The following is a 54,231-nucleotide window of genomic DNA, read 5'->3' on the forward strand; positions in this document are numbered from 1 at the left end:
CTCGACATAGGCGTCCGGCAGCCCCTCGCCCGTCAGCAGGAAGTCTACGCGGCTGTTGGTGCCGTATTTCACCTCAGGCCTTATCGTTGTGTAGTGGCTCAGACTGGCGACCTTGCCCGCCCGCAGCCCTTCGCCCACCACACGGTTCGGGATCGACGTGTCGATGCCCGCCATGTGCCCCTCCTCTAGCTCGGCCAGCCGCCAACCATAGTCGAGCTTCTTTTTCGGATCATCATTCGGCTCGAGCCAACAGCGCATTCCGGGGTCTTTGAGCCCCAGCATAGCGCCGGGGTTCGGGCAGTGGGCGCGCACTTCCTGCCCAGTCTCCTCGATAATCATATCGGACAGAAACCGGTTGTAGCGGCGCACCAGCCGTGCGGGGATCAAAGGGGTCGCAAATTCCATGGCTTTGGATTTAGGCGGATCAGCCAGTTTTGGCAAATCGATCCAGTTCCTATGGAAAAGGCTCCATCGCTGCCCTAGCATCTGCGCGTAACTTTGAGACGGAGCCATCCATGCCCAATCCCACCGCCGCCATGCTCGTGATCGGAGACGAAATTCTGTCCGGTCGCACTCGCGATTCCAACATGAATTTTCTGGCCGGCGAATTGACCAAGATCGGGATCGACCTGAAGGAAGCGCGCGTGGTCAGCGACGACCGCGACGCCATTATTGCGGCCGTACAGGCGCTATCGACAGCCTATGACCATGTGTTCACCTCGGGCGGGATTGGGCCGACCCACGATGATATCACCGCAGAGTGCATTGCCGCCGCGTTCAACACGCACATTGGCGTGCGCGATGATGCCCGTGCGCTGCTACAGGCCCACTACGACGCGCGCGGCCAAGAACTGAACGAAGCGCGCTTGCGCATGGCCCGCATTCCAGATGGTGCCAAGCTGATCGACAATCCGGTCAGCACCGCGCCTGGCTTCACCCTGCAGAATGTGAATGTCATGGCGGGTGTCCCCAGCGTTTTTCAGGCTATGGTGGCCAGCGTCCTGCCCCATCTGGTCGGCGGCGCACCCCTGCTGTCACAAACCCTGTGCCTGATGCGCGGTGAGGGTGATGTGGCAACGCCTCTGTCTAGCTTGGCTGCGGATTTCCCTGATCTTTCGATTGGCTCCTACCCGTTCCAGCGCGATGGCGTGTACGGCACCAATATCGTAGTGCGGGGCACAGATGGTGCGATGATCGACGCTGCAATGACCCGCCTCGCGGCAGAGGTCGGCGCCTGATGGATTTGCGCTACTTCGACGTTGTGGACGCGACGTGGCCGCCTCATGCCATCACGCGGACCGGCCCTTGGCTGATCCGCGAGGGGCGCGGCGGTGGCAAACGGGTGAGCGCGGCATCTGCGGCGGGCACACCCAAGGCAAACGACATTCCGCAAGCAATCGAAGCTATGCGCGCCTTGGGGCAGCAAGACCTGTTCATGATGCGCCCTGTGGACGACGAACTGGACCAAACACTCGAAACCCAAGGGTTTAAGGTGATTGACCCCGTCCATATCTACACCTGCGATCCCACTGAGGTCGGCACAGGTGACATACCGACAGTCACATGCTTTGAAACCGAAACGCCTCTCGCCATAATGCAGGAAATCTGGGCCGAAGAGGGCATTGGCCCGGATCGGCTCGCTGTGATGGCACGCGCCAAGGGCCCGAAAACTTACTTGCTCGGTCGGATAAACGACCGCGCAGCCGGAACCGCATTTGTTGCCATGCACGACGGCGTAGCGATGATCCATGCGATCGAAGTGCTACAGGCTTACCGCGGCAACGGGCTTGGCCGCTATTTGATGCGGGCAGCCGCGCGGTGGGCAGTGCGCCAAGGGGCATCGGAACTTGCGCTGCTGGTCACGCGCAAGAATGCGCCCGCGAATGCGCTATACGCTTCCTTGGGCATGTCGGTTGTGGGAAGCTACCACTACCGCATCAAGGAAAACGCAGAATGACCGACCAGCCGACCGCTCTGAACCTGCCTCCGGTGGATCCCCTACCCGAGGACACGCAGAAGTACTTTGACATCTGCATAGAGAAACTTGGCATGGTTCCGAACGTCCTGCGCGCCTATGCGTTCGACATCGACAAGCTGAACGCCTTTACCGCGATGTATAACGACCTGATGCTGGCGGAGAGTGGCCTGACCAAGCTGGAGCGCGAGATGATCGCGGTCGCAGTGTCGGCCCAGAACAAATGCTTCTACTGCCTTGTCGCGCACGGGGCCGCTGTGCGCCAATTGTCCGGCGATCCGGCGTTGGGCGAGGCACTGGTTATGAACTACCGCGTGGCCCCAATCACAGCCCGCCAGCGCGCAATGCTCGACTTTGCGGTCCAGATGACCATCGCGAGCAGCACCATCGAAGAGCCGGAACGGCAGACCCTGCGCGATCACGGTTTTACGGATCGAGACATCTGGGACATCGCCTCGGTTGCGTCGTTCTACAATATGACCAACCGCATGGCCTCTGCTGTGGATATGCGCCCCAACAGTGAATACCACGCCCTCGCCCGATGAAATTTCTATGTGTTTTATTGAGTTTTGCGGCTTGTGCCACGACCCAAGCGAGCGCGCTTGATTTAGCTGTGCCAGCCGGAGCAGATCTGGTTTATTCTGTGCCCGCGCAAGCCGACACCTATGACATGCCAGTTGGCCCATACGCCCGAGGCACGATCCCGGCAAAAAGTGTGGAGGGTCAGGTTTCGCTCCAGGTCTGGCAGGTGAGCAATCGCGATTTGACGACGCGCTCTTTGCTCGACATGCTCAAGGCGCAGATCGCGCTTCAGGGCTTCGAGACGGTCTTTTCCTGCGCCACGCTTGAATGCGGCGGCTTCGACTTTCGTTTCAATACTTGGGTGGCCCCCGGTCCAGAGATGTATGTCAACCTGCGCGATTTCCGCTTTGTCTCGACCCAAAATAATGATGGCGAAGCACTGAGCCTGCTGGTCAGCCGCCAAGACGATCATGGCTTTGTTCAGTTGATCCACGTGGCTTCTGAAGACGCGCCAAACACAGGCGCAAACGCAGTCGCCGCGCCAACGGTTGCGGTCAGCTACGCGCAGCCCTTGCTCAAGAAGCTGGTTGGAACCGGCCACGCCACCCTGAGCGATGTGACCTTCGAAAGCGGAAAATCGCAACTGGCCAGCACAGATCATGAAAGCCTGAAGACTTTGGCCGATTACCTGCGTGAAAACCCCACGCGCAGAATTCTGTTGGTCGGTCATACGGATGCGACGGGTAGCCTTGATGGCAACATCGCCGTATCGCGAAGCCGCGCGCAGTCAGTTCGGACTGCGTTGGTTCAGGATTACGGCGTTACGGCGGCTCAGGTGGACGCACAGGGCGCTGGCTACCTGTCTCCTGTCGCGAGTAACGACACCGAAGAGGGCCGCACAGCCAATCGCCGCGTAGAAGCTATCCTGCTCCCCGAATAAATTACCAGCTATCGGGGCCCTTCTCGGAAAACGCATCGACGAGGAAATCAATGAAAGCGCGCACCTTGGGCTGAGGGAACCGTCCTGGCGGGTAAACCGCATAGATGCCTTGGGTGTCCACTGGCAAATCAGGGATCACATCGACGATCTCGCCCCGCTTCATCGCCTCGCCATACAGGAACGAGGGCAAGTACGCGATCCCAAGGCCAGAAATCGCGGCGTTCAGCAGGGATTGTCCATCGTTGACACTCAACCAGCCTGCCGTGCGGATCTGACGCTTTTCACCGGACGGCGCGGTCACTTTCCATACACTACCGTTGGACTGGTTCGAGTAGTGCAGCAGCTTGTGCTCGTTCAGGTCGTCAAGCCGGTTCGGACGACCGAACTGCTCTAGGTATTCGGGCGATGCAATCATCCGCATCTTGGTTTCGGTCAGTTTTCGAGCCCGCAGCGAGCTGTCTTCCAGCTCACCAATACGCACTGCCAGATCAAATCCTTCGGAGATAAGTTCGACGTAGCGGTTGTTCAAAACCATGTTCACGCTGATGTCGGGGTAGGTCGCCAAGAAATCCCCGAGCACCGGACTCAAATGGTTGACGCCAAAGTCAGTTGCCACCGAAATTCGCAATTGCCCCGAGGGTGCGGCTTGCATGGATGTGACCAGAGCATCGGCCTCTCCGGCGTCTGTCAGGACACGGCGGGCGCGGTCGTAATACGCCAGTCCAATCTCTGTCGGACTAACTCTTCTGGTTGTCCTGTTCAACAATCTCGCACCCAATCTCGCCTCGAGTGAGGAGACATGTTTCGAGACCGCCGACTTTGAAATCCCCATTTTCTTTGCCGCATCCGTAAACCCCCCTTGATCTACGACTGTTGCGAAAGCTTCCATTTCAGTGAGCCGATCCATGCCCATTCCTCGATACACTTTGACCTGCCCTTTTCCTGCCCAGAGATTGGGGCAGCACTGTGTCCAAGGGCGGACAATTGCGGGGAATGATAGGGATCGTTCCTCAAACCGAAACAACAATTATGTAGGATTACCCCCTCCAAACGGGTCTATCTTTTGCATCTTTAACGCTCGGTCAAATTTTGGCCGCGACTCGGGTGCCTTGGTCAATCGCGCGCTTCGCATCGAGTTCGGCGGCCACATCCGCGCCACCAATCACGTGAACATTAACCCCTGCTAAACTGAGGTCATCAGCCAACTCGCGGCGTGGTTCCTGCCCTGTACACAAGACTATGGTGTCCGCCTCGATCACTTTCGGATCCTTGCGGTCTTCGCCCACGGAGATGTGCAGCCCGCCTGCATCGATGCGCTCGTAGTTGACACCGCCCACCATCCGGACTTGCTTCATTGTCAAAGACATTCGGTGAATCCAGCCCGTGGTTTTACCCAAACGCTTCCCCGGCTTCTCCGCTTTGCGTTGCAACAGGGTGACCTGACGGGTTGGCAAAGAGGGCTGCGCTCCTTGCTCGGCAATGCCACCACGGGACAGCGCAGGATCAACAACGCCCCACTCGGCGCGCCATTCCTCTGGATGTTCGGTGGGGCTTTGATCCATGACGAGGAATTCCGCCACATCAAAGCCAATCCCCCCCGCGCCCACGACTGCCACGCGCTGTCCGACGGGTGCGCGGCCTGCCAATACGTCGACATAGGACAGAACGTTCGGCCCATCCTGCCCGGGAATCTGCGGATCACGCGGCGAGACCCCTGTCGCAATGATCACCTCGTCGAACCCAGAGAGCGCACCTGCCTCGACGTAATGCCCGAGCTTTAGGTCAATGCCAGACCGCGCCACGCAGCCCTCGAACCACTCCACAAGGCCATGGAACTCTTCTTTTCCCGGAATTTGCCGCGCCAGGTTCAGCTGACCACCCACGCGATCTGCAGCGTCAAACAGGGTCACGTCGTGCCCCCGCTGATCAGCCGTCAACGCAGCAGACAACCCCGCAGGTCCTGCGCCGACAACAGCGACGGCTTTGGGCGTTTTCGTTGGCTCAATGGTCAGCTCAGTCTCGTAGCACGCGCGGGGGTTCACCAAACAGCTACTGATCTTGCCGCTGAAGGTATGATCCAAGCACGCCTGATTGCATGCAATACAAGGCGCGATTTCAGCAGCACGCCCACTCGCGGCCTTTGCGACGAATTGGCTGTCGGCAAGAAAAGGTCGCGCCATACTCACCATATCGGCGCATCCGCCGGCCAGAACATCCTCGGCAACGCCGGGGGTATTGATGCGATTGCTGGTGATCACTGGAATGCCGACTTTACCCATCAGCTTCTTCGTGACCCAAGCAAAACCGGCGCGGGGCACGCTGGTTGCGATGGTGGGGATGCGGGCTTCGTGCCAGCCAATACCTGTATTCAGAATGGTTGCGCCCGCCGCCTCGATCGCCTGCGCGAGTTGGACCAGCTCTTCGTGGGTGGAGCCTTCGGGGATCAGATCGATCATCGACAACCGGAAGATCACGATAAAATCTGGCCCCACAGCCGCACGCACACGCTTCATAACTTCGACAGGAAATCGCATCCGGTTTTCGTAAGTGCCGCCCCAGCGGTCGGTCCGCTTGTTGGTGTGCGCCACCAGAAACTGGTTCAACAAATACCCTTCAGAGCCCATGACCTCGACACCGTCATACCCCGCCGCCTTCGCGCGGGCAGCCGCCGTGGCCATGTCGTTAATCTGCTTCTCGATCCCCACCTCATCCAGTTCATGCGGCACGAACGGGGAAATCGGAGAACGGATTGCCGATGGCGCGACGCAATCTTTGCCATAGGCATAGCGGCCCGCATGCAAGATCTGCATTGCGATCTTACCACCAGCCGCATGGACGCGGTCGGTGACACTGCGGTGATTAGCGATATCCTCGTCCGAGAAGAGCCCCGCCGCACCGGGAAAAACGCCGCCCTCGCGGTTGGGGGCCATGCCACCGGTGACAATCAGGCCAACGCCCCCTTTGGCACGCTCTTCGTAGAACGTCGCCACGCGGTTCCAATCACGGGTTTCCTCGAGACCGGTGTGCATCGAGCCCATAAGAACGCGGTTTTTGAGCGCCGTGAACCCTAGGTCGAGTGGTGCCAGCAGGTGTGGATAATCTGTCATCGGTGCCTCCCTAATGGGCCGATGACACAGTATTCGCGCGGCGAAGTCATCTGCTACGCCGCGTCAAAATAATTCGGCCTTACCCGCGGTCAGTCCCTGTTTCGACGCAATGACGCCGGAAGGCCCGCTTGAGCAGATCCAACTCAGCCCGCAGCAAATCAACTTCGACACGGATATCATGCGACAACGCCTGTCCTGCGACCAGATTAAAGGCCCCGACCTGCTCATGCGTCTCCGCGTCGGCAATCAGATAGGTCTGCACGCCTTCAGAGATCGTTTCCGGCGGGATCGGCACGCGCAATTGCCAGCCACTCTCCATATCATCCAACGTGACGCCATCCAGTGGCTCGCCCAAGTGGGTGACAGAGATGGCAGGCTTCTCGCCATTCCGGCCGCCATCCCGCACGAGGACACCTTCCCATACACCCTCGATGATGCGGATTTTCGTCACGGACAAATCGGTCATCAGGACATCCCTCTCTTAAATCTCGGCCCGTGGAAGGCGGCAGAATGTCAGGTCGCGGATCGTGACCTGATTCATTTGAGCGCCTTCGAAAATCAGGTCGACCCACGCGCTTTCAAGCCGGTTCTCAGCAATTTCGCTATAGCCAAGATCGAACTCGACCATCATTTCTCCGCCCTGCTGCATCGGAACTTCGCGCACGATCTGCTCTGTGTTCGGACCATGTTTGATGTTCAGACGTGCAAAAATCTCGAGCGGTTTCTCGGCGACGATCTGCGTGTCCAGTCGGATCAAGTGCTTGCGACGCAGCCCGTTCAACGCCTCGGGGGGCAGATCTACGGCGATAGACAGAAAACTGCCATCGAACCGGAAAACGTCCATGCGCAGCGCATAGGCAGCAAGATCGGCTTCGCGCGTGTTTCTGATTTGCCGCAGGGTCAATTCCGATGACGAGCAGTCATGAAAAATCGTGGAGCCTTCGGCGAAAGCCGTGTTGCTGGCGACAGACGCCATGCCCTTGTGCGGCACAGGTTCGCGCCACAAAGGCGGTCGCCACCCCCAATCGGAGTCTCTGGGACGACGGAAAATGTCCGACCCAATCGCAGGCAAAGCAAGCCTGCTATCTGCGACGGCGATCACTCGATCGAGATGGTGACGCAACAACTTCGCACGATTGTTTTGCACACGAAGGCGGCTCAGATCGGCGCCTTCGGCCCCCTCGGCCAGAGCGGCCCAGCGCTGCAGGATGCGCCGAAAGACGATCGTATTGATCAGTCGTCTGGTCTTGCCCATTCCTAGCAATCCCTTTCTTGGGTCTTTTCTGCACCTTATCAAGAAAACTGACAGATAAACCTAGAGAAGAATAGCTACGAACCCCAGATTTTTATTCGCAATCGTGAACAATCTTGCACCGCCTGAACGCGGTGCCTATCAAACTGCCGGACCGGGCGCGTACAGACCCGAAGCAAGAGATTTCAGAATAGCATTTCCGCTGGCCTGTGCTTCTTCTGCGCCCGCTGGTGCGTACAACGCCATAGAAACCAGTCGACCTGATACGACACGGATGGCGCGCCAGTACCGCTCGTCTCCACCGGGCAATGTTTGCGAGCCGCCACTGGCGATATGCAGCAAAGACACGGTGCCGGACTCTTCGCTCGCCAGCACAACAGGGTTCCCTAACGCATCGGCAAACGCATCGGTCGAGACCTGCGTTACCGCAACCTTTGGCCCAACCGATATCGTGATGATAGCTGGCGTTGCAGCAACTCCAAGGAGCGATCGGCAACTGGAGACCAAGGCAAAGCCCCCCTTCACGCCATAGTCAGAGGTATTGCCCGTATCGATGCAGTACCCCGCAGGTGCAGCAATCCCTACGTCACCCCCGGCCAGGGCAATTTTCTTGGGACTTGCCTCAATCAAGGGCAAGCGGTCACAGCTCGCGGCAATGAACACCCCGACCAAAATCAACAAAGCTCGAACGGTCCGTCTCAAAGTGGGATCTACCCTTCGTCAGGTGCGTCGACAAAAAACAAAACTACGCGAATCGAATAGAAGTCATACAGAGAAAACCCCATATAAAAAAGGCGATCTGCGCCCATTTCAGAGAAATATGGCCCGATTCGGCCTCGCATTTCTGCTATCGTCTACCAAGCCACTGCAAAGCCATTCATTCTTGGAATGATAGAGACAGGTTTCCGCAAAAAGCATCCCGCTCTCCATTGTCTGCGCCGCCCCGACTGCTACAGATATTGGTATGAAAATCCCTTCTGCATATGCAGCACACGACTCACTCGCAGCTCCGGCCCGCACGCACCCCGAAAGCTGGCGGTTTGCGTTGGGCATGGTTGTCATCATGGTGGCGGGCTACGGCATCATGTCAACGTACTGGGCCCTGATCCAGACCATTGCGGGAGTGCAGGCTCCGGCTGTCTTGAATGATGCAGAAACCGGATCAAGCCCGATTGGCATGATACTCCTGTTGATCGGCTTCGGTTCCATGGCGGGCGGAGTCGCGCTGTCTGCGGAACATGTGCACAAACGCGCGTTCGTTAGCCTGATCGGACCACTTGATCTGGCTTGGTCCCAATTTAAACGCGTCATCCTGCCTGTCGCAGGCATCACTGCCTTGGTGGCAGCGCTCCCCTTTCCCGGGGAAGCGCGCGAGTTAGAAAGCAACTTGCCCATGGGGTATTGGCTGGCTTTGCTCCCCTTGTCGATCTTTGCCCTTGGCGTGCAGGTGGTGACCGAAGAGCTTCTGTTTCGGGGATACCTGCAACAGCATCTGTCGGTCATCGTCCGTGATCCGCGTTTGTGGATCGGCTTGCCCTCTGCTCTTTTCGCATTGGGCCACTATATGCCCGCAGAAACGGGCGCAAATGCTATGCCCCTCGCGCTTTGGGCAGGGGCCTTCGGCATCGCGATGGCAGATTTGACGGCCCGCGCAGGAACGTTGGGGCCTGCTATTGCTGTGCATTTCGTGAACAATGCGGCAGCTATTCTGCTGGTCTCGTACCAGGGCGATTTGTCAGGCTTGGCCTTGTATACCCTTCCAGTTTCGGTCGCTGATGTTGAACCTGTGCGCGCCGCCCTCCCTGTCGATATCCTATTGCTGGTCGTCACTTGGCTCGCCGCGCGATTGGCATTGCGCAGATGAAGCCCTACGCACCTCATGCCAAGTTCATCGCCCCCGCTTTGGGCAGTGCTGACTTTGGCCGACTTATTATCGGCTTCGCCTTGATCGAGTCGGCGTACTATGTGTCGCGCCATGCTTTTGCACTTGTCCTTCTTTTGATCGGCGAGACGCTCGGTCCCTCTGACCTAGAGCCAAGCTACGAATACGGCGACACGGCGCTTGGCCTTCTGCTGCAACTGTTCTCGTACGGGTTTCTTGCCCTCGCCGTGGTTGCCGTCGTTTGGGTGCAGCATTCGCGTAGCGGTTGGACACTCCTAGGGGAGTCGAAGGGCTATCTGCGCACCCTCCTTCTGGCGGCTGGCGCGTGTTTCGCAGTCTTTGCAGCACTGGAATTTCTGCCTCCATTTTACAGCTACGAGGGCGGCGAGTTCCAGCTTGGGCGGTTTGCGCTGCTCCCGCTGTCCCTACTGGCCATTCTGGTCCAAACCGGTGCCGAAGAGATCATGTATCGCGGTTACCTCCAGCAGCAATTTGCGGCGCGGTTCGCGAGTCCGGTCACATGGATGATTGCGCCGAACCTGCTTTTTGCGTTTGCGCATCTGGACCTCAGCAATGACGCGATCCTCAGCCTGCAATATGTGGCTTGGACCTTTGTTTTCGGGCTGGCCTGCAGTGACCTGACCGCCCGCACAGGTAGTTTGGCGGCGGCGATGGGATTTCACTTTGCCAACAACGCCTATGTGTTTCTTTTTTGGGCCGAAGAATACACGCCCGACTCAGGACTCGCACTCTTGCTGTTCCCAGAATGGAATGGGGTCACAAACCCCGAAGCGATCCCGCTGATCGACCTGATTTTCCTAAGCGACCTTGCCCTACCCGTCGTTCTTTGGCTTGCGGTGCGACTGGCTATTCGCCGCTGATTGCAATCCTGCGCCATGACGCTTATCTGTGCGCCAACGCGCCGCAGTAGGCCTCAGGGGTAAGCAATGAACTGGATCACCAACTACGTCCGTCCGACAATCAACTCGTTCTTCTCGCGCCGTGAAGTTCCCGAGAACCTGTGGACCAAGTGCGAGTCCTGCGGAACCATGCTGTTCCACCGTGAACTCAGGGACAACCAGAACGTCTGCACCAACTGCGGTCACCATATGGCGATCACGCCGCGCGAGCGTTTCGAGCACCTGTTCGACGGCGGTATCTTCACCGAAGTTGCCGTGCCAGAGCCGATCGCAGACCCCCTGCAGTTCCGCGATCAGAAGAAATACCCCGACCGCATGAAAGCGGCCCAGAAAAAGACCGGCGAGAAAGAAGCCATGCTGGTCGCCGAAGGCGAAATCGGCCGGACCCCCATCGTGGCTGCGGCGCAGGACTTTACCTTTATGGGTGGCTCCATGGGCATGTACGTGGGCAACGCGATCATCGCCGGTGCCGAGCGTGCGGTTGAAATGGGCCGTCCCTTTGTTCTGTTCTCGGCTGCTGGTGGTGCCCGCATGCAAGAGGGCATCTTGTCCCTGATGCAGATGCCCCGCACCACCGTCGCCGTGCAGATGCTGAAAGAGGCAAACCTGCCCTACATCGTCGTACTGACCCACCCCACCACCGGTGGCGTGACCGCGTCCTACGCGATGCTTGGCGATATCCAGATTGCCGAACCCAATGCCCTGATCTGCTTTGCCGGTCCCCGTGTGATCGAGCAGACCATCCGCGAAAAGCTGCCCGAAGGGTTCCAGCGCGCCGAATACCTGCTGGATCACGGCATGCTGGACCGTGTGACCCCGCGCACCAAGCTGCGCGAAGAGCTGATCACTATCACCCGTATGCTGATGGGTCAGCCCCCTGCAGTGGCGGGTGATCTGCCCGCGCCCGACGAAGCGGCGGCAGCCGCCATCGAAGCCCCCGCAGAAGAGCAGAAATGACCGAGGTCACATCGGACGTCATCCTTGAGCGGATGATGGCGCTGCACCCCAAAGTCATCGACCTGACGCTAGACCGTGTCTGGCGTCTGCTCGAGGCTCTGGATAACCCGCAGAACGCGATGCCCCCCGTGATCCACTTGGCGGGCACCAACGGCAAGGGCAGCACCCAAGCCATGATCCGCGCGGGCCTCGAGGCGATGGGCAAGAAAGTCCACGCCTACACCTCGCCCCATCTGGCGCGTTTCCACGAGCGCATCCGTCTGGCGGGCGAATTGATCAGCGAACCCGCTCTGACCGCCCTTCTCGACGAATGCTACGAGAAGAACGGCGGCGAGAATATCACCTATTTCGAGATCACCACCTGCGCGGCCCTCTTGGCCTTTGCGCGGACAGCCGCGGATTACACACTGCTGGAAGTCGGCCTTGGCGGCCGTCTGGACGCGACTAATGTGATTGACACCCCCGAGCTGACCATCATCACGCCCGTGGACATCGACCACCAGCAGTTCCTTGGCGAAACGCTGCCAGAGATCGCCGGCGAAAAGGCAGGGATCATCAAGCGCGGCGTTCCCGTGATCGTCGGCCCTCAGAAGGACGAAGGCCTCGAAGTGATCGAAGCCCGTGCCGAACGCCTAGGCGCGCCGGTTCTGGCCTATGGGCAACACTGGCATGTCGGGACCGAGAATGGTCGTCTGGTGTATCAGGACGAACAAGGCCTACTGGATCTGCCCCTGCCCAACCTGCCCGGCCCACACCAGATCATGAATGCGGGCGCCGCGCTGGCCGCCCTGCGCCACCTCGGCGCGGATGAAGTGGCCTGCGAAGCGGCTGTGACCCAAGCCGTTTGGCCTGCCCGCATGCAGCGCCTGCGCAAGGGGCCCCTGTTTGACATCGCTGGCGACGCAGAGCTCTGGCTGGATGGTGGCCACAACCCCGCTGCCGGTGACGCGATTGCGGCGACTCTGTCGCAGATGCCCGAACGTGAGACGCACCTGATCTGCGGGATGCTGAACACCAAGGACATCACAGGCTACCTGCGCCCCATCGCGCAGTATGCCAGTAGCCTGACTGCCGTTTCGATTCCGGGTGAACCGAACACTCTGCCCGCCGAAACCACAGCAGAGGCAGCTGCAAAGGTCGGCATGACTGCGCCGACTGCGCCTGATGTCGATACCGCCCTGCGCCAACTGGTCCAAGGCAACCAGAACATCCGCGTTCTGATCTGCGGATCGCTTTATCTCGCCGGACAAATCCTAAAGAAAAACGGCTGAACCCGTCGGGGTCCAGCCGTTCTCGTTCCGATGTGAGTGGTCGGGATAATTAGGCTTTGCGCTCAGAGACGCGACGCTGCGCGCGCCCTTGCGCCCGCATTACAGTGTCTACGACATCCGCTTCGCTTGCGGGCATTCTAATTACGTTGGCGGTCGGCAAACGCGACAATGCCACCTTGTTGGCGCCGCTACCGGGGCGCACCATCATCACCACAGGGCTGTCGCCTTGCATTAGAATATCAAGCAGGGCTTCGGCGTGGCTTTCATCCGACGCGCAATCTTCAAGACACAAAATGACGGTGTGGAAGGTCATGCCGCTGTTGCGCATGATTGAGACGGCCAGCGTTGGGTCGTCAGATCCCGCAACTTCCAAACCTTCGTCGCTCAGCAACTGTGTCATCGCACCCAATGCGTCAGTCGAATCTGTGACCAACAACACAGGCAGAGCCGACGGAGAGGTCGCTCCGACTGTATCCTTAGCCCAACTCCGGCTTGGCTCATTCGCCACCAGATGCATCGAACGCCCGAACCTTTCAAAATGAAAGCCCCCGTCGGCATCGCAGACAAATGTCAGCCCACGCGGTTCGTGTTTCGGAAGATATCCGCATGTGCGAACATCTCGACCGCCGGTTTGGAATTTATCCTGTTCAGACATTGTATCGCGCCATCAAGTAGAGGTTCATTCAACGTAAGAAGAAGCTAACGCACTTGCGGCCTACCCAATAGATGTCCTTGAGTATCGGCATACATACTTTGGGATATTAAAGAACCACACAAAGGTCGCAAACCGCCTATCTATTACGACAGACCTCCTGACCCATCCACTAAAATACATGCAATTTCAGGCATATAAAGGGCAGGTTATTCTAGTATCGTACACCGTTTCCAAGGGTGCGTGAACGGAACTAGAGGTGAGTCGCCACAAGCAGTCGTGTAGGCCATACTATCCAATAGCACAAAACTCCCCCGATCGAACGTATTCACCCTAAGGCGAAAGCAACGATTTTCTCTACATCGCAGCGATATCTGGACGTTTTTCGCTGCATGGCAGCATTTTCAGGGATCAGTAGTGAAATTCTAGACTAACCAATCAGTCTTGGTCGTCACCCCATCCATCGGACTGCATTTCGCGCAGGCGACTCGCGGTCCGCGTAAATTCGAACGCGCCATCCCCTTCGACATAGAGCATCTCGGGTTTGTCAGCCGCGCTGGCGATCAATCGAACCTTGGCTTCGTAGAGCGCGTCGATCAGGGTCACGAATCTCTTAGCTTCGTTAAAGTTGGAGCGCCCAAGGGCTGGGATATTCTCGACCACCAGAACCCTTAGGGCGCTCGCGACAGCCAAATAATCCGCAGGTCCAAGAGCAGCCCCGCAAAGTTCGTGAAAACCGACTCGTCCCACACCGTTATGGTGGCGCGGAATCTCGACCTTGCGCCCCTTCACCGTCAACACAAGCGGCGTCTCTTGGCCACCTGTCAAATCTTTCCAGATACCGTTGATCTCTGTCCGCGCCGCCTCGTTCGCGGGGTAGAAGTACACAGGACTCCCAGCTAGGCGGTTCTGGCGATAATCCCGTGGACTCGCCATTTCCCAAACCACGAGTTGCTCTTTGATCAGAGCGATAAAGGGCATGAACAGCTGGCGATTCAGGCCGTTCTTATACAGATCATCCGGAACGCGGTTCGACGTTGTAACCACGACAACCCCTGCATCAAACAGCATTTGAAACAACCGCCCGACGATCATGGCATCGGTGATATCGGTGATCTGCATCTCATCAAAGGCAAGGAGTTTGACTTCATCAATGATCTTTTGGGCTGCAGGCTTCAGCGCATCCTCGACGCCAGAGGCACAGGCCGTGTGCATCGCTTCGTGAATTTCTTGCATGAAGGCATGGAAATGCACGCGCCGCGCAGGAACGCTTAGCTGAGAGACGAAGAGATCCATCACCATGGATTTACCGCGCCCTACCCCTCCCCAAAGGTACAACCCTTTGGGTGGCGGCGGCGCTTTGCGAAACAGGCCTCGTTTGACAGGCACGGCGAGTTCAGCGCGAATCCGCTCAAACTCGGGTAGCACCGCCTCTTGGGCCGCGTCGCTTTGAATTTCACCTGCCGCGACTCGCTCCGCGTAAATCTCTTGAATCGTCTGTGTCATAGGCCTTGATTAACTTGGCGAGCACGCCGCGCCAATAGGCGTTCGCACCCAACAGAAAATGCATTTCTGAGCCTTGCAATACACAATTTGATATTTAGTTTTTGCGTTCTTTGACGTTCCAACGTAAAGAAAGGTAGTGTTTTACGGTTGTGCGGTTATCATTTGGAATGAACAATAAACGTACGAGCGGATAAAATGATCGCTGAACAAGCCTCCGAGAAGACCAAAGTCCTGATCGCCGATGACCATTCAATGGTCCTCGAGGTTTTGAGCCTGTTCTTAACATCCCAACCCGATTTGGCCGTGATCTCTGCGACCAATCTGGACGAAGCTCTGGACAAACTGAAAGAAGAAGGCACGGTCGATGTCGTGCTTCTGGACTACAACATGCCCGGCATGAACGGTCTGGAAGGCTTGAAAAAGATGATCGAAGCCACCGAAGGCAAGCCTGTCGGCATCATCACCGGCACACCGACCCGCAAGTTGCTGGACGAGACGCTTGAAATGGGTGGTGCGAGTTTGATCCCGAAAACTATGCAAGCGCGCAGCCTTGCAAATGCGATCCGGTTTATTGCTTCAGGCGAGGTCTACACTCCGCTGAGCCTTATGCACGAGGAACCCGCGCAGGCGGCGAATCCCGACAGCCCGCTCAGCGATCGCGAGATGACCGTTCTGAATTTCCTTGGCGAAGGCAAACAGAACAAAGAGATCGCCTACGAACTGGACCTGTCCGAAGCCACTATCAAAATGCACGTTCGTTCGATCTGTACCAAGCTGTCCGCCAACAACCGGACTCACGCCGTGTTCATCGCCCGGAACTCTGGACTGCTCTGATCTAGCAGGGGCGCTTTGTTCAGCGCCCCGCTTCAGTTCACTTCGCCGATCAATCCCCGAAGCCGCATGATTGCGGCTTTTTTGATTTGTGACACCCGGCCTGTTGTCACCCCAAGGATCGCCGCCACTTCGTAGACGTTGAGCTCTTCGACGTAGTAGAGGTGCAAGAGCAGAGCTTCGCGTTCTGGCAGCTTTTCCAACGCGTTCCGCAGCAACTGTTTCAGCTGAGATTGGTGCGTCAAATCCTCGGAGTTCTGATTTCGATCCTCGAACAGCATAGACTGGTCGGAATACACTTCATCCAAAGACTGGACGCGATTGGCCTGAAAACGGGCCTGCCAGTCTTCGTACTCCTCAATCGGAATCTCAAGCTTGGCGGCCACTTCTTCGGCCTCGGGCGTGCGTCCCAACTCGCCTTCTAGGGCAGAGATCGCCTTCTTCACCTCTTGCTGCATCGCGATCGTCTTGCGGCACAGGTTCGAGTTTCTGCGCAAGAGATCCACGATAGATCCGCGGATACGGATGGCAGCATAGGCAGAGAAAGACACTCCTTCGCGCACGCTATAGCGCTGAGAGGCATCGACGAGACCGAGGTAACCGGCCTGCATCAGGTCTTCAAGTTCGACAAAACGGCCAACCCTTCCCAGAAAATGCCAGGCCAGACGCTTCACGAGATGCATGTGGTCTTTGACTAGTTTTTCGGGGCTTGGTGCCTGCTCGGCATAGGATCTTGGCGCAATCATTCCACACCTCCCGTCTTTGAGGGCTTTTGTGCGTATAGGCTTTGAAGTCCCGCGGTCTGTTCTTCTGTCAGAAGTGCGGTGACATTGTCGCGGTCGGCGGCCGTCAGTGCGCCCACCACGGATTTCAATGCGCTGATCCAGGTCAGCGGCAGACCGGCGTCGATCAGGACCGATACGTCATCGGCATCCAGAGCGTCTCCGGGGGTCGCGGTCAGGGCGACCACGGGATCCAGTGCACGCCATTGGCTGGCACTGGTCAGAACGGTCTTGCGGCGCATCCCCAAAGGCATCGCAAGAACCGTAACTGTATCGTCCTGCAGCGCGATCGCGTCGATCACGTCGTCTGGCAGGGATGTCCGCCCGGAAACGACCACGATATGCAGGTCGTTCGCACCGGGCGAGGATTTGAGAACATCAGCCGAAGCGAAGTCCATCGGGCAACCCAAGAGCCGCGCCTTGGACATCAAATATGCCCCGTCCGCGTGAGAGGCCCCGACAAAGCTGACTTGAACATCGCGGCCAGCTTGAGCCTGCTCTGCGGCGAGCTGAAGCGCGAGCAGCGATTTGCCAGCACCAACGCGCCCGACCAGAATCAATCTGCGTGCCCGCAACACAGTCGCGGCAGGCGCGATTTGGGCGCGGCGCATCAAGCTGGCAATTCCCTCGCCGCCCGAGGTTGAAGAGGGGGCAGGCTGTTCCCCGGCTTCTTCGGGAGTCGGGTTCATCCGCGACTTAAACAAGCGCGCGAAACCGGGCTTCGCCTCTTCGGGCGGTGGGGTTTTGCGGGTCTGGACCTGAACTGGCTCGGTCTTGGGCAGCGGGACGATCTCGGCCGAAGCCAGCTTGGACTCGGCCTCGGGCTCTTTGGCCAAGGCGACGGCTTCTTTCGGAGGCACAGGATCTGTGGTCGCGGTGATCTCGACCATCCCGTTCCGTTTGACCGTGGACAGGATCAGGGCATCGGGCCCCAGACGGGCGACGATTTCATCCATCGCCTGTGCGCTATCTTCTGCTCGTACGACTGTGGTCGGCATCAGAGGGTCTCGTCACTTCAGTTCTGGGGGGCCTGACCGATTTGGCGATTTCCGCCCACGGTGGCCACGATTTCAATCTTGCGGTTGTCTGGCAGTTCGTTGACCGCCAGAACGATGGCATCGCTGCCGTGTCCGCGCAGGAAGGTCGCAAAAGGCCGACGGAGCGCGTTCGAAACAATCACCACGGGCTGGCGCCCCTGAGAGAGCATCTCTTCGTTGGCCTGGTTCAACGACTGCAACATCTGCTGCGCCAGCCCTTGGTCGACGATCAGTCCTGCCCCTTGCTGATAGCTGCGGGTCAGCAGCTCTTCGAAATCGGGCGTCAGCGTGATCAGCGGCAGGTTCTGGTTCAGCGGCGCGATCTGCTGCAGCAAGAGCGGCGTCAGAGCGGGACGCAGAGCCTCGGCCATGTCCTGTGGGTCTTGCAAACGGCTTGCCACGTCGGCCAAACCTTCCAAGATTCTGCGCAAATCGCTGACAGGAATGCGTTCGGACAGCAGATGACGCATGACAGACGTGATGGTGTGCAGCGCAACGGGCTTGGGCACGACCGACTCGACCAGCGTCGGGCTGACTTCGGCCAGTCGGTCCAGCAGACCCTGTACATCGTCGGGGCCAATCAGATTTGCCGCATGCTGGTAGAGCATCTGGCTCAGGTGGGTCGCGATGACGGAGTCAGGCTCGACCACGACGTGATCGTCGGCTTCTGCCTCGGCCTGCTGGTGCGGCATGATCCACGTCGCATCCATGCCGAATGACGGATCTTTGACATCAACGCCTTTGAGCTTCTTGGTCGACATGCCGCCCTGAAGGGCGAGTTTTCTGTCGGGATAGACTTGATCTTCGGCCACGATCGCCTGACCGATACGGATGCGATAGGTGTTCGATGGCAGGTTCAGGTCGTCGCGGATACGGACCCCGGGAACCACAAAACCCATCGACTGCGAGACCTCGCGGCGGATGCCTGTGATCCGCGACAATAGCTCGCCTCCGGTACTGCTATCGATCATGCTGACAAGGCCAAAGCCAATCTGAATCGAGATAGGTGCGTAATCGGTGACCTCTTCTGCGGTGATGGTGCCGCTGTCGGGTTTCGCCCCATCACCGCCTTGGATCGCGGGTAGATTTTCCCCTCCGGCTGCAACTTCGCTGGCGTCCTCGCGCTCTTTGCCCCGTGCGTACCAAAACGCCAGACCGGCCCCGGACGCCCCCAGAAGGAAAAGAATATTGGGCATACCCGGCACGAGGCCCAGCAGGCCCATTACACCTGCAACGGGTAGCCACGCGCGGCTGATATTGACCTGATCGGTGATATGCTCGGCCATATCGGCCTCGCCAGAAACGCGGGTCACGATGATCGCGGTCGCAATCGACAAAAGCAACGAGGGTATTTGGGCAACCAGACCGTCACCGATAGAGAGCAGCACATAGGTCTGCGCCGCAGTTCCCGCCGTCAGTCCATATTGTGTGGTGCCGATGATAATGCCACCCAAGATGTTGGCAGCGAGGATCATAATACCGGCAACCGCGTCGCCCTTTACGAACTTCGAGGCACCGTCCATGGCACCGTAGAAGTCGGCCTCTTCGGCAACCTCTTTGCGGCGCACACGGGCCTCTTCAGGCTTCAGGATGCCTGCATTCAGGTCGGCGTCGATCGCCATCTGCTTGCCTGGCATCGCATCCAGTGTAAAGCGAGCCGAGACCTCGGACACGCGGCCAGCACCTTTGGTGATCACCACAAGGTTGATGATCATCAAGATGATAAAGACGACGATACCTACCGCGAAATTACCACCGATAACAAAAGCACCGAAAGCTTCGATCACTTTGCCCGCAGCGCCCGCGCCGGTGTGGCCGTCTGTCAGAACAATACGTGTCGAGGCCACGTTCAGCGCCAGTCGCAAGGTCGTCGCGATCAACAACAAGCTCGGGAAGCTGCTGAAGTCCAGCGGCTTATACGTATTGATCGCCACCATCAGCACCAGAAGCGACAGCAGGATGTTAAACACGAAGAAAACATCGAGCAGGAACACCGGTAGCGGCAGGACCATCATGGCGATCATCGCCAGAATGCCGAGAGGCAGGAACATGCCTCCCATCTTTTCTGTCGCCGAAGGATTAGAAATGTCAGCCATGCTGGCGGTCTCTTTCGCAGTTGACGGTTTTACGACGCCTCGCGCCATTCGCCAGACAAGCTGCAAAAGCCGTGCCACACGACCCTATCCCATTGGTTTTGTGGAATAGCCGAACAGAGAGCCGGAATGGCACAGGGCTTGCAGACCACCAGGCATCCACCGGCCCGCAACAGGAGAGCCTGATGCCTACGACCCCTTCATTCTTGCGCCTTGCAGGTGTCGCCAGTCTAGGACTGGCGCTGGCAGGTTGCCAAATGACCCATCGCGCGGTTCAAGACCTGCCTATGAACCCTGCCCCACAGACCCGCGAACTGGCAGAGCTCAAGGACGCGATCGACCAGAACACCCCCGCCTTGATGGCCCGCGCCAAGAAAGCCGAAGAGATCGTGCCACTGACCGGCATGGGCTTCTCGCAAGTGGCAGGCCAACCGGGCAAAACCACCAATGAAAAGCGCCTGATGGCAATCCGCGCTGCCCGCCTAGAGGCGATGCGCGATCTGACGGAACAAGTGCATGGTATTCGTCTGGATTCGACGTCTACCGTGAACGACATGGTACTGCGCAGTGACTACATTCGCGGCCTTGTTGATGGTGAAATCCGCGGTGCGCGCACCACCAGCATCAAGCCCAAAAGTAGCGATACCTTCGAGGTCGTCCTGACCCTTGATCCCGACGTGATCCGCTACATCGTCAAAGCTGCAAAAACCGGTTCCTGATCCATGACCCGCTCGTTCCTGCTCTTTCTGACGCGTCTGGCCGCTTTGGTCGCACTGGCTGTCCTGATGCTGAACTATGCCCTGCCTGCATCTGCTGCGACCAAGAACGATCAGGCTGTCTGGATCGAGGCGTGGGGCCACGCAGCGCCCGCGCGCGGGGAAAGTCAGGACAGCGCGAAACGCCGCGCCTTGATTGATGCGTTAGTCAATGCAGGGCTTCAGGGTGGTGCGACGATCCGCGGCTATACCTTTATGGACAAAAGCAACATCGTTGCGGACCGCGCGCTGATGTTGGCCAAAGGGCGCGTCATGCGCCACAAGATCCTGTCTTCGCATTTTGACGGCACTCTGTGGCAGGTGCGTGTGCAGGCATTGGTCGGCCCCGTGCCTGTGGGTTACTGCGGCAGCAAACGCAGCCTTGTGATCAGCGCTCATGCCCCGACCTACCGTATGTCGCCCGAAGTGCCCGCATTTACAGTACCCATGGCCCAAGACCTGTACAAAGACATGCTCTACACGATCGAGCGCAACCCCTCGACGCGGCTAGAGCGCGTGATGGCAAGCACCGGCCGCGAAAGCGGCGTCGTGCGGGCCAGCGGAATGGACTACAACAGCCTGACCCGTGGCACTGCGCCCTCTTCTGTCCCTGGGGATCACGTCCTGCGCGTTACTTTCAACGGCGATGTTGTGCTCCAGAATGCGATCCAGACTGTCGTTCTGAACATCGATATCGACATGCGAGAAAGCAACGGCAACATCCGCACGCACCGCATCCAGCGCGCGGCTCCCGTGCCCAAGAACACAACGTTGCATGGTCTCACACTGCGGACCCGCACCACAACCGAAGCCCTCCTCCTGCGCGGGGTGAAGGAAGAATTTGACAGTATTCTCAGTGCATTGGGGTGCGAGCCTCCGGCCGCCCGCGCCGATTACGCCAACGGCACGCTGAGTGTCCCTGTTGGTGCCCGTCATGGAATCACCCGAGGTGCGCTCGCTGTCCTCGAAGACCCAAATGACAGCTTTGGCCTGCTCGAAATCACGCGTCTGGAAAACAATCGCGCCGTTCTGCGTCCGCTGGACCCGACCCGTAGCGCGGGCAGCTTTGCCGGTCGCCTTGTCTACTTCATGGAGGCAGGCCTGTGAAACTCAAAGCTCTGCTCCTTGCCCTCCTCCCTGCGACAGCGATGGCGTCGCCATACGCTGACGGGATCAGTCCAAACGAACTGACCGATTTGGTCAGCCAAGCGATGGTCGCCGCCGGTCAGCGCGGAGAGATTCACGTCAGTCAGATGCGTGGGTTTCCTGCCTGCGATACAACGCCCGATATTTCGCCCCGCAGCGGTGACTGGCGTACCGTTGAATTACGCTGCACAGGGACACAAAACTGGAGCCGCGCAGTCAGAACCTCTGTCAGCGCTGCGACTGCCCCCAACCGCAGCGCACGTACCCAGCCCGTTGGCATTCCCGTGCTCACACTGACCGAAAGCCTGTCGGCGGGCGCTGTGATCGAGGCAGAGCATCTGACCCTAAAACCAGTGCGCGACGGGACGTTGGATGGACTGATGACCGACCCCCAATCCGTGATCGGCCGCGTGCTGACCGTGAACCTGGGACAGGGCCGTCCCGTTCTGGCGCGTCATCTGGAGCACAATTGGTTGGTAACCGAAGGAACGCCCGTTGCGATTATCTACGACACCGCAGGAATGTTGATCCTTGCATCAGGAATTGCGACCGAGAACGGCCAACGTGGCCAGATAATTGCAGTACGTAACGTAGATAGTGACAGGCTGGTCAAAGCCATCGTCACTGAACGTAATAAAGTGCGAGTGACGGCTAAAATGAATTAGCCCTCAGTCGTTGAACTGTCCGAGAGTAATTGTATTCCTGTTCCTGTCTAACCCCGAGGAGAACGTCATGGTAGACTCCATTAATCCGTCCCTCGCCCGCGCCCGAATTCAAAAGACGCAGGGTGATACGCCCGCCCAGAGTGCGAAAAGTGCCGAGGGTTCGACGAGCGTCAACGCGCCCGCTGCAACCGACAGCGTGTCGCTTAGTGCCGCTGTGTCCAAGATGCCCGCTGGCGTTGATGAGACAACGCCGCCGTTTGACGTCGAAGCCGTCAAACGCATCAAGGATGCCATTTCACAGGGCAACTACCCTGTTGATCTGGACCGGATCACCGACAGCCTTTTCGAAGGCTATCGCGAGCTGATGCTCTAAGACCTTATCCAATTAGCAATAAACTGGAATCCCGACGTGACCAGCGAACTGATCCTTTTTGCCTCCGCAGCAGCAGTCTCAACTCTTCTCGCGGGTGGTGTCTACGTCGCTCTGCGCCGTAAACGCGCCCAGAAGAAAGCGACCCATTCCGAAAAGGCAGTTCTGGCCAAAGTGGCGGAAGAACAGTCCAAAATCGGCGCGACCATCGAAGCAATGGCGACCGAAATCAAAGACATGCGTTCGGATATTCAGTGGCTGACCAGCGAGCGCATGATTGATCAGGCCATCAACATGGCGCGCGAAGGCGAGAGCGGCTCCGAGATCGCACGCCAAACTGGTATTTCCGCCGACGAGCTAGTGGCGATGCAGGCATTCCGCCGCCACTGATCAGCTTTCGCTGCAAGTTGCCGGCAGTTTGTCCTCTGGCAACTTTGCGCACCATTCCGTAAACAACTGTCGAGCGCGGGCCTGTGTGGTCAGGCGCTCTTGTTTTGAGATCTCCTGACTGACGCCCTCGCGGAAGAGCGCAGCATGGGGAGCCTCAAACGCGGCAGCCACTGTGAACCACAGCAAGGCTTCCGCCTTCTGCGAGGGCTCGCTGACCTCGTTGTAGACGCGGCCCAAAGCCGTCAGCGCCCCCAGATCCCCTCTTTCCGCTGTCTTAGTCAGATCGGTGATCAGCCGCCCCGCGACCTCGGCACGCCCTTCTTCGGTTAACCGTTCTCGAAGAAGTTTGATCATGTTGATTGCCGCCTTCTCGCCAGAGAAACGCGCGCGCCACGCCCAATAATAAGCGTTTAGATCATCTTGCGGCACACCCTGCCCGATCGCATAGAGCACCGCCAGATTGGCCTGAGCTGCGCCGTCATTGTACTCTGCCAATTCCTGAAACAGGACAACAGCGCGGTCCAGATCACCGCCCTTGAACGCGGTCATCGCATCATCGAATTTGCCCGCCACACCGGGCGAAGCCAATGACAGCGCCACCACGGTTGCCCCGAAAATTTTGTGTAGTAGCGTCATCGCCCCGCCATCATCACCAGCTGCAGGTACAGAAGCCTGCGTTTCCGTCCACCCAAACTGACTTGATACACAACGATACGCGGGCGCTTGCCCGGCTCTGCCTCGACCTCGATCTCAACCGCATCAGGCAGATGCACATCGTAGGTCGAGAGCATCTGCTTCGGGTCATCCATAAAGGCTGCCTGAAACGGCTTATCAATCCAACCGCGCGCCAGCGCCCGGCCTAGAATATCGGGCAGGTGGCGCTCTATCTCGTCCAGCGTCATCAAACGCGTGATCCGCTCCACCAGCACGAATTCTTCAGCCGGCAGGTGCCCATCCACAGGCTCAGCCGGAGGCGCCGTCCACGCTGGATCAGCAGGCAGGATTTCAGGCGTGGCCGACTTGGGGCCACGTCCGAACAAAAGCCTGAATGGGGCCATCGCCCATTTCAACGCGAATGCCATCGACGTCCTCTCTTGGCCCGCGATGTCCTGCGGGTGAAGTGCTCTTGTATTTATCTTTCGGCTATCTTCCGGATTTTTTTAGCCTTGGGCTACACTCTAGCAGCTTTGGCACCTGCCTTGCACAACCTTTTGCAAAATTGAAAAACCAAGGAGGCGCGTGCCTATGTCGGCCGAGCCGATTTCGTCCAAAGCCAGTATTCTGCTGACTGTCCTGCCCGCGATTGTCGTGGTCGGCGCCTTTGGCGCGGGCTTGTTCTTTTCCCTAGCAGCCAAGCCAGACCTACCCGAGCCAGAGGTCATCGAAGAAGAGGTCGTAGAAGAGGAAATTGCAGAGCCCAAGCGGACCTATATCGACATCGTCAACCCGATCAAAGCGACACTGCCCAAGCTTGGCGGCACGGTGAATATCAACATCGGCCTCGCGATCCGTGATGATGTCGGCAAAATAGTCTACGACATGCTCAAAGAGGACCCCGGTCCTATCATGGCGCCCCTTGCGGACGCTGTCCAAGAACTGGTCGAGCAGATGCCCCCAGAAAGCGACTGGCAAGATCTACGCACCGAATTGCCTGCGGTGCTACGTGACAAGATGAATGTCGAACTTACCTCCGAAGACCGCCCCAATCCGGTCTACGAAGTGCTCATCCTGAATTTCTCGATCGCGAAAAGCTAATTGGCCCGCCCCTTGCAGAGACTCCAGCAAATGGAACAGGAGCTTCTACCATGAACATGATCTACGACCCCCAAGCCACCGCTGCCACGCCTGCGCCTGTCATGATGGTGGAAACCGTATTTTGCGACGATAAAGGGGCTCCGCGCAGCCGCAAGCGGGTATCGCTGACCTCGCTGGTCGAGGCGCTCAAGAACCCGCTACGGATCGGCTAAACCGCTCTGTACATTCCGAATGAACCAAAGCCAGGCTTGAGGATCGCCCTCAGTCCTGGCTTTTGTATTTTCTATAGCGCTGAACGAACCCGAACGTACCGACCACCATCATCGCAGCCGCAATCCAGCCTGCGTCGGGTAAATAGCCCGCAATGCGCACCATGCCATCCGGGCGGAGGCCAATCAGCATGACGACCGGTAAAGCGCACATCATGAACATGCGAATGCGCAAACAGGATCGGCAGGGCTTTCTGGAGTGGGCCATCGGTCAATCCTTGCGCTTGTAGGCCAGTCGCAAGCGGCGGGACTGGTCAATTTTCTGTTTCAATTTCTTTTGCTGAAGCTGCACAGAAGCAATCGCGATTTCGACAGCCCGCAATGCATCCCTCACTGACTGAAGCTGCTCTTCCATGGGGGCTTCGCCGGATGGGATCGTGCCCACCACAGCCAGTGCAGCGCAGCGCAATTCGTGGTCCAGCCGGGTCACTTCTTCCAAAGCACCCGCGTCGGCCGCCTGTTCAAGGCTGCGTGCGATAACGGTCAGCCGCTCCAGCGACTGTGCCGATGTCATATGCCGGACCAGATCGCTGCTCACGAAGGTTTGCCTCCGACTTCGGGACCGATCTGACGCCATGCGGACAAAACATCAGTGATGCAATCACGCGCGCTTTCGATCTGCGCCTCGGGGTCACGGCGCATCAGCGCCAAAATCTGTTGGCGCGAGTATTCATAAAGCTGGAACAAGCTGGTGGCGATATCGCCGCCTTTCTCGAAATCCAGCGAAGACTGCAGGATGTAGATTGCAGTCAAAGCACGGCTGGTGTGCTCATCGGGTGCCTTCACGCCCTCTCCAAACGATGTGGACAAAACCGACAGCGAACGCTCGAGCTCTCTCAGGGTAACCATGATGATCTCGTGCGGATTGTCGACCTCGGCCGCGTTTGCGGATTGGGCTTGGCGATAGCGCGATCTTGCTAGGGCAATGGACATTCTGATGCTCCTTACGTTTCCCTGACGCTTCCATCGTCGTGTTAAAATCAACGACAATTCCTTTGCATCTTTTAGGCCAAATTGCCTGTTTAGGCCGCGTTAACTCATTGGATAAAAATAAAAAACCGCGCCCAAATGGGCGCGGCCAAAAAGAGTCTATTTACAAGCGTTTAGGCGCTGGCAAAGCTGCTGACGGATAGCACCATGCCCACATCACCACCGGTCAGAATGGCAATTCCAGACAGATCACGCATACCAGACAGGACACCGCGCAGCGGACGCAGCAAAACGAGTTGCTGTCCCATCAGCTCGTCCACAGGGATCGCGCGGCGAATATCACCATAGCGCACAATCACATAGAGACCGTCTGGGCTGTCGCCAATTTTGGTCTTGCCGTTGGACAAAGGCTGGATCTTGATCAGATCCCCATCGTCCAGACGCAGCATTGCCATGTTTCGCGCTGCAACGATGGGCACGACATCTTTGCCTTGATGGATGCGCTGGATCGACTCGATGGGCAGGACGTAGCGCACATCACCAACCCGCACGACCATTCCGTCCAGAACGATCATGTGGAGCGGCAAGCTCAGATGGAACCGTTGGCCGCCTTTGGGAACAGATGCGGTCTTGAGGCTACCACCTTTGCGCTTCACCTCTTCGAGAAGATCGTCAAAGGCTTTGGTCTGGTCGATTTCCGCGCCGTCGTCCGTCAGGTCAACAACCACGCGGTCGTCTTCGCTGGCCAGCGAGATATGGAACTTGCCAGGCTGGGTTTCAGCCTGCATTCGCAGGGTTACCAGCGTTTTCAGGATGTGACGCAGATCAGCGATCATGGTCTGATCCAGCATTGCATCGCCGCCGGCCACAGACAGGCGAGCACTGCCCCCATACTTGCGGGCAAGCGTTTCGACGAATGACGACAGGGGCTTGAGCAGGACGTTTGCGGGACGAGAGCGCATTGCGACGCTTTCTTCCTGCAACTGGCCCAACTGGCTACCCAACTGCGTTTCCGCTTCGGACAGCTGCTGCAAGCGACCCATGTGGTTGTCCATGATCTCGCGCAGGATTGTACGATGACGCGCGTTCAGCGGCGGGGCATCCGAGTGCTGGATGCTCATCTCGATTTCCTGCATCAGGTCCGCCATCGCCATCTGGCGCACCATCTCTTGGACCATCGCCTGTCCAGAGCTGATCTCGCCGATGGTTTCCAGCAGACGCAGACCGTCGCCACCCGAGCCCATCACGACATTGAAGTCGATCGGGTCGTCACCACTACCCTGAGACTGCGTGCTCTCTTCTTCCTGAACTTCTAGACGCATCTGCGAGAACAGCTTTTTCGCGCTAGGGTCGATCTGGATCAGAGTTTCCTGCAAGTGATCATCTGGCAGCGTGGTCGCAACCAGGAAGTCGAACAGCGTTACATCATCTTGGAACACGGTCACGTTCGTAATCATGCGGGCTTGCTTGGACGAGACCCAATCAAGAAACGCTTGCGCGATATCTTCGTCATCGTTCAGATCAGCACGGATTACCCAGAAGTTCAGGCCCGCTTCGATTGCCGATTGCGCTTTCTTCACGCTATCGGGCGACAAAACGCGGTGGAACTCTTTGGGCAGGCCCAGACGCTGCTCGATGCTCTTGGCCGTCACCATGCCCGACGCAAGGAAACAGACGGTCGAGGCTTCTTCGAACAGTTTTTCGATCTTGGAGGTGTCTGGATTGTCGCCCTGATCCAGAGCGTCGAACACCAATTCCATTGTATCCACAAAGCCGCGAGCAATCTGGATCAGGATGATGTCCGGCTTGGCACCATCCACACGCACACGGGCGAACAAGTCGATCAGCGCCATGGTCAGCTGTGCCGCTGTTTCCATCTTGTAGTAGTTACACGCATGGAACGCGCGGCGCATCAGGCCTTCGAAACCAACGAACCAAGTCTCGCCCTGACCGTTGTTCTCTTCCAGTCCGCCACGCAGATTTGCCAGCGTGTCAAAGATGTTGTCCGCACCCCAGATCCGCAACAGTTTGGTCGGGGTCAACAGATCAGCCGGTACCGCCCCCTGAGGCAGCACGGTTTCCACAGCCGCCAGTTCTTCGTAGAACTGCAACTCAGCCGTCCGGAAACTGCTCGCCGTGGTCGCCATCGCCAGCAGTTCTGCAGCGCGTGTCACACGCACGTACCCCTGCTCTTCGACCATTTTGATGATGGTCTGGCTCAGTTCGTCCAGCTCTTTGCCGGTAGGTTTGTTATCGGTGCTGAACCGCATGCCCGTTTCGGAAACGCGCTTGAACAGCTCTGAAAGGTTGCGAAGAACCTTGGTAGTTGGATCTTCCTTCGAAGCGGCAGGTGCAGCCGCCGCAGGAGCCTCTGCCGCAGGTACAGGGGCTGGGGCAGCGGGTGCAGGAGCCGCCGCGGCAGGCGCCGCCGGAGCGGGTCCCGCGGGCGCAGCTGGAGCAGGTGCAGCTGGCGCTGGTGCGGCAGCAGCGGGCGCGTCATCTTCGACATCATCGCCGCCGATGCCCAGATCACGTTTGCGCAGCTGCTTCAGGCGCTTGATCACATGCTTCAGAACATCCGTAGCGTTGCCGTCTGCGGACTTCATCTGATCCAGTTCGGTGACCCAGTCGTCCAGTCCCAGCTGCTTTGCAGCATAGGACAGGCCGCTGCCCTTCTTTGCCGTATCCGACGGCATTTCCGCCGGAGATTTGGCACAAGCAGCTTCAAGGTGCTCGAGAGTCTCGGCGACCATGTCGCTGTAGATCTTGTGGTAAACCTTGTCTTCCAACAGGCGCTTGGCCGCTTCCGAGGGTGCAGAATCATCCGCCGCAGCAGATTCCTGCGCAGGAGCAGGCTCTGCCGCGACCGGCTCCGGTTCTGGCTCGGGCGCAGGTTCCGGTGCAGCTTCGGCAACTGGTTCGGGTTCCGGCTCGGGCTGGGGTTCGGGCTCGGGCGCCGCGGCCTCTTCGGCCTCCGGGGCTGCGTCGCTCACGTCGTCCATTTCGCCGAACAGATCGTCGTCGTCACCGTAATTGGTGTCCGTCTCCCCCAGATCATCCAGAGCCGCAAACATTGACGCCATCGGGTCGCCAGCCGCCACTGCAGCAGGCGCAGCCGGAGCTTCGTCAGCAGGCTCGGGAGCGGGCTCTTCGCCCGCGGCTTCTGCAGCTTCTTCTTCCGGTGCAGCTGCTTCGGGAGCGTCGCCACCTTCACCAGAGTATTTTGCCACCATACGTTTCAGGTCCTCGTGCAGCTGTTCCGAAGGTCCGGACTCGACGTCCGCACGAGTGGCGGCTGTTTCGTCCAACATGCCGCGCAGGGTGTCCCCGGTCAGCATCAGGATATCCAGAATCTCTGAATTAAGAGGCACGCCTTGATCGCGCACGAGGCCGATCAAGTCTTCGCCTACGTGGGCACGGCTCTCGACAGTCGCCAGACCCAGAACACGGGAGTTCCCCTTAAAGGTATGCACAGCGCGGAACAGAGCACCGATGTGATCCTTGGGGTCACCCTCGCCGTCCTGCAACGACTCGAGCGCCTCTTCCATAGCATCAAGGGCCTGCGCACCATCGTCTGCGTAGAGTTCCCAAATTTCGTCCATTTCGTCGTTCATGGTCTACTTCCTTGATGCAACGAGATTCATGGAAAGAGCGAGCGGGGCGGCCGATTAGGCCGCTTCAACCAGCGAACGCATCACGCGGCGCAGCTCGTCACCGACACGTTCTTCGAGGTCGTGGGACACTGTGCCCGAGGGCTTGGTCACAACACCGTCTGCGCCCAGTTCGCGGGCTTTGGCTGCCAGAGGCGAGCCGGATACGGTCACCGAGGACAGCATGCAGATTTTTGCACGGGTCTTCAGCTTGGCGTGACGCAGAAATTCGAGGCCGTCCATGACGGGCATTTCGATGTCCAGCAAGATCAGGTCCAGATCTTCGTGGTCCGACAGTTTATCCAGCGCGTCCTGACCGTTGGCCGCCTGGGCCACCATTTTGAAATCGGGCAGGGTTTTGAGGAAGCTGGAGATGTAGAGGCGCATCATCGCGGCGTCGTCTACGATCATTACTTTGTATGGCATGTGAGGTTCTCCAAAATTCGGCGATTGGGGGAGAGCACCGAGCCGGGCTTGGCTCGGCACAGGGTCAGTTTAGAAATTTCCAAAGCCACGCTCGTCGCGGTCTGCGTTCGACGCACCACCCGCACCGGCCATAGCCATGTTTCCGCCCATCATCTTGGTGATCTGGGCCATCATTTCAGGCGAGAGGTTGCTGAGATCGGGCATACCCGCAGCGCCCTTCTTGCTCTCACGCAGCTTGAAACGACCGATTTCATTGCGCATCTGCGTGGTGGCAGAGGTCATCTGAGAGCTGGTCGATGCCAGTTCCTCGGCCTGTTGGCTGGTCGCCAGTGCAGCTTTGGCGATCTCGCCGATTGCGTCGTTGATCTGGGCCACACCGCGGGACTGTTCACCCGAAGCCTGATCGATCTCGGAGACGATGTTGCGGACCTTCTGAATATCGCCTGCGATCTGGCTGAACGCTTCGCTCGTCTCATTCGCGATGCGAACACCCGAGGTCACACGGCTTGCCGAGCTCTCGATCAGATCAGAGGTTTCGCGCGCCGCTTTGGCCGAGCGGCCAGCAAGGTTGCGAACTTCCTGAGCCACCACCGCGAAGCCGCGACCATGCTGACCAGCGCGGGCCGCTTCGACAGCCGCGTTCAGCGCCAGCAAGTTGGTCTGGAAGGCGATTTCGTCGATGACCTTGATGATCTTGGCGATGTCTTGCGAAGAGGTGTTGATCCCTTCCATCGCTTCGACCATCTGCGTGATCTTCTGGTTGCCCACGTCGGCGACCTGTGCAGCGGCCTGCACCAGCTTCGACGCTTCTTGGGCATTCGACGCGTTGGCACGGACCTGAGCATCGGTTTCTTCGACCGAGGCCGACACCTCGTCCACCGAGGACGATGCGATCTGGCTGTTGGTGGCCAGCTTCTGCGAGGCGTCGTTCATTTGGCCCGAAGTCCCCGAGATCTGTTCGATCTGGCTTGAGAACATGCTGAACACATTATCGAGGTGGTTGAACGCGCGTTCAAAGCTCTGGACGATCCGTGCGTACTCACCGCCAAACTTGGACGGGTCAACCTTGATATCCAAATTGCCCGCAACAATCGCATCCGACATCGCCTCGATTTCATCGGTGAGCGAACGGAAGGTTTCACGCTGGCGTTCGACAGTCTCGTGCAGGAATGCCTTCTTGCGAGGCTGCTTGGGATATTCGATGTCGAAGTCGCCTTTGCCGAACGCATCGAACACCTTCATGACGGTCGCCTTGGTGTTGATGTGCGCGCGCACCATCTCGTTGACCATCATCGCTGCATCGCGGAACTGAGGCACGGGGTTGTTAGAGCCATCCATAAAGACATCGATGTCACCACAGTCGTGAGCCATCGCCATATTGTTCATATCAGCGATGAACTGGCGGATGCCCTCTTGGTTGGCCACGTTCTTGGTCACGTCAGTGAATTCGACCACGTAGTAGTCTTCACCACCCTCGTTGTGCTTCGAGATCATCGCATCAATAGCAAAGCCATCCAGGCGGATCGGAACATCGGTCGCAGCGGTCATGTTTTCCAGCGTTGAACGTTGCTGCTGCGGGATCTTGTGGAAGAGGTCGATGTTGGTACCCACCATCGCTCCTGCGGAAAAGCCCGGCACCGCGCCTTTGAGAAGCGCTTCGTTGTTCGACATCAAAGTCATGCAGGATGGGTTGGCGTACCGGATGATCATGTCGCTGTCCACCAAGGCAACGGCTGTCCGCAGTTGCCCAAGAACTCCGCACTCAGCTACTTTTTGCCAACCGGCTGTGGAGGTGTCTTTCTGACTGGCGTTCATTTCTTCGGTCCTTTGTGGAACTTCCGCAGGTGTTTCGGCGGGAACTGGTTCAATTCTGGCGCTGGGGCCGGTTGATTTGGTTTGTGCCGCGGCCCCCGTTCTCTTGACTGGGGTACGTCGCGCCGGAGTTCGGCGAGGTGGCTTATCGTCGTCGGTCATGTGCATTCCTCCTCTGTCCGATGGTCTCCGGGGATTTTGGCCTCAGCTCAGCGCGTCCGCCCGTCGCATACGCATACCGTGGGACGGTCCGAGCCTCTCTTGGGGCCGTCTCCTGCCAGATCCTGCTCAGGCAGGTACTGGCGAACCGGAGCGCGTATGTGAGCAGACGCTGCATCGGATCAGGCTTTCGCCAGTTTGGGTGCGATGACGTCCATGTCAGAGACCAAGAGCGGCACATCCAGCAGGATCACCACACGCTCGTCCACACGGCCCAGACCGCTAACGACGCTGCGACCATCGCCCGAGCCAAAGCCGCTGGCGGCATCGATATTGTCATCGGGGATGTCGATCACTTCGCGGACACGGTCCACAATCAGGCCCATCGGCGCATCATTGACCTCGAGCACAATCACAACCGTACGGTCGTCATAAGGGCGCTCGTTCATACCGAAACGCAGGCGGACATCCATCAGCGGAATGACCTTGCCGCGCAGGTTGATCACACCTTTGATGTAGTCGGGCACATCAGGGACCACCATGATACGCTGCATGCCGACGATTTCAGTCACCATGCCGATCGACATGCCGTAGTCCTCTTCGCCTACGGCAAAAGTCAGGTACATGCTGTCGATGCTTTCCGCGTCGACGACCCCTTCTTCCATGGACACGCGGTTTTCTACCGCTGTCTCTGCTGCAACTTGCGCTGTCATTTTCAGTTTCCTTTCCTGAGAGGCGTGGAAAAAATATTCTCTTCTGGGAGCGGGGGCGGTGAGATCCCGATCGAGGACATCATCACCCCAGCCACGTTATTTAGCGGGACCAGCGACTCTGCCGCGCCGGTTTCCCAAGCCGCCGCGGGCATCCCCCAGACGACGCTACTGGATTCGTCTTGGGCAAAAGTCCGCCCTCCGACACGACGGATCATTCCCAGACTCTGCGCGCCATCCCGGCCCATCCCGGTCAGCAGCGCGGCCGAGACACGAGGGGCCGCGTAGTTGGCAACAGAAGCAAACAGAACATCCACCGACGGGCGGGAGTAACAGACTGGGTCACCTTGGTTCAGCACGACACAGAGCCCGTTGGGACTGGGCCGCACGACCATGTGGGTTTCCCCACCAGGAGCCAGAAGGACGAGGCCCTGACGCAGCAGATCACCGTGCTGCGCTTCGCGAACCTCGACCCGACACGTATCATTCAAACGACGCGCAAAAGCATTCGTAAAGCCCGCGGGCATATGTTGAACAACAACTGTCGCCGGCGCGTCTTTGGGCAGCTGTGCGAGAACTGTGCCAAGCGCCCGAACGCCCCCAGTCGAGGCCCCAATTGCAAACACCCAGCGGGCATTCAGTTGTGGATTGGCCGAGTGCAGATTTTCTGGCGCAGAAGGCTGGTTCGCTGTCCGTCGTTGCCGCGCGCTAATCGAAGGCGCGGGAACCGCCTCTTCTTGGACATGGGCATGGCGTGCCGCCTTGAGACTGACGCGGATCTGACTGGTGATGCCCGCGATATCCTGACCCGCAACCATTTTAGGTTTTGGCAGCACATCAACGGCGCCAGCCTGCAAGGCCTCGATCGTGGCACGTGCCCCATTCGATGTCTGCGAAGACACGATAATCGTCGGGATCGGATCCTTCGAGATCTCTTCCTTCAGGAACGTCAGGCCATCCATCTGGGGCATCTCGATATCCAACGAAATGACATCAGGACGGCGAATACCGATGAACTGTCGCGCCTGCTCTGCGTTGGCAGCTGCACCGACCAATTCAAACTCGGGATCGCTCTTGATCCCTTGGGCCAAGAACCTGCGGAACATCGCAGAGTCATCTATGATCAGAACCCGGATGGGGCGTTCAGAACGGTTCATGCCGGCCTCCGGTAGATGCCTGCGCACACGGGTTCCCAACGCGATCCCAGATCGCGGATCGATTCTGTGACAGAGGTGATCAACCAGCCACCGGGCTCGGTCGCGTCGTAGATTGCTTCGAGCGTGCCGATCTGATCCTCGCGGTCAAAGTAGTAGAGGATGTTGCGGCAGAACACGACTTGGAACGGATGGATGAACGGATAGGGACGCGCCTTCAGGTTCATGCGGCGGAAGGTGCAGCAATGACGCAACTCGGGGCGCACGTGAAACTGGTCCATCCCTGTCGGCTCGAAATAACGCCGCAGGATCATGGGATCGGTATGGGCGAACTGGCGTTGTGGAAAGACTCCCATCTCGGCGCGCTGCACAACAGGCTCGCTGATATCGGTGCCAAGGATTTTCAATCGCTTCAATGCGTTCAGACCCAAGGATTCTGCGATCATGATGGCAACGGTGTACGCCTCGTCTCCGGTCGAAGCGGCAGCGCTCCAGACGCGCATCTCTGTACGGTCCGCCAGCAGCGGAATGATCATTTCGCGGAAGTTGTCCAGAACTTCGGGTTCGCGGAAGAAATAGGTGTGATTGGTAGAGGCCGCGTGCATGACAGCCAACTCCACATCCTGCGGAGGGTTGTTCAGCAGATCACGGGCCAAACCGTTCAGATCGTTGTATTCAAAACGACGGGTCACGCGCGCAAGACGCTGCCGCAGGAGATCCTGCTTGTTGTCCGCAAAATTGATACCGCAACGATGCGATAGCCAATTCCGGATCTGTTCGTATCCCGTCTGGTCGAGTGCCGTCATCTCTCTTCCCCAGAGGCCAGACGTTCACAGTCCAGTACGATTGCGACTTCACCCGAAGCGAGCAGCGCGCAGCCCCAGCTCGCCCGCACTTTGGCCAGCGAACCGACAAGCGGCTTCATCACGACTTGTTGGCGATCCAGAACTTCGTCCACCGGGACAGCGATAGCGCCCCGCGCGGTCTGGAAAACGATGCACACCATATCGACCAACGGGGTCAAACTGGTGATCTTTGTGCCATAGAACTTCTCAAGCCGAAGAACGGGGATGAAGCTCCCGCGCAGCTTGAGCATTTCGGTCCCCTTGTCGGCAGAGACGCCGACCAGATCGGACATGCCCGGCTTCACAATTTCAGCAACATCGTCGACGGGCACAGTAAAGAGCTGCTTGCCCAAGCGCAGCAAAATGCTGTCAAGAAAGGCGAGCGACACAGGAATGTGTAGCGATACCGTGGTGCCGTTATTCTCTTCGGATTCGACGGCGATGCGGCCACGCAGGTCGGTCATGGTCGTGTTCAGAACATCCATGCCCACGCCGCGACCGGACAGGGTCGAGACCTTTTCAGCTGTTGAGAAACCAGGCTCGAAAATAACCTTCCACAGGCGTTCGGGCTCGGGCTCTTCTCTCTCACCAAAGAAACCACGCTTACGAGCGATATTCAGAATTTTTTCACGGTTCAGACCGCGGCCATCATCAATGACCTGAATACGGACTTCGCTGCCCACCTGCTGCGCAGCCAGACGGATCATGCCTTTTTTGGATTTGCCGTTCGCCACACGCTCGTCCGGCGGCTCAAGGCCGTGGTCCGCAGAGTTTCTGACGACGTGAAGCAGCGGATCGTACAACTTGTCCGCAACCAGCTTGTCGATAGCCGTATCGGCACCAACGATATCAAGGTCGATGATTTTACCGGTCTCGCGCTCGAGTTCGCGGATCATGCGCTTCAGGCGGCGGAATACTTCACCGACAGGGACCAGACGCAGCTCAGTGGCAGCGTCCTGAACTTCGCGCACAATCATAGAAAGGCGGTGCGCCGCGGCATCAAACCCCACAAGGTCGAGCCCCGCGAGGTCTGGGGAATTTACCGTTTCAGAAACGCTGAGCGACAACTCGCCCACCAAATCCATAAGACGGCCGATCTTGTCCGATGAAACGCGCAGGAGCGCGCCACCGCTGGACTTTTCTGATGTGGCTTCGGGACTTGCGCTCATCGCGCCTCTCTCTAGCTTGGGTTAATTTCAATGAGCCACGCCGAAAAACTGTCCGGCGCACACTCCTACGCAATCGCGTTTGCAAGCTCCGTGCCGAGTCCGGCTTGGTGTTGTTTAGGCAGCGTCGCTGGCATCAAAATTAAAGATGCACACGCCATCAAAGCCCGTAGAGCGGAAGAGGAAGGTCGACTTCATCGCATCCACAAAACCGCCGTGGTTCTTTTCGAATGCTTTGAGTTCGGCAGCAGAGGGGAAGAATACATTAACCGAAATGTCGCCCTCTTTACTGATCAGGACGGTCAGACCGGCCATATTACAGTTGGGAATAGCAGTCCCCAGAGTCTCGGTCACGAAAGGGGCCGCGATCTGCGCTGCGTCCAGACTGGGGAATTTTAGATGATAGGTTTTCGACAACATGACAGCCCACGCCTTTTGAAAATTGGCAACTGAGTCTGTTAACGGCCCTGCTTCAGATTCTTTCATAGGCCTTTTGAAGGTGGACTTTATATCCGAACGGGTAACCCTTTGATGAGCTCAGACTAACAGGTATGCTCAAATGGATATGGGGATAGGCGAAGGGCCGCCCCGAAGCACCGAACGAGGTGTCGAGAATCCGTCGAGTGTCAGTTACACCGGTCCTCGTGACGGGGTTCTGACATCGCCTCTTGGGCTAACACTGTGATTGTCGGCTCGTTTGAGCTCCGTTTTAGGGCCGATCTGAAATTTTTTTCGTTTTTTTCGAGTTTGGCACGACTCCTGCCTTGTTTGTTTCCAACAGCAACACGAGGACCACCATGACCGACATTCTGATCAACGAGACTGCTTTCATCGCTGCCACCGGCCTGATCGAACTGCTCAAGCGTCGTCGTGCCAAAGTCAGCAACGCCGCGGATACCAAAGCCACTACTTACGTCGCATCGGCCGCTGCCGAAGCTGAAATGGGCGGCCAGCGCGGCATCGTCGAAGCCGCCAAGACTGCAGGCGCCAAGCGCGTCATTATTGTAGACGAGGCCGCAACCGAGCTGACCATCACCGAAGAACTGGGTGGCCGCATGATCCGGTTCGGTCTGCCCGCAGGTTCGACCGACGCGCTGCGCAACGGCCCCGTCCTGATGCTGTCGGATCTGATCGCTGCTCCTTATGGTGGCATGGTCGCGGCAGACGCAAAGACCGGCGCCCTGATTGACATGACCGCCCGCGTCGCCCGCACCGACGTCACCGTATTCATCAACGGCCCCACCGGCAGCGGCAAAGAAGTTCTGGCCCGCACCGTGCACGATCACTCCAGCCGCGCGGACAAGCCCTTTGTCGCGATCAACTGCGCAGCGATCCCCGAAAACATGCTCGAGGCGATCCTGTTCGGTTACGAGAAGGGTTCGTTCACCGGCGCATCGACAGCAAACAAGGGCATCGTGCGCGCTGCCGACGGTGGCACCCTGCTGCTGGACGAAATCTCGGAAATGCCCTTGGGTCTGCAAGCCAAGCTGCTGCGCGTCCTGCAGGAAAAGAAAGTCACCCCGCTGGGTTCGCAGAACGAATGCGCCGTGGATATCCGCGTGATCGCCACCTCGAACCGCGATATGGCAGAGGCTGTGCAGGCTGGCACCTTCCGCGAAGACCTGTACTACCGCCTGAACGTATTCCCCCTGGCGACCCAGTCGCTGGCCGAGCGTGCACAGGACATCCCTGCACTGGCTGCTGCACTGCTGCGCCGTCACTGCGGTGATACCCTGCCCGTTCTGACCGAAGAAGCCTGCGACGTGCTGATGGCCCACAGCTGGCCCGGCAATGTTCGCGAACTGGAAAACGTGATCCAGCGCGCACTGGTTCTGCACGACGGCGTCCAGATCACCGGCGCAGACATCATGCTGAACGGACGTCCGGGCCTGATGCCCGCACCCATGATGGCAGAGGCTGCATAAGACAGCCCCGCCTCCCCGCCAAAAAAATAAAATCGAGCAGGCAACCTTAACCAGAGGATCAGAGACATGAGCATCTCCGGAGCGACATCAGCACTCGGCGCACTCCCTCTTTCTTCTACGACGTCGTCGACCAACCCGACGCAGAACCTCAAGCCTTCGGGCAATGAAGGTCCTTCGTTCGGGGATCGGGTCAATGACGCAATCAATAACGTCGCACAGGCGCAGAACAACGCGGCAGACGCTGCCAAGGCCTATGAAACCGGCAAGACCGACGACATCGCCTCGGTGATGGTTGAACAGCAGGTCGCTTCGCTGGGGTTCCAGATGACCCTTCAGGTCCGGAACAAGGCTCTGAGCGCCTATCGCGACATCATGAACATGCCGGTCTGATTGTAGACCAGAGCATCGTAATACGTTTGAAGACAGGGACACACCATGGTTGACACATCGACAGCACCGGTACCCGCAGGCGGCCAGAAGAACGAATTGGTTGCCAAGGGTGAAGCCGCGCTCGCGTGGACCAAAGGCGTCACGGACCAACCCGGCATTCGCCGTGCGATGCCCGCAATCGTGCTGGTTTCGGCCGCCGTGCTGGGTCTGATGGTTTATATGTTCCTGAACACATCCGGTCAGGTTGCCCTGAACACCGGTCTGCCCGAGGCTGAAAAAGCACAGGCGCTTGAACTGCTGAATGGTCAAGGCATCGCGGCAACAATCAACAAAGACAATGGCCAGATCCAAGTACCCAAGGGGGATCTCTACCGCGCCAAAATGGCACTGGCCGCCGAGGGGCTGCCCGCAGGCACGCCTGACGGTCTGTCCACAATTACCGACATGCCTATGGGCACCAGCCGCAGCGTCGAAAGCGCGCGCCTGCGCCGTATGCACGAACTGGACCTCGCTCGTTCGATTTCTGAAATCAAGGCGATCACGCAGGCTCGTGTGCACCTAGCCCTGCCCGAACGCACCGCGTTTGTCCGCGACAGCCAGCCGCCTCGCGCCTCGATCTTTGTTCAGGTCGCGCCCGGTCACACGCTGGGGCAGAACCAAGTGGATGCGATCGTCAGCCTTGTCAGCACGTCCATCCCCGGTATGCCCGGCAACAACGTGTCGGTCGTTGATCAGACCGGCCGCCTGCTGACCAACAACACCGAAGACGCGTTTACCGCGCAGACCGACCAGCAGACCCGCCAGCGCATCGAACAAGAAGAGCTATACCGCCAGCGGATCGAAGCGCTCATCATGCCGATTGTCGGCCTTGGCAATGCGGCCGTTCAGGTCACTCTGGACATGGACTTCACCCGCTCCGAGGTGATGAACGAACAGTACAGCCCGAACCAGACCGCCCTGCGCAGCGAGCAGAGCATGCTGGAAGAAAGCAGCAACCCCAAGGCGGGCGGCATCCCCGGTGCTGTGTCCAACACGCCGCCGATGGAAATGGATCTCGAGGACACGCAGCCCGGCGTGGGCCGTCAATCCAGTGAGTCGGTCCAAAATCGCTCGTCTTCGTCGACCAAGAACTACGAAGTCAGCCGCCGCGTCGAAACCATCGTTCCCCAGTCCAACCGCATCACCCGTGTGAGCGCCGCGGTTCTGTTGCGAGCACCGACCAGCGCGGACCCGACCGAACCCGCCGTTTTGCCCGAGGCTGTCTTGCGTGAAATCGAAGCGTTGACCCGCACCGCAGTCGGCTATGATCAGGCGCGTGGCGATACCATCACCATCTCGTCCAGCCCGTTCATCGACACCTTTGATGTCTACGAAGCCCCTTGGTACGAGGCAGAATGGCTGCCGCAGGTTGGTCGCATTCTGGCACAGCTGGTGGCTCTGGCGATTGTTATTCTTGGGATTATCCGCCCGCTGATGTCTCGCCTGCTGCCCAAGCCCATGGAATACGGCATCAGCCCCGCTCTGGCAGACACTGTCGAAGTTGGCGAAGGCGACACCCTGTCTACCCTGCGGGCCCGCTTGAACGGTCAGGATGGCTCGGATGGCAGCAGCGCCGACGGCAACGACGGATCGAAAGAGCCCAAAGGCGACGTCATCCCCCGTGGCCCGGAAAACGAGCTGCTCAAGAACGCCGCCGCCACCTACGAAGAAAAAGTCACCCTGCTGCGCCATCTGGCAGAAGTCGAAAGCGCCCGTGTTGCTGCTGTATTTGAGCAGATGATCGAGCGTGACAAGGAGATCGACAAATGAACGCCCTCGTCCCAGCCAACCAGGAAAACACCCAGCTCGCCGAATTGAATGGCACCCAACGCGCCGCGGTTCTGATGATGCTATTTGGTGAGCAGGCCGCTGCCAGCGTTCTGCGGGAACTTACACCGGGACAGGTGCAGGATCTGGGTGCGGCGATGTACTCGGTTCGCCAGATCCACCACAACACTATCGCCGCTGTGGTCGATGAATTTCTGTCAGAGCTGAACGAGCAAACCAATATCGGGATTGGTGCAGGCGCGTACATCAACTCTGTCCTGCACGAAGCTCTGGGCCCGGACAAAGCGCAGTCGGTTCTATCGCGTATCACCCGCTCGGCCGCCGAACACCCGATCGAAATTTTCGACTGGATGGATGCCAAAGCAATTTCGGAACTGATCGTGGACGAACACCCACAGATCATGGCGCTGGTCATCGCCTCGATCGACGCACAGCTTGCCAACGAAGTCCTGCGTCTGCTGCCCGAAGACGTCCAGCCAGACATCATCTTCCGGATCGCGACCCTGACCAACGTTCAGCCCGACGCTTTGAAAGAGCTCGAGCAGGTCATGCAGCGCAAGTTCAAAGCGAACACCACCCTGCGCGCCAGCCAGATCGGCGGTATTCGCTCTGCTGCTCGCATCATGAACTTCGCAAAGCAGGACATGGAACAGCGCATCATGAAGGCGATCAAAACCGAGGACAAAGACCTCATGGAGAACCTGCAGGACAACATGTTCGTCTTCGACAACCTGGTTCAGTCGCAGGACCGTGCTATCCAAACCTTGCTGCGCGAGATCGACGCAGAAATCCTCACGGTCGCTCTCAAGGGTTCGGACGATTACGTCCGCGACCGCCTGTTGGCCTGTATGTCGACCCGCGCGGCCGCCAACATCCGCGACGAGATGGAAGCCATGGGTCCGATCCGCCTGACTGCGGTTCAAGACGCGCAAAAACAAGTCGTTGCAGTGGCACGCCGTCTTGCCGATGCGGGCACAATCACACTGGCTGGTCGCGGCGGTGAGGAGATGGTCTAATGTCCCAGCAGTCACGTCCCAATGCAGCGCTGTCCCGCGCTCTGGACCACGAAGACATCATGCGCTTGATCCGCGAAGCCGACCAATCCGGCTTTGTCTCGGGCAGTGCTCTGCCGACCAAGGTCTCTGCCACACCCGAGAATTTCAAACCCAAGGGTTTCGTCGCTGTCGAAGAGAGCGCCCTCCCCGACCTGACGGCAGACATGCCCGAAGACCAGATCGAAATCTCGAACCGACCCGCGGAAACCCCGTCCGAAGTCGCACCTGCAACGCCGCAAGTGGACATTGAGGCGATCCGCAAAGAAGCCTGGGCCGAGGGCTATCAGGCAGGTCTGGCAGAAGGCGCAGCCAAAGCCGCGCTGACCGCCCCCGAGATTGCCGAGCCGATCTCGGACGAGGACGCCATATCCGCCGCCCGCGAAGAAGCCTACGCAGCCGCCAAAGCCGAGTTTGCCGAAGCGCAAGAGGCCTTCTTGGCCGCAACCCAGCGACTGCTGACCCCAGATACAGATGCGATGTCAGGCTTGCGCGATCAATTGACCGAAGCCGTCCGAAAGCTGGCCTCTGACCGCGCCGGCGTTCAGATCGACACCACCCCCGCCCGCTTCGTCAACAAGATCGAAGCGCTGGTGGAAACCGTTGCCGGCGGCATCACGGACGTCACCATTCGCCTAAGCCCCAAGGATCTGGATGCGGTTACCCCCTTCCTGACCGAAGCGCCCATCGTCCAGCAAAGCCGCCTGATCGCCGATGCGAACCTCCGGCGCGGTGATGTCGGCATCAGCACACCTGACATTTCACTGACTGACAGCCTGACCAAGAAAGGCGCTGCGAAATGAGTTCTCTTCTCGCCTCCTTGACGAACTCGCTCGATGACCTGTCCGTCAAGCCGACCCCAGACATGAGCGGCAAGGTGCTGCGCTATGATGGCCTGATTCTGGAATGTACCGGTTTTCCCGCCAGTCCCGGCGCGATCTGCGAGGTCGAGACCGAAGATGGCAGCCGCGTGCAAGGCGAAATCGTTGGCTTTCGCGATGGCCGCAATATGCTTTTTCTGGATACCCCCGGCGCACGGATCGTGTCAGGCGCCCGGGTGAGCCGTTTGGATGGCGGCCATGACGCGCTGATGGGCGAGGCATTGCTCGGCCGTGTCATCGACGCCGAAGGTCATGCGCTGGATGACGGCCCCAACCCCCAAGGCGATATACGCTGGCCGCTTGCAGGCAAAATGCAGAACCCTCTGGCGCGCCAACCCGTGGACACTGTTCTGGACGTCGGTGTGCGCATCATTAACAACGCTCTGACTGTTGGCCGCGGTCAACGTGTCGGCATTATCGCGGGGTCCGGCGTTGGCAAGTCGGTCCTGATCGAGATGATGACCAAAAACACCAACGCGGACGTTGTCGTCGTGGGATTGATCGGGGAACGCGCCAGAGAAGTCGGGGCCTTTGTCGGGCACATCATGCATGGCGAGAACGCCCATAAAACCTGCGTCGTGGCCGTGCCTGCCGACCGCTCGCCCCTACTGCGTTTGCGTGCCGCGAACCGCGCCACCGCGATCGCCGAATACTTCCGTAGCAAAGGCAAAGACGTCCTCTTGATCATGGACTCTCTGACCCGCTGCGCCCACGCTCGCCGTGAAATTGGTCTGGCTTTGGGTGAACAGCCCACGGCCAAGGGCTACACCCCGTCGGTTGTCTCGATGATCCCCACGCTGATCGAACGCGCGGGTCCGGGCCTGAAGGGCGAAGGGTCGATTACCGCGTTTTACACCATTCTGGCTGACGGCGATGACACCAACGATCCCGTGGTGGACACCGCCCGCGCCATTCTGGACGGTCACCTTGTGCTGTCGCGCAAGCAGGCACAGATGGGCATCTATCCCGCGATCGACATCCCCCAGTCGGTCAGCCGCGTGATGAACGACATCGTGGACAAGGACCACCAGCGTGCAGCCCTGAAACTGCGCCGCATGATCAGCCTTTATATGGACAATCGCGACATGATGCTGATGGGGGCCTACACGCCCGGTCAGGACCCGGAATTGGACGAAGCCGTCCAGATGTGGCCCCGCATTAAGATGCTGATCCAGCAACCCGTGGACGAAAAATCCGCCTTCTCGGACAGCCGCAAGAGCCTGCTTAACCTCGCCGGAGGTGCCCTTGGATGACACGCAAAGAAAAGCTGATGGACCTGATGGTCCGCAAGGAAAAGGCCAAACTAGGACAGGAAAGCAAAGAGCTGGGGCACATCGCCCAACAAGCTGCCCGCGCCGAGGCGCAGTCTAATCAGTTGAAGAGCCTGCTCGACGAAGCGGTGACCCAACGCCAGACAATTCATTCCAAGGCCCAACTTGCTTCGAGCATGTGGTTCGAAAGCGCCATCGCGCAGCAGTTGACCAATGTCGAAGCTCAGCGCGAACAGAGCGCTGCACGTCTGCTCGAGGCGCGCTCGCGTGTTGCCCAGGTAGAGCAGCGTGTTCGGATTTACGGCGAAAAGGCCGTCGAAACCAAACGTGAGGCCCGCGCAGAAGCCGACGCCAAAGAAGACAGCAGACTCGGAGAACGCGGACGGGCCCCGCGCTAGGCCGAACTTGGCACTGCACTTGCAACATCCGCTCTGATTGAACGCCTCTCTGATTGACCCCGAAAGGAACGCTATGACCCCGCTGACACTGGCAGAGCAAAGCTTTCTGAAAATTGACACCCCGCAGCAGGTCAAACCTGCCGAAGCCAAGTCTGGCTCGGCGAACGTGTTCGGCAACGTGATGGCGCACGCTCGGGACAGCGCAGATCAGGAAACGACCGAGGACGTTGCTTCTGCCCAAGCAGACAGCAAAACAGCAACGACACCCGATAAAAGCCAGAAGTCTGCGAATTCGACCGAAGCCCCAAAGCCCGACGTGCAGAAGCCCACTTTGACGGGCGAGGCTCGGCAAGAGGCAAAAGCCGAAATCCCCTTGATGGCCCGCGTGCCCGAGGGCGGGCTGACCACCAAAGCCGCGCCCAAGAACGCCGAAGCACAAGATAAGCCAGAAGGCGCGAAAGCGATCAAACTCGCTGAGACCGTCGGTGAGCGGACAGAAACCGTTGCGTCTCTTCAGACCAAAGAACTGACCAAGACGGTTAAAGCCGATAAAAACGCGCCGGAGTTGGCTGCCGAGACGACTGACGTCGACCCTCAGAAAATCGCAGCAAGCGAAGGGGTGCAAACAGACGCCTCTGCCTCTCCGGAAATGCGTGAGCGACTGCAAGCGCTGAGTGCAACAACCAGCGCCGCGGCTTTGAATGTTCAAGCCGCAGTTCCTGCCGCTGAGACGACACCGAACGAGAAGCCTGCCGCAACATTGGCCGCGCTCTCTCTTCGCGCGCAAATGGGCGAGAAACCCGCCAAGGCAACATCGGCCCTAACCGCGCAGGATAGCCAGAAGGCCTCGGTAGAGGTCACGAGCACTCAGAACGAAAGCTCCGATGTTCTTGGTTTTGGCAAAGGGCAGTCCTCGACAGAGAAAGTCGAGAACGCTGCAACCGCAGGCTTCTCGAAAGGCGCAGGCAAGGACGCCAAGACAGCGATCACCCCAGTTGGGAAGGCCGATGTAGTAGACCCAACCTTGTCGAAAAAAGAGGGCGAGACACTCACGCCCGAAGCGCAAGAGAACGCGCAGACCCTCGCTGTCGCGACTGCAGGCGCAGCGGTTTCAGCCCCCGTGACGCCGCGAACAACAGACAAGCCCGCGACCGGATTGAAATCCACGCAACCCGTGAACGCGGCTCCGCAGAGTTCGGCGCGGCGCACCGAACAAGGCGCGCCCACCACTCAAGCGCGACTGCCAGAACAGGCAGCACGGGATTCGGCAAACTTGCAAACCAGAGCAGGTGATGCGCCCACATCTGTCGTCGAGAAGCCCGCCGCCACTGGCGAGAAGCCTGACTTCGCTCTGAAGATGGAGAACTTGATCCAGCAGGCTGCGACAAAGGATACAACACCTGAGACCCTAGATATCAGCGCGACATTTACCGAGGTCGCTCAGCCCGCCCAACCGCTGCCGCAGACCGCAATCGCCGCGCCCCAGGTGCAGGTCGTTGCGTCGCCCGAGAGCTTCCAACAGGTCGAGGCAGCCGTGAAAACAGCCGTCGCGCAGGAATTGGCGATGGACGAAGCCACTTGGCCGGAAACTATGGTTCAGGACATCGGGTTCGAGACTTTGGCCGATGGCGAAGCAATGGAAATCCAGCTGACCCCAGAAAATCTAGGCCGCGTGCAATTGCGCATGGAACTGCGGGATGGCGCAGCCTCTGTCACGATCGTGACAGAGACCTCCGAAGCTGCGAAACAATTCAACGATAACCAGCAAAAGCTGGCAGACCTGCTCGCCAAGCAGGGCGTCGAACTGGCCAACCATAACGCTGGCACCGGCCGCGATATGGGACGAGGCGGATCGGACGGCCAGAATGGCAACGGCTCTACATCTTCTCTTCAAAACGACACAGCCGATGGAACCGGACAGACCGAGGTGGCAACCGCCCGCAAAGATCCGAACCGACTCGTGGACGTACAGGCATAGGACACTGAACAATGAGTGACGCAAACACAGATGCGCCCAAAAAGAAGGGAAAACTGCTGAAGATCATTCTGATGATCCTCGGGTTCCTGTTGTTCCTTGGCGGTGGCTTTGCCGGCGGCGTGTATTACGCGGGCATGCAGATGTCCCCGTCTGAAGAGGTTCTGCGCCTTGTTGAACGCACCAATGGTGAGGGCGGCGAAGGCGGTGAAGAAGGCGGCGAGGGTGAAGGCGAAGAGGGCGAAGGTGGCCCCCAGAAAATGGTCAAGGACATCCCTGAAACGCCTGTCTTCCAGACCAGCTACTATGAATTTCCCGACACGCTGACCACCAACCTCAAGGGTTCGCGCCGTTTTTTGCAGGTAGGGATCGGCATGTCGACCCAGTATGATGCAAGCGTCATTACCAACGTGGAAACTCACGCGATGGCGATCCGCTCGGATTTCCTGGCGGTGATCAGTGGCTTCTCGGAAGATGACGTCGCGGGCATGGACGGACGAGACCGTCTGGCCGAAGCAATGAAGGATGCCGTGAACAAACGTCTCGAACAACTCGAAGGGTTCGGCGGGATCGAGAACGTCTTCTTCCCGTCTTTCGTTCTGCAGTAAAGGACGCGGTCGAGCGATGGCAAAGGCAACAAAACTCTCCAGCTTCGAGGTCGCCGCCCTTGTGGACGGCCTCAAGAATCTGGACGACGATTCAGGCGACAGCAATGACGCCAGCAGTCAGGCCAAACCCTATAAGTTTGGCGAAGACAACGTTTCGGCGCTGGGGGATTACTATGGCCTGCGGATGGTCAACGAACGCTTTAACCGTCTTGCGCGGAGCGTCTTTTTGCCTTTCTTGCGGATGCAGCCGCGTATCTCGTCCTTTCCGCCAGAAATCAAAACATATGACCACTACACCGATGAACTGGATAACTTCAGTAGCCTGACCATCAGCCGCATCGACGAATTGCGTGGCACACAGATGGTCGTTTTGCAGCCGACCTTCGTCTCGCTTTTGACCAATGTGTATTACGGCGGGGAACTCAAAACGCCGCCGCCGTCAGGACGCAGTGAATTCACCGCGACAGAATTGCGCGTGATTGAACTGGTGGTCGGCGGGCTGAACCGTGCGCTCGAGATGGCATGGCGGGATCTCTATCCGATCCAATTGACCGGGTCGGCCCACGAAGAAAACCTGCAGTTTGCCAGCTTTCTTGATGGCCAAGAGCAGGTGGTGAAATGTTCGTTTATCGTGCAGCTTCCGGGCGGCGATCCGGCGGATATCGATATCCTTTATCCGCTGCAAACTCTGAAACCTATCGCGTCACAACTGCGCTCGCGTAGCCAGTCCGACATTGTGGGCGAAGATCTAAGCTGGCGCGCACGACTGGAGCGCGCCGTCATGAACGTGCCGCTAACGATCACGGCCCATTTGGACGAACCCAAAGTCCAGCTGAGGTCGATCACAGACCCCACACCTGGCCGGGTTGTACCTGTGGATCTCAAGCCCGCCCCGCGCCTGTTGGTCGAGGGTCAGCACTTCTTCAACGGGGACATTGGTGAAGTAAACGGCAAAGCCGCAATCAACATCACCGAATGCGTGGCGACTGTCCCGCAAGAAAAGGAAAGGATGACAGGATGAGCGATAATCCAATTGCCGCCGGCGGAGACAGCGTGAACGCAAAGCTCGGGATGCTGGCCAACGTCAAAGTAAAAATGACGGTCGAGGTCGGCCGCACTGAAATCACCATTCAGGATCTTTTGCGCCTGAATGAAGGGTCGGTAATCGAACTGGACCGCATGGCGGGGGATCCGCTGGATATTCTGGTCAACGGCACCATCATCGCCCGCGGCGAAGTGGTGGTTGTCGGCGAACGGTTCGGCATCCGCTTTGGTGAAATCGTCGACCCCGAAGAGCGCATGGCCTCTGTCTAAGGTGCATTTCCGGGGATCAGAGCCGGAAACCACACCGCATGCCAACTTTTGCGCTGCGTCTCCCTGCCTTTTGGATAGGGGGGGCGACGCTCTAATTGGCATGAAACATGCTCCCTTTCCCGTGCAGATGCGCTGGAATTGGAGCAAAGCTTTGGACATTCTACAAACACAGCAGATTATGACCGTCCTCGTATTTCTGGGGGTTCTCGGTCTCGCATGGCTTGTCGTGCAACTGAACCGCACGAAGCTGGCTCAGAAAACACATGCGGGTCGCCGCCTGATCATCCGCGAAACCGCTGGCTTGGGAAATGGCGAACGCGCGCTCTTGATCGAAGCCGAAGGTCAGTCGGTCCTCGCGATCCTGCCCCGCAAAGGTCAAGTCCAGATGATGGCCCTGTCGCACCCCGCTTCGTCGGAGGGCGCAGAATGATCCGCTCTCTCGTTCCTGCCGCGCTGGCACTTATCCTATTCGGGTCTCCCGCTTTCGCCCAAGGTCTGCCTGCACTTCAGCTCGAGGGCGCCGATGGCGAGGTCACCTATTCGCTGACCCTGCAAATTCTGGCACTGATGACAGTGCTGACCGTGCTGCCGTCGATCGTCTTTGGCATGAGCGCGTTCACCCGCATCATCATCGTGCTCTCGATCCTGCGCCAAGCTCTGGGCACCCAGCAGACACCCCCAAACCAAGTCCTGGTTTCGATCGCGCTGTTCCTCAGCTTTTTCGTTATGCAGCCCATGCTGACAGAACTCTATGACACCTCGATCGCGCCCTATCTGGATGGCGAGCTTGCTGCGCCCATCGCATTGGAAGAAGGCCGCAAGATCGTCACCGGCTACATGCTGGGGAACACGCGCCAGAACGATCTGATGATGTTTGCCGAACTCGCGAATGCGGCACCTTTCGAAAACAACGAGGACGTGCCGCTTTCGATCCTGCTCCCCGCCTACATCACATCGGAGCTCAAAACCGCCTTCCAGATCGGTTTTCTGATTTTCCTGCCATTCCTAGTGATCGACATGGTCATCGCCTCGATCCTCATGGCTTTGGGTATGATGATGCTGTCGCCGATGCTGGTGTCCCTGCCCTTCAAGCTGCTGCTCTTCGTTCTGGTGGATGGATGGGCGCTTATGATGGGGTCACTTGCCTCTAGTTTCATGGGGAGCTAACGCATGGATTTCGACGCGAATATCGAGCATTTGCAGATCGCTTACTGGAACATCCTGCTAACCGCCGGACCCGTTTTGGGGATCGCTCTCGCGGTCGGCCTGATGGTCGGCGTCTTGCAGGCCGCGACATCGATCAACGAAGCAACCCTCAGCTTTGTACCGAAACTGGCGATCGTCCTGATCGCAATGGCGCTGCTTTCGGGGTTCATGCTGCGGGTGATGACTGACTACTTCGGCATGATTTTCGAAACCATCGCAACGATCAACTGACCATGCTTCCTCCGGCGTTCAACTACGATTCAGGCATTCCCGGCCTCGAGCTGGCAGAGGTCATCAGCTACACGCTGCAGTATATGTTCGCGATGCTGCGGATCGGGGCGTTCATTATCTCTGCGCCTTTCTTTGCTGCCCGCTATGTGGTGCTGCCCGTGCGTATCATGGCGACCGTGATCCTGACCTTGCCTGTCGTAAATACGATCCAGATGCCCCCGGTCGAAGACCTGGTCGCCCTGACTGCTGTGCCCATGATCCTGACCGAACTCACCATAGGACTGGCCGCAGGACTGGTGATGGCGATCATCTTTGGCACGGCATCAGTTGCGGGTGACCGTATCGCGGCCACGGCTGGACTGGGCTTTGCCGCACAAATTGACCCTGCATCCGGCACCAGTGTCCCGGTCGTCTCTCAGATCTTTAGCCTGTTCATGCTGGCAACATTCGTTGCGGTTGACGGACACCTGATTGCCCTGCGTCTCATGATCGAGAGCTATACGCTTCTGCCTCCGGGCGGGCCTCTCGTGACCGGTCCGATGTTGGAAGCGGGCGCAGAGGCTGCTAGCATGATGTTCAACTTCAGTGTCCAGTTGATGATGCCGGTTGTTTCGGTGCTGCTGCTCGTAAACGTCTTGATTGGCGTGATCACACGGTCAGCGCCCCAGATGAACATCTTTTCTTTCGGCTTCCCGATGACACTGACGATGACCGTTGTTCTTCTTTTTTTCAGTGCGCCTGTTCTAGGCAAAGCCTGCGAGTGGGTCATGGGCGCCTCGCTGGAGCTGATCGAACACATGTTCAGGGAGATGGCCAATGGCAGAGGGTGACGACGGCCAAGAAAAGACAGAAGACCCAACGCCGAAACGAAAAGAACAAGCCAAGGAAGACGGTAAAGTCGTCACGTCCAAAGAGGTCTTTGTTCTGTTCAGCATTATTTCGGCGCTGGCGATCGTTATGGTCACTGGCAACATTGGCGAGACCCTGTCTGGCACATGGGCGAGTTGGCTGCGCTGGGACAGCTCTGAACAGCTGGAAACCATCATTCTATCTCGGCTCAAGGAATCGGTGCTGGCGCTGTTCTTGATCGGCATGGCCATCGGCATTCCGATGCTGCTCCTGACCATCGCGGTACAGGCGGCTATGGGTGGAGTGAACTTTGCCCCCAAAGCGATGGCTTTCAAGGCGGACAAGATGGACCCGCTCAAGGGTCTCAAGCGCATGGTCTCGATGAAATCACTGGTCGAACTGGGCAAAGCGCTGCTCAAGGTCAGCTTGCTCGGGGGGGCCGCCTACGGCGTTGTCATGTCGATGATCCCCGAAATGGAGTTGATGTACACCATGCCGGTCGGGCCATCTCTCTCGATGTTCCAGTCGGGCATTGTGCGCCTGCTGGTGGCTCTGATCATTGGCCTGTTTATCATCGGCGGCGTTGATCTGGGATATCAAACCTACAGCCTGAACAAGAGCCTGAAGATGTCCCGTCAGGAACTCAAAGACGAATTCAAGCAAACCGAAGGCTCGCCCGAACTGAAGGGCGCAATCCGCCGCAAACAGATGGAAGCGGCTCAGGGGGCAGAACGCGCCAAAGCGCTGGACGACGTTCCGAACGCCACGGCGGTCATCACAAACCCGACGCACTTTGCGATCGCCTTGCGGTATGACCCCGAAGAGGCCGAAGCCCCTGTTATCTTGGCCATGGGCAAAGGCGCAATGGCCCACCGCATCATGGAGCGCGCTGGCAAAGCGCGCGTGACCACGATCCAAGCGCCGCCTCTGGCCCGTGCACTCTACTTTACGGGCAAGATCGGTCAGATGATCCCCGAAGCGCTCTTTGTCGCTGTCGCGGCCATTCTGGCGCATGTCTATCGACTAGACCACGATATGCCGACCGAGATGCCCGATCTTGATATCCCCAAAGAACTGCGGCTCAACGAACACGGCCGCCCGGAAGAGGAGGCCTGATTTGACCAACAACTCCAAACAAAGCGTCGGAACGCTGATTTCGACACTAAGCTTTGCGGGCGTCTCTGTGGCGTTGATGGATCAAGCGATGCAAGCCGAAGGGCTGCGCGCGGCCGGTTTGTGGGTCACGGCAGCTCTATGCCTTGCGGCCGCGCTACGGTTCCGGATTGCGGAACTGGTCGCAAAATGGCGCGGAGAGTGACCCCGCGCCATGCAGCATCTATTGAGCAGACAAACAGCCTAGGTCAGAGAACAGGTACAATCTGAGCCCCTGCCCCCAAACGCTCTGCCCAGCCGCACATATCGGCCGAAACTTCCATTTCAAGATCAGGGGAAACCTTGACCAGCGCTGCCACAGCCCGGTCTTTGTCTTTCTCCAGAGAAAGCTCTTTGATCTTAACGGTCGTCCAGGCGCCGCTGCCGACGCGGATTTCCACGAGGTTTTGCTCGTCAGTATTGCGTACTAACCAAGCCACGTCTTCTAGCTTGAACTCGGTCGCACCATCGTCCCGAGACTCTTCGATCTTGACCACGTGGGTCCGGACAAAGCGCTCTAGCGCATCGCTCTGGCTTAGGATGATGCCACCGCCAATGCGGGGCCAACCCTCTTCCAGTTGCATCCCAAGCGACGTCCAGTCACCCGCATTGCCTTCGGGGCGGTACGCCAATGTCAAACCATCACCACAGCGGGCCACTTCGTGTGCGCCATCGCCGAAAACAACCTTGGCAAATGGCTGGAGGTTTTCCATCGAGACGAAAGCGCCAACTTCATCCTCATTTCCAGTCGTGCCTGCAGTTTGCGACATCTGTGCCTCTTTCGAATCTAAGATCAGGTAGGCTCCCGCGAAATTCATCGGGAGCAGCGTTCTAATTGGTTTAACGGTTCCGGCCTGAAAATCTTTAGCGTGGGGCGCTAGTGGGGAATGGCACGGAAAATGCAAATCATTCTGGCGAAGGGTCCACCCTGTAGTCAGGAGCCACCATGAGAAAGAAAACCGCCTCGGAAGAGACCGAGACCGAAAACAGTGAAAATAACGAGCTGCAAGAAACGATCCGCCTTGCCCTTGAGGCCGCGGAAGCTGCGAATGACGCGGCTTCGGAAGTATCGCGCCTACAGAGCGAAACCTCTGCAGCAGCCGCAAGACTGGACCGGTTCGGAGCCCGTTTGCGACCTATGATGATCGGCCTTCTGGCTGGTGCTGGCGTCTCTATCGCATTGGGGGGATTGGTTTATTTCAAAACTCTCGCGGAAATGCGCCGCACCAGCGCCACCCAGATCGAGGCACTCGCCATCTTTCAGGAAAGCGTCATGGAATTGAACGGTCAGCTCGACGCTGTCGCAGGTCTGAGCGAACGCATGGCCAAGCTCGAGGGTCTGAGCAACGATAACCGTGAAATGCTGATGACCGAGCTGTCGCAACTGTCAGAACAGGTGTCATCGCAACTCGGCAATTATTCTGACACTGCCGGAAATTTGCAGTCTCAAATTGCTACCACGCTAACCGAACGGGTAGATGCGGGTACACAAACTACGGTCGAAGCCATGAAGGCAGGAATTTCTGACCTGCAACTTGCCCTAAGCAAGATGATCGCTGCCGCCGTGACCGCGACGCCGTCGAGCAGCAGCACCGCTTCAAAACCAACTGCGGCACCGAAGAAGACGACGCCCAAACCGCGGGCCACCACCAGTTCTAGCCGCAAGACCAAGTCGAAACCGGCTCCGAAAGCAGAACCCAATCCCTTCTCGTTCCCATGACCGAAGATACCACCGAGGCAGAACGAAAAGGCCGCCACCTTGAGCTTGCTTCGCTAGAAGTAGGGTCGATCGCATTGGGCCTAAAGGTCGGCGACGAGTTGATCGCCGTGAACGGTTTGCCCTTTGACGGCAGCACACAGGATTTGCGCGCACGGTTCGGGCGCGGAAATCCGACGATTGCGCTCACCTTCCAGCGCGAGGACCGCAAATTTGTGGTTCTGTCCAGCACCCCCAATCTGGGCCGCTGGAAAGAGGGCCGCGAGTATGATGCCGATCAGGCCGAACAATCGGCACGGCGCATCATTCCCGAAGGCATGATCAACTGGGAAATCTACCGCGATGCCAATGGCGTCTACGATATACAGACCCAGCGCCCGTCGAACCTTGCGATTGGCCTCACGCCGTTGTGGTATGCCCAAAACAGATTGTGGACGCCCTTGGCGATCTGGGCCGCTACGGTCATTGTGACCCTCCCACTCGGGCTCTGGGTTGTCGTCCTGACACAGACCTTGGCTTGGTCCTATTTCTGGAACACTGCGCCCGAGTTCTTTCGTCGCGATCGGATCGAGCGGGGCATGACCCTGCTACAGGTGATCGCCGCCAAGAATGAAACCCGGGTGCACCAGTACATCAAGCGCGAGTTCCCCGAGATGCGCTTTGTCTATGCGGCGCTTCCCGAAGAACCTGAAATGTCCGAAGCCGAGGGGCTCTGATCCCCTCGGCTTTTTCTTTACCGCTGATCCTCAAACACAAAAAAGACCGCCGAAGCGGTCTTTTCTGAGTCAGGCGAGGTACGAGGGAAGATACCCGACTTAGTTGGCCAGTTTCGCGCGGCGCTTGCGCTGGAACGACGAAGGGATTTTCAGCATTTCGCGGTATTTCGCGACAGTGCGGCGCGCCAGATGGGTGCCTTCGTCAGTGATGATTTTTGCGATCGCGTCATCGCTCAGCGGCTTTGCCGGATCTTCGTCTTTGACCAGCTGCTGAACACGGTGACGGATCGCAGCCGAGGACGACGCCTCGTCGCCATCAGTCGACAGCGCAGTGCTGAAGAAGGTTTTCAGACCAAAGGTGCCCTGTGGGGTGACGATCAGCATACCGGTGGTCACACGGCTCACGGTGCTTTCATGAACGCCAACTTTCTCGGCCACATCTTTCAGGGTCATCGGCACAATGTGAGCCGGACCTTTTTCAAGGAATGCGGCCTGACGGCGCACGATTTCCGCACCCACCATCAGAATGGTCTGGTTACGGTGTTCGACCGCGCGGCGCAGCCAGCGCGCCAGGCTCAGACGTTCGCCGACGAACTCGGTTGCGGTCTTGTCACGGGTCACGGTTTCGGCCTTGGCTTCGTCCACAACAACCTGTGAACGGCGGAGCAATACTCGGCCACGGTAGCGACGGCATAGTGTTGTCGCGGGCGGCGTAAAAGTCGTCCACTTTTGCCCTTTCGGATTTCGGGAGGGCTTGGGGATATACACCGTGGACTTGTATTTGAAGGTG

60 protein-coding genes and 1 pseudogene (1 of these 61 cut by a window edge) are annotated in these 54,231 nt (G+C 58.4%); 35 read left to right on the forward strand and 26 right to left on the reverse strand.

Going from position 1 to position 54,231, the window contains the following annotated elements:
• Nucleotides 1-405: the 5' portion of a DNA/RNA nuclease SfsA gene (gene sfsA / locus AB9K37_RS09865; RefSeq protein WP_369838005.1), read on the reverse strand. It extends 318 nt beyond the left edge of the window; 405 of the gene's 723 nt are visible here — the first part of the coding sequence; its start codon is at nucleotides 403-405; the stop codon falls past the left edge of the window.
• 110 nt (nucleotides 406-515) lie between these two features.
• Here sfsA and AB9K37_RS09870 point away from each other — a divergent pair, with 110 nt between their 5' ends.
• From AB9K37_RS09870 to AB9K37_RS09885, 4 genes are all read left to right on the forward strand, one after another.
• Nucleotides 516-1,238, forward strand: a complete 723-nt coding sequence (locus AB9K37_RS09870; RefSeq protein WP_369837852.1) for a competence/damage-inducible protein A — start codon at nucleotides 516-518, stop codon at nucleotides 1,236-1,238.
• Nucleotides 1,238-1,957: a GNAT family N-acetyltransferase gene (locus AB9K37_RS09875; protein ID WP_369837853.1), complete on the forward strand. Its 720-nt coding sequence runs from the start codon at nucleotides 1,238-1,240 to the stop codon at nucleotides 1,955-1,957. Before AB9K37_RS09870 ends, AB9K37_RS09875 begins: the two co-directional genes overlap by 1 nt.
• Nucleotides 1,954-2,520, forward strand: a complete 567-nt coding sequence (locus AB9K37_RS09880; protein WP_369837855.1) for a peroxidase-related enzyme — start codon at nucleotides 1,954-1,956, stop codon at nucleotides 2,518-2,520. The genes AB9K37_RS09875 and AB9K37_RS09880 overlap by 4 nt, the downstream gene beginning before the upstream one ends.
• A gap of 203 nt (nucleotides 2,521-2,723) precedes the next feature.
• On the forward strand, nucleotides 2,724-3,437 hold the full coding sequence (locus AB9K37_RS09885) for an OmpA family protein (RefSeq protein ID WP_369837857.1): 714 nt from the start codon (nucleotides 2,724-2,726) through the stop codon (nucleotides 3,435-3,437).
• 1 nt (nucleotide 3,438) lies between these two features.
• On the opposite strand, the gene AB9K37_RS09890 is transcribed toward AB9K37_RS09885, so the two are convergent.
• The 5 genes from AB9K37_RS09890 to AB9K37_RS09910 form a co-directional block, all read right to left on the reverse strand.
• Nucleotides 3,439-4,344: a LysR family transcriptional regulator gene (locus tag AB9K37_RS09890; RefSeq protein ID WP_369837858.1), complete on the reverse strand. Its 906-nt coding sequence runs from the start codon at nucleotides 4,342-4,344 to the stop codon at nucleotides 3,439-3,441.
• Nucleotides 4,345-4,519: 175 nt separating this feature from the next.
• Nucleotides 4,520-6,544: an FAD-dependent oxidoreductase gene (locus AB9K37_RS09895; RefSeq protein WP_369837861.1), complete on the reverse strand. Its 2,025-nt coding sequence runs from the start codon at nucleotides 6,542-6,544 to the stop codon at nucleotides 4,520-4,522.
• Nucleotides 6,545-6,623: 79 nt separating this feature from the next.
• Complete coding sequence (locus AB9K37_RS09900) at nucleotides 6,624-7,010, reverse strand: hypothetical protein (RefSeq protein WP_369837864.1); 387 nt, start codon at nucleotides 7,008-7,010, stop codon at nucleotides 6,624-6,626.
• Nucleotides 7,011-7,025: 15 nt separating this feature from the next.
• Nucleotides 7,026-7,799: a DUF6478 family protein gene (locus AB9K37_RS09905; RefSeq protein ID WP_369837867.1), complete on the reverse strand. Its 774-nt coding sequence runs from the start codon at nucleotides 7,797-7,799 to the stop codon at nucleotides 7,026-7,028.
• Between the two features lie 138 nt (nucleotides 7,800-7,937).
• Nucleotides 7,938-8,498 (reverse strand): hypothetical protein, encoded by a 561-nt coding sequence (locus AB9K37_RS09910; protein ID WP_369837869.1) that lies wholly within the window; start codon nucleotides 8,496-8,498, stop codon nucleotides 7,938-7,940.
• A 262-nt stretch (nucleotides 8,499-8,760) separates the two neighbouring features.
• Here AB9K37_RS09910 and AB9K37_RS09915 point away from each other — a divergent pair, with 262 nt between their 5' ends.
• The 4 genes from AB9K37_RS09915 (at nucleotide 8,761) to AB9K37_RS09930 (ending at nucleotide 12,826) form a co-directional block, all read left to right on the forward strand.
• Nucleotides 8,761-9,660, forward strand: a complete 900-nt coding sequence (locus AB9K37_RS09915; RefSeq protein ID WP_369837871.1) for a lysostaphin resistance A-like protein — start codon at nucleotides 8,761-8,763, stop codon at nucleotides 9,658-9,660.
• The gene (locus AB9K37_RS09920; protein ID WP_369837874.1) at nucleotides 9,657-10,559 is read left to right on the forward strand and encodes a lysostaphin resistance A-like protein; all 903 of its coding nucleotides are present in this window, start codon (nucleotides 9,657-9,659) and stop codon (nucleotides 10,557-10,559) included. The genes AB9K37_RS09915 and AB9K37_RS09920 overlap by 4 nt, the downstream gene beginning before the upstream one ends.
• A gap of 66 nt (nucleotides 10,560-10,625) precedes the next feature.
• Entirely contained in the window at nucleotides 10,626-11,555 is a 930-nt protein-coding gene (gene accD, locus AB9K37_RS09925) for an acetyl-CoA carboxylase, carboxyltransferase subunit beta (RefSeq protein ID WP_369837877.1), read from the forward strand.
• On the forward strand, nucleotides 11,552-12,826 hold the full coding sequence (locus tag AB9K37_RS09930; RefSeq protein WP_369837880.1) for a folylpolyglutamate synthase/dihydrofolate synthase family protein: 1,275 nt from the start codon (nucleotides 11,552-11,554) through the stop codon (nucleotides 12,824-12,826). The genes accD and AB9K37_RS09930 overlap by 4 nt, the downstream gene beginning before the upstream one ends.
• Before the next feature lie 49 nt (nucleotides 12,827-12,875).
• On the opposite strand, the gene AB9K37_RS09935 is transcribed toward AB9K37_RS09930, so the two are convergent.
• The gene (locus AB9K37_RS09935; protein ID WP_369837883.1) at nucleotides 12,876-13,226 is read right to left on the reverse strand and encodes a hypothetical protein; all 351 of its coding nucleotides are present in this window, start codon (nucleotides 13,224-13,226) and stop codon (nucleotides 12,876-12,878) included.
• Nucleotides 13,227-13,916: 690 nt separating this feature from the next.
• Nucleotides 13,917-14,984, reverse strand: coding sequence for a cell division protein ZapE (zapE, locus tag AB9K37_RS09940; RefSeq protein WP_369837886.1), 1,068 nt, complete (start codon nucleotides 14,982-14,984; stop codon nucleotides 13,917-13,919).
• A 195-nt stretch (nucleotides 14,985-15,179) separates the two neighbouring features.
• Between zapE and AB9K37_RS09945 the strand changes: the two genes are divergently transcribed.
• A complete protein-coding gene (locus tag AB9K37_RS09945) occupies nucleotides 15,180-15,818 on the forward strand; it encodes a response regulator (protein ID WP_369837889.1) in 639 nt (212 codons plus the stop codon).
• Between the two features lie 32 nt (nucleotides 15,819-15,850).
• On the opposite strand, the gene AB9K37_RS09950 is transcribed toward AB9K37_RS09945, so the two are convergent.
• From AB9K37_RS09950 to flhA, 3 genes are read right to left on the reverse strand one after another with little or no spacing between them, the layout of a single operon-like run.
• The gene (locus AB9K37_RS09950) at nucleotides 15,851-16,561 is read right to left on the reverse strand and encodes a sigma-70 family RNA polymerase sigma factor (RefSeq protein WP_369837891.1); all 711 of its coding nucleotides are present in this window, start codon (nucleotides 16,559-16,561) and stop codon (nucleotides 15,851-15,853) included.
• On the reverse strand, nucleotides 16,558-17,595 hold the full coding sequence (locus AB9K37_RS09955) for a hypothetical protein (protein WP_369837894.1): 1,038 nt from the start codon (nucleotides 17,593-17,595) through the stop codon (nucleotides 16,558-16,560). The genes AB9K37_RS09950 and AB9K37_RS09955 overlap by 4 nt, the downstream gene beginning before the upstream one ends.
• Nucleotides 17,596-17,612: 17 nt before the next feature.
• A complete protein-coding gene (flhA, locus tag AB9K37_RS09960) occupies nucleotides 17,613-19,730 on the reverse strand; it encodes a flagellar biosynthesis protein FlhA (protein WP_369837896.1) in 2,118 nt (705 codons plus the stop codon).
• Between the two features lie 182 nt (nucleotides 19,731-19,912).
• Here flhA and AB9K37_RS09965 point away from each other — a divergent pair, with 182 nt between their 5' ends.
• The 5 genes from AB9K37_RS09965 to AB9K37_RS09985 all read left to right on the forward strand — a co-directional run bounded on the left by AB9K37_RS09965 (nucleotide 19,913) and on the right by AB9K37_RS09985 (nucleotide 23,053).
• On the forward strand, nucleotides 19,913-20,446 hold the full coding sequence (locus AB9K37_RS09965) for an LPP20 family lipoprotein (RefSeq protein WP_369837898.1): 534 nt from the start codon (nucleotides 19,913-19,915) through the stop codon (nucleotides 20,444-20,446).
• A 3-nt stretch (nucleotides 20,447-20,449) separates the two neighbouring features.
• Nucleotides 20,450-21,589, forward strand: a complete 1,140-nt coding sequence (locus tag AB9K37_RS09970; protein WP_369837899.1) for a hypothetical protein — start codon at nucleotides 20,450-20,452, stop codon at nucleotides 21,587-21,589.
• On the forward strand, nucleotides 21,586-22,293 hold the full coding sequence (gene flgA / locus AB9K37_RS09975; RefSeq protein WP_369837902.1) for a flagellar basal body P-ring formation chaperone FlgA: 708 nt from the start codon (nucleotides 21,586-21,588) through the stop codon (nucleotides 22,291-22,293). Before AB9K37_RS09970 ends, flgA begins: the two co-directional genes overlap by 4 nt.
• Nucleotides 22,294-22,360: 67 nt before the next feature.
• Complete coding sequence (gene flgM, locus AB9K37_RS09980; protein WP_369837903.1) at nucleotides 22,361-22,666, forward strand: flagellar biosynthesis anti-sigma factor FlgM; 306 nt, start codon at nucleotides 22,361-22,363, stop codon at nucleotides 22,664-22,666.
• A 36-nt stretch (nucleotides 22,667-22,702) separates the two neighbouring features.
• Nucleotides 22,703-23,053: a hypothetical protein gene (locus tag AB9K37_RS09985; RefSeq protein ID WP_369837906.1), complete on the forward strand. Its 351-nt coding sequence runs from the start codon at nucleotides 22,703-22,705 to the stop codon at nucleotides 23,051-23,053.
• Here AB9K37_RS09985 and AB9K37_RS09990 read toward each other — a convergent pair whose 3' ends face one another.
• Complete coding sequence (locus tag AB9K37_RS09990) at nucleotides 23,054-23,689, reverse strand: hypothetical protein (protein ID WP_369837908.1); 636 nt, start codon at nucleotides 23,687-23,689, stop codon at nucleotides 23,054-23,056.
• A complete protein-coding gene (locus AB9K37_RS09995; protein ID WP_369837911.1) occupies nucleotides 23,686-24,135 on the reverse strand; it encodes a hypothetical protein in 450 nt (149 codons plus the stop codon). The genes AB9K37_RS09990 and AB9K37_RS09995 overlap by 4 nt, the downstream gene beginning before the upstream one ends.
• 163 nt (nucleotides 24,136-24,298) lie before the next feature.
• Here AB9K37_RS09995 and AB9K37_RS10000 point away from each other — a divergent pair, with 163 nt between their 5' ends.
• Together AB9K37_RS10000 and AB9K37_RS10005 are read left to right on the forward strand one after the other, a co-directional pair.
• Nucleotides 24,299-24,808 (forward strand): hypothetical protein, encoded by a 510-nt coding sequence (locus tag AB9K37_RS10000; RefSeq protein WP_369837913.1) that lies wholly within the window; start codon nucleotides 24,299-24,301, stop codon nucleotides 24,806-24,808.
• 50 nt (nucleotides 24,809-24,858) lie between these two features.
• On the forward strand, nucleotides 24,859-25,020 hold the full coding sequence (locus tag AB9K37_RS10005) for a hypothetical protein (protein ID WP_369837916.1): 162 nt from the start codon (nucleotides 24,859-24,861) through the stop codon (nucleotides 25,018-25,020).
• Between the two features lie 49 nt (nucleotides 25,021-25,069).
• Here the strand turns inward: AB9K37_RS10005 and AB9K37_RS10010 are convergent, their stop codons facing one another.
• From AB9K37_RS10010 to AB9K37_RS10060, 11 genes are all read right to left on the reverse strand, one after another.
• On the reverse strand, nucleotides 25,070-25,285 hold the full coding sequence (locus AB9K37_RS10010; RefSeq protein WP_369837918.1) for a hypothetical protein: 216 nt from the start codon (nucleotides 25,283-25,285) through the stop codon (nucleotides 25,070-25,072).
• A 3-nt stretch (nucleotides 25,286-25,288) separates the two neighbouring features.
• Nucleotides 25,289-25,615, reverse strand: a complete 327-nt coding sequence (locus AB9K37_RS10015; protein WP_369837920.1) for a hypothetical protein — start codon at nucleotides 25,613-25,615, stop codon at nucleotides 25,289-25,291.
• Nucleotides 25,612-26,010 (reverse strand): flagellar export chaperone FliS, encoded by a 399-nt coding sequence (gene fliS / locus AB9K37_RS10020; protein ID WP_369837922.1) that lies wholly within the window; start codon nucleotides 26,008-26,010, stop codon nucleotides 25,612-25,614. The genes AB9K37_RS10015 and fliS overlap by 4 nt, the downstream gene beginning before the upstream one ends.
• Before the next feature lie 170 nt (nucleotides 26,011-26,180).
• Complete coding sequence (locus tag AB9K37_RS10025; protein ID WP_369837923.1) at nucleotides 26,181-29,621, reverse strand: Hpt domain-containing protein; 3,441 nt, start codon at nucleotides 29,619-29,621, stop codon at nucleotides 26,181-26,183.
• Between the two features lie 54 nt (nucleotides 29,622-29,675).
• On the reverse strand, nucleotides 29,676-30,083 hold the full coding sequence (locus AB9K37_RS10030; RefSeq protein WP_072708322.1) for a response regulator: 408 nt from the start codon (nucleotides 30,081-30,083) through the stop codon (nucleotides 29,676-29,678).
• Nucleotides 30,084-30,152: 69 nt separating this feature from the next.
• Entirely contained in the window at nucleotides 30,153-31,898 is a 1,746-nt protein-coding gene (locus AB9K37_RS10035; protein ID WP_369837927.1) for a methyl-accepting chemotaxis protein, read from the reverse strand.
• 338 nt (nucleotides 31,899-32,236) lie between these two features.
• The gene (locus tag AB9K37_RS10040; RefSeq protein WP_369837930.1) at nucleotides 32,237-32,767 is read right to left on the reverse strand and encodes a chemotaxis protein CheW; all 531 of its coding nucleotides are present in this window, start codon (nucleotides 32,765-32,767) and stop codon (nucleotides 32,237-32,239) included.
• A gap of 2 nt (nucleotides 32,768-32,769) precedes the next feature.
• Nucleotides 32,770-33,921, reverse strand: a complete 1,152-nt coding sequence (locus AB9K37_RS10045) for a chemotaxis response regulator protein-glutamate methylesterase (RefSeq protein ID WP_369837933.1) — start codon at nucleotides 33,919-33,921, stop codon at nucleotides 32,770-32,772.
• Entirely contained in the window at nucleotides 33,918-34,724 is an 807-nt protein-coding gene (locus AB9K37_RS10050) for a protein-glutamate O-methyltransferase CheR (protein ID WP_369837936.1), read from the reverse strand. Before AB9K37_RS10050 ends, AB9K37_RS10045 begins: the two co-directional genes overlap by 4 nt.
• Entirely contained in the window at nucleotides 34,721-35,932 is a 1,212-nt protein-coding gene (locus AB9K37_RS10055) for a chemotaxis protein CheA (RefSeq protein WP_369837939.1), read from the reverse strand. Before AB9K37_RS10055 ends, AB9K37_RS10050 begins: the two co-directional genes overlap by 4 nt.
• Nucleotides 35,933-36,046: 114 nt before the next feature.
• On the reverse strand, nucleotides 36,047-36,349 hold the full coding sequence (locus AB9K37_RS10060) for a hypothetical protein (RefSeq protein ID WP_369837942.1): 303 nt from the start codon (nucleotides 36,347-36,349) through the stop codon (nucleotides 36,047-36,049).
• A gap of 377 nt (nucleotides 36,350-36,726) precedes the next feature.
• Between AB9K37_RS10060 and AB9K37_RS10065 the strand changes: the two genes are divergently transcribed.
• The 17 genes from AB9K37_RS10065 to AB9K37_RS10145 all read left to right on the forward strand — a co-directional run bounded on the left by AB9K37_RS10065 (nucleotide 36,727) and on the right by AB9K37_RS10145 (nucleotide 51,174).
• Nucleotides 36,727-37,854, forward strand: coding sequence for a sigma 54-interacting transcriptional regulator (locus tag AB9K37_RS10065; protein WP_369837945.1), 1,128 nt, complete (start codon nucleotides 36,727-36,729; stop codon nucleotides 37,852-37,854).
• Nucleotides 37,855-37,920: 66 nt separating this feature from the next.
• Nucleotides 37,921-38,244: a flagellar hook-basal body complex protein FliE gene (gene fliE, locus AB9K37_RS10070; RefSeq protein WP_072708336.1), complete on the forward strand. Its 324-nt coding sequence runs from the start codon at nucleotides 37,921-37,923 to the stop codon at nucleotides 38,242-38,244.
• A 45-nt stretch (nucleotides 38,245-38,289) separates the two neighbouring features.
• The gene (fliF, locus tag AB9K37_RS10075) at nucleotides 38,290-40,053 is read left to right on the forward strand and encodes a flagellar basal-body MS-ring/collar protein FliF (protein ID WP_369837949.1); all 1,764 of its coding nucleotides are present in this window, start codon (nucleotides 38,290-38,292) and stop codon (nucleotides 40,051-40,053) included.
• Nucleotides 40,050-41,087, forward strand: a complete 1,038-nt coding sequence (gene fliG, locus AB9K37_RS10080) for a flagellar motor switch protein FliG (RefSeq protein WP_369837952.1) — start codon at nucleotides 40,050-40,052, stop codon at nucleotides 41,085-41,087. Before fliF ends, fliG begins: the two co-directional genes overlap by 4 nt.
• Nucleotides 41,087-41,926, forward strand: a complete 840-nt coding sequence (locus tag AB9K37_RS10085) for a FliH/SctL family protein (RefSeq protein ID WP_369837955.1) — start codon at nucleotides 41,087-41,089, stop codon at nucleotides 41,924-41,926. Before fliG ends, AB9K37_RS10085 begins: the two co-directional genes overlap by 1 nt.
• A complete protein-coding gene (locus AB9K37_RS10090) occupies nucleotides 41,923-43,257 on the forward strand; it encodes a FliI/YscN family ATPase (protein WP_369837958.1) in 1,335 nt (444 codons plus the stop codon). The genes AB9K37_RS10085 and AB9K37_RS10090 overlap by 4 nt, the downstream gene beginning before the upstream one ends.
• A complete protein-coding gene (locus AB9K37_RS10095; RefSeq protein WP_369837961.1) occupies nucleotides 43,254-43,673 on the forward strand; it encodes a hypothetical protein in 420 nt (139 codons plus the stop codon). Before AB9K37_RS10090 ends, AB9K37_RS10095 begins: the two co-directional genes overlap by 4 nt.
• A 73-nt stretch (nucleotides 43,674-43,746) precedes the next feature.
• Entirely contained in the window at nucleotides 43,747-45,651 is a 1,905-nt protein-coding gene (locus AB9K37_RS10100; protein WP_369837964.1) for a flagellar hook-length control protein FliK, read from the forward strand.
• An 11-nt stretch (nucleotides 45,652-45,662) separates the two neighbouring features.
• Nucleotides 45,663-46,256, forward strand: coding sequence for a flagellar basal body-associated protein FliL (gene fliL, locus AB9K37_RS10105; RefSeq protein WP_369837967.1), 594 nt, complete (start codon nucleotides 45,663-45,665; stop codon nucleotides 46,254-46,256).
• Between the two features lie 16 nt (nucleotides 46,257-46,272).
• On the forward strand, nucleotides 46,273-47,277 hold the full coding sequence (gene fliM / locus AB9K37_RS10110; RefSeq protein WP_369837970.1) for a flagellar motor switch protein FliM: 1,005 nt from the start codon (nucleotides 46,273-46,275) through the stop codon (nucleotides 47,275-47,277).
• A gap of 50 nt (nucleotides 47,278-47,327) precedes the next feature.
• The gene (gene fliN / locus AB9K37_RS10115; RefSeq protein WP_369838008.1) at nucleotides 47,328-47,570 is read left to right on the forward strand and encodes a flagellar motor switch protein FliN; all 243 of its coding nucleotides are present in this window, start codon (nucleotides 47,328-47,330) and stop codon (nucleotides 47,568-47,570) included.
• A 151-nt stretch (nucleotides 47,571-47,721) separates the two neighbouring features.
• Entirely contained in the window at nucleotides 47,722-48,000 is a 279-nt protein-coding gene (locus AB9K37_RS10120) for a flagellar assembly protein FliO (protein ID WP_369837973.1), read from the forward strand.
• Complete coding sequence (fliP, locus tag AB9K37_RS10125; RefSeq protein WP_369837976.1) at nucleotides 47,997-48,737, forward strand: flagellar type III secretion system pore protein FliP; 741 nt, start codon at nucleotides 47,997-47,999, stop codon at nucleotides 48,735-48,737. Before AB9K37_RS10120 ends, fliP begins: the two co-directional genes overlap by 4 nt.
• 3 nt (nucleotides 48,738-48,740) lie before the next feature.
• Nucleotides 48,741-49,007: a flagellar biosynthesis protein FliQ gene (gene fliQ, locus AB9K37_RS10130; RefSeq protein ID WP_369837979.1), complete on the forward strand. Its 267-nt coding sequence runs from the start codon at nucleotides 48,741-48,743 to the stop codon at nucleotides 49,005-49,007.
• Between the two features lie 2 nt (nucleotides 49,008-49,009).
• Nucleotides 49,010-49,837, forward strand: coding sequence for a flagellar biosynthetic protein FliR (gene fliR / locus AB9K37_RS10135; RefSeq protein ID WP_369837982.1), 828 nt, complete (start codon nucleotides 49,010-49,012; stop codon nucleotides 49,835-49,837).
• Nucleotides 49,824-50,972: a flagellar biosynthesis protein FlhB gene (gene flhB, locus AB9K37_RS10140; protein WP_369837985.1), complete on the forward strand. Its 1,149-nt coding sequence runs from the start codon at nucleotides 49,824-49,826 to the stop codon at nucleotides 50,970-50,972. Before fliR ends, flhB begins: the two co-directional genes overlap by 14 nt.
• A gap of 1 nt (nucleotide 50,973) precedes the next feature.
• Nucleotides 50,974-51,174, forward strand: coding sequence for a hypothetical protein (locus tag AB9K37_RS10145; protein ID WP_369837988.1), 201 nt, complete (start codon nucleotides 50,974-50,976; stop codon nucleotides 51,172-51,174).
• A 43-nt stretch (nucleotides 51,175-51,217) separates the two neighbouring features.
• On the opposite strand, the gene AB9K37_RS10150 is transcribed toward AB9K37_RS10145, so the two are convergent.
• Nucleotides 51,218-51,778 carry a hypothetical protein gene (locus AB9K37_RS10150; RefSeq protein WP_369837991.1) on the reverse strand — a complete coding sequence of 187 codons (561 nt, stop codon included), beginning with the start codon at nucleotides 51,776-51,778 and terminating at the stop codon, nucleotides 51,218-51,220.
• Between the two features lie 176 nt (nucleotides 51,779-51,954).
• Here AB9K37_RS10150 and AB9K37_RS10155 point away from each other — a divergent pair, with 176 nt between their 5' ends.
• On the forward strand, nucleotides 51,955-52,728 hold the full coding sequence (locus tag AB9K37_RS10155; protein WP_369837993.1) for a hypothetical protein: 774 nt from the start codon (nucleotides 51,955-51,957) through the stop codon (nucleotides 52,726-52,728).
• Nucleotides 52,725-53,441, forward strand: a complete 717-nt coding sequence (locus AB9K37_RS10160; protein ID WP_369837996.1) for a PDZ domain-containing protein — start codon at nucleotides 52,725-52,727, stop codon at nucleotides 53,439-53,441. Before AB9K37_RS10155 ends, AB9K37_RS10160 begins: the two co-directional genes overlap by 4 nt.
• A 99-nt stretch (nucleotides 53,442-53,540) precedes the next feature.
• Here the strand turns inward: AB9K37_RS10160 and AB9K37_RS10165 are convergent.
• A pseudogene (locus tag AB9K37_RS10165) lies at nucleotides 53,541-54,231 on the reverse strand (hypothetical protein); the annotation flags it as partial.

This window comes from Donghicola sp. XS_ASV15 (assembly GCF_041224595.1).
Classification (GTDB): Bacteria; Pseudomonadota; Alphaproteobacteria; order Rhodobacterales; family Rhodobacteraceae; genus Donghicola.

Coding starts and splice junctions, on each gene's coding strand:
- zapE (WP_369837886.1), bottom strand. CDS start 14,984: ATGACACAGACGATTCAAGAGATTTACGCGGAGCGAGTCGCGGCAGGT.
- AB9K37_RS10100 (WP_369837964.1), top strand. CDS start 43,747: ATGACCCCGCTGACACTGGCAGAGCAAAGCTTTCTGAAAATTGACACC.
- AB9K37_RS10040 (WP_369837930.1), bottom strand. CDS start 32,767: ATGACAGCGCAAGTTGCAGCAGAGACAGCGGTAGAAAACCGCGTGTCC.
- AB9K37_RS10005 (WP_369837916.1), top strand. CDS start 24,859: ATGAACATGATCTACGACCCCCAAGCCACCGCTGCCACGCCTGCGCCT.
- fliN (WP_369838008.1), top strand. CDS start 47,328: ATGCTGGCCAACGTCAAAGTAAAAATGACGGTCGAGGTCGGCCGCACT.
- AB9K37_RS09870 (WP_369837852.1), top strand. CDS start 516: ATGCCCAATCCCACCGCCGCCATGCTCGTGATCGGAGACGAAATTCTG.
- AB9K37_RS09880 (WP_369837855.1), top strand. CDS start 1,954: ATGACCGACCAGCCGACCGCTCTGAACCTGCCTCCGGTGGATCCCCTA.
- fliR (WP_369837982.1), top strand. CDS start 49,010: ATGCTTCCTCCGGCGTTCAACTACGATTCAGGCATTCCCGGCCTCGAG.
- AB9K37_RS10010 (WP_369837918.1), bottom strand. CDS start 25,285: ATGGCCCACTCCAGAAAGCCCTGCCGATCCTGTTTGCGCATTCGCATG.
- fliQ (WP_369837979.1), top strand. CDS start 48,741: ATGGATTTCGACGCGAATATCGAGCATTTGCAGATCGCTTACTGGAAC.
- AB9K37_RS09900 (WP_369837864.1), bottom strand. CDS start 7,010: ATGACCGATTTGTCCGTGACGAAAATCCGCATCATCGAGGGTGTATGG.
- AB9K37_RS09890 (WP_369837858.1), bottom strand. CDS start 4,344: ATGGATCGGCTCACTGAAATGGAAGCTTTCGCAACAGTCGTAGATCAA.
- fliE (WP_072708336.1), top strand. CDS start 37,921: ATGAGCATCTCCGGAGCGACATCAGCACTCGGCGCACTCCCTCTTTCT.
- fliF (WP_369837949.1), top strand. CDS start 38,290: ATGGTTGACACATCGACAGCACCGGTACCCGCAGGCGGCCAGAAGAAC.
- fliS (WP_369837922.1), bottom strand. CDS start 26,010: ATGTCCATTGCCCTAGCAAGATCGCGCTATCGCCAAGCCCAATCCGCA.
- AB9K37_RS10045 (WP_369837933.1), bottom strand. CDS start 33,921: ATGAACCGTTCTGAACGCCCCATCCGGGTTCTGATCATAGATGACTCT.
- AB9K37_RS10085 (WP_369837955.1), top strand. CDS start 41,087: ATGTCCCAGCAGTCACGTCCCAATGCAGCGCTGTCCCGCGCTCTGGAC.
- fliM (WP_369837970.1), top strand. CDS start 46,273: ATGGCAAAGGCAACAAAACTCTCCAGCTTCGAGGTCGCCGCCCTTGTG.
- AB9K37_RS09965 (WP_369837898.1), top strand. CDS start 19,913: ATGCCTACGACCCCTTCATTCTTGCGCCTTGCAGGTGTCGCCAGTCTA.
- AB9K37_RS10055 (WP_369837939.1), bottom strand. CDS start 35,932: ATGAGCGCAAGTCCCGAAGCCACATCAGAAAAGTCCAGCGGTGGCGCG.
- AB9K37_RS10155 (WP_369837993.1), top strand. CDS start 51,955: ATGAGAAAGAAAACCGCCTCGGAAGAGACCGAGACCGAAAACAGTGAA.
- AB9K37_RS09945 (WP_369837889.1), top strand. CDS start 15,180: ATGATCGCTGAACAAGCCTCCGAGAAGACCAAAGTCCTGATCGCCGAT.
- AB9K37_RS10050 (WP_369837936.1), bottom strand. CDS start 34,724: ATGACGGCACTCGACCAGACGGGATACGAACAGATCCGGAATTGGCTA.
- AB9K37_RS09875 (WP_369837853.1), top strand. CDS start 1,238: ATGGATTTGCGCTACTTCGACGTTGTGGACGCGACGTGGCCGCCTCAT.
- accD (WP_369837877.1), top strand. CDS start 10,626: ATGAACTGGATCACCAACTACGTCCGTCCGACAATCAACTCGTTCTTC.
- AB9K37_RS09935 (WP_369837883.1), bottom strand. CDS start 13,226: ATGACACAGTTGCTGAGCGACGAAGGTTTGGAAGTTGCGGGATCTGAC.
- AB9K37_RS09990 (WP_369837908.1), bottom strand. CDS start 23,689: ATGACGCTACTACACAAAATTTTCGGGGCAACCGTGGTGGCGCTGTCA.
- AB9K37_RS09995 (WP_369837911.1), bottom strand. CDS start 24,135: ATGGCATTCGCGTTGAAATGGGCGATGGCCCCATTCAGGCTTTTGTTC.
- AB9K37_RS09950 (WP_369837891.1), bottom strand. CDS start 16,561: ATGATTGCGCCAAGATCCTATGCCGAGCAGGCACCAAGCCCCGAAAAA.
- AB9K37_RS10095 (WP_369837961.1), top strand. CDS start 43,254: ATGACACGCAAAGAAAAGCTGATGGACCTGATGGTCCGCAAGGAAAAG.
- flhA (WP_369837896.1), bottom strand. CDS start 19,730: ATGGCTGACATTTCTAATCCTTCGGCGACAGAAAAGATGGGAGGCATG.
- AB9K37_RS10150 (WP_369837991.1), bottom strand. CDS start 51,778: ATGTCGCAAACTGCAGGCACGACTGGAAATGAGGATGAAGTTGGCGCT.
- AB9K37_RS10035 (WP_369837927.1), bottom strand. CDS start 31,898: ATGAACGCCAGTCAGAAAGACACCTCCACAGCCGGTTGGCAAAAAGTA.
- flgM (WP_369837903.1), top strand. CDS start 22,361: ATGGTAGACTCCATTAATCCGTCCCTCGCCCGCGCCCGAATTCAAAAG.
- AB9K37_RS10065 (WP_369837945.1), top strand. CDS start 36,727: ATGACCGACATTCTGATCAACGAGACTGCTTTCATCGCTGCCACCGGC.
- AB9K37_RS09970 (WP_369837899.1), top strand. CDS start 20,450: ATGACCCGCTCGTTCCTGCTCTTTCTGACGCGTCTGGCCGCTTTGGTC.
- AB9K37_RS09920 (WP_369837874.1), top strand. CDS start 9,657: ATGAAGCCCTACGCACCTCATGCCAAGTTCATCGCCCCCGCTTTGGGC.
- AB9K37_RS10160 (WP_369837996.1), top strand. CDS start 52,725: ATGACCGAAGATACCACCGAGGCAGAACGAAAAGGCCGCCACCTTGAG.
- AB9K37_RS09905 (WP_369837867.1), bottom strand. CDS start 7,799: ATGGGCAAGACCAGACGACTGATCAATACGATCGTCTTTCGGCGCATC.
- AB9K37_RS10060 (WP_369837942.1), bottom strand. CDS start 36,349: ATGTTGTCGAAAACCTATCATCTAAAATTCCCCAGTCTGGACGCAGCG.
- AB9K37_RS10030 (WP_072708322.1), bottom strand. CDS start 30,083: ATGCCATACAAAGTAATGATCGTAGACGACGCCGCGATGATGCGCCTC.
- AB9K37_RS09895 (WP_369837861.1), bottom strand. CDS start 6,544: ATGACAGATTATCCACACCTGCTGGCACCACTCGACCTAGGGTTCACG.
- AB9K37_RS10090 (WP_369837958.1), top strand. CDS start 41,923: ATGAGTTCTCTTCTCGCCTCCTTGACGAACTCGCTCGATGACCTGTCC.
- AB9K37_RS09915 (WP_369837871.1), top strand. CDS start 8,761: ATGAAAATCCCTTCTGCATATGCAGCACACGACTCACTCGCAGCTCCG.
- AB9K37_RS10000 (WP_369837913.1), top strand. CDS start 24,299: ATGTCGGCCGAGCCGATTTCGTCCAAAGCCAGTATTCTGCTGACTGTC.
- fliG (WP_369837952.1), top strand. CDS start 40,050: ATGAACGCCCTCGTCCCAGCCAACCAGGAAAACACCCAGCTCGCCGAA.
- AB9K37_RS09955 (WP_369837894.1), bottom strand. CDS start 17,595: ATGCCGACCACAGTCGTACGAGCAGAAGATAGCGCACAGGCGATGGAT.
- AB9K37_RS09930 (WP_369837880.1), top strand. CDS start 11,552: ATGACCGAGGTCACATCGGACGTCATCCTTGAGCGGATGATGGCGCTG.
- AB9K37_RS10025 (WP_369837923.1), bottom strand. CDS start 29,621: ATGAACGACGAAATGGACGAAATTTGGGAACTCTACGCAGACGATGGT.
- fliP (WP_369837976.1), top strand. CDS start 47,997: ATGATCCGCTCTCTCGTTCCTGCCGCGCTGGCACTTATCCTATTCGGG.
- fliL (WP_369837967.1), top strand. CDS start 45,663: ATGAGTGACGCAAACACAGATGCGCCCAAAAAGAAGGGAAAACTGCTG.
- flhB (WP_369837985.1), top strand. CDS start 49,824: ATGGCAGAGGGTGACGACGGCCAAGAAAAGACAGAAGACCCAACGCCG.